The 50,621-nt window shown below is 68.6% G+C and carries 43 protein-coding genes (1 of these 43 only partly in view); 25 read left to right on the top strand and 18 right to left on the bottom strand.

The genetic code is table 11. The annotated features are described in order from the left end of the window. Nucleotides 1-556: 556 nt before the first annotated feature. Nucleotides 557-2,272, bottom strand: a complete 1,716-nt coding sequence (locus tag ABB33_RS06620) for a M28 family metallopeptidase (RefSeq protein ID WP_056931571.1) — start codon at nucleotides 2,270-2,272, stop codon at nucleotides 557-559. A 59-nt stretch (nucleotides 2,273-2,331) separates the two neighbouring features. Continuing rightward, on the bottom strand, nucleotides 2,332-2,988 hold the full coding sequence (locus ABB33_RS06615; RefSeq protein ID WP_054661346.1) for a DUF4097 family beta strand repeat-containing protein: 657 nt from the start codon (nucleotides 2,986-2,988) through the stop codon (nucleotides 2,332-2,334). A 46-nt stretch (nucleotides 2,989-3,034) separates the two neighbouring features. On the opposite strand from ABB33_RS06615, the gene ABB33_RS06610 reads away from it, so the two are divergent. Both ABB33_RS06610 and ABB33_RS06605 read left to right on the top strand, forming a co-directional pair. After that, the gene (locus tag ABB33_RS06610; RefSeq protein WP_082595018.1) at nucleotides 3,035-4,360 is read left to right on the top strand and encodes a murein hydrolase activator EnvC family protein; all 1,326 of its coding nucleotides are present in this window, start codon (nucleotides 3,035-3,037) and stop codon (nucleotides 4,358-4,360) included. 114 nt (nucleotides 4,361-4,474) lie between these two features. Continuing rightward, complete coding sequence (locus ABB33_RS06605; RefSeq protein ID WP_056931580.1) at nucleotides 4,475-5,878, top strand: S41 family peptidase; 1,404 nt, start codon at nucleotides 4,475-4,477, stop codon at nucleotides 5,876-5,878. A gap of 150 nt (nucleotides 5,879-6,028) precedes the next feature. Here ABB33_RS06605 and ABB33_RS06600 read toward each other — a convergent pair whose 3' ends face one another. After that, nucleotides 6,029-6,352, bottom strand: a complete 324-nt coding sequence (locus ABB33_RS06600) for a DUF1820 family protein (RefSeq protein WP_056931569.1) — start codon at nucleotides 6,350-6,352, stop codon at nucleotides 6,029-6,031. A 37-nt stretch (nucleotides 6,353-6,389) separates the two neighbouring features. Beyond that, nucleotides 6,390-7,082 (bottom strand): rhomboid family intramembrane serine protease, encoded by a 693-nt coding sequence (locus ABB33_RS06595; protein WP_054661355.1) that lies wholly within the window; start codon nucleotides 7,080-7,082, stop codon nucleotides 6,390-6,392. Between the two features lie 215 nt (nucleotides 7,083-7,297). On the opposite strand from ABB33_RS06595, the gene ABB33_RS06590 reads away from it, so the two are divergent. Next, entirely contained in the window at nucleotides 7,298-8,677 is a 1,380-nt protein-coding gene (locus tag ABB33_RS06590; RefSeq protein ID WP_056931568.1) for an outer membrane protein transport protein, read from the top strand. 124 nt (nucleotides 8,678-8,801) lie between these two features. After that, nucleotides 8,802-9,407 carry a nicotinamide riboside transporter PnuC gene (gene pnuC, locus ABB33_RS06585; RefSeq protein WP_056931567.1) on the top strand — a complete coding sequence of 202 codons (606 nt, stop codon included), beginning with the start codon at nucleotides 8,802-8,804 and terminating at the stop codon, nucleotides 9,405-9,407. Between the two features lie 72 nt (nucleotides 9,408-9,479). On the opposite strand, the gene putA is transcribed toward pnuC, so the two are convergent. Further along, nucleotides 9,480-12,686 carry a bifunctional proline dehydrogenase/L-glutamate gamma-semialdehyde dehydrogenase PutA gene (putA, locus tag ABB33_RS06580; protein WP_056931566.1) on the bottom strand — a complete coding sequence of 1,069 codons (3,207 nt, stop codon included), beginning with the start codon at nucleotides 12,684-12,686 and terminating at the stop codon, nucleotides 9,480-9,482. Between the two features lie 303 nt (nucleotides 12,687-12,989). Between putA and ABB33_RS06575 the strand changes: the two genes are divergently transcribed. From ABB33_RS06575 to ABB33_RS06555, 6 genes are all read left to right on the top strand, one after another. Continuing rightward, nucleotides 12,990-13,463 carry a DUF2244 domain-containing protein gene (locus ABB33_RS06575; RefSeq protein WP_056931565.1) on the top strand — a complete coding sequence of 158 codons (474 nt, stop codon included), beginning with the start codon at nucleotides 12,990-12,992 and terminating at the stop codon, nucleotides 13,461-13,463. Between the two features lie 17 nt (nucleotides 13,464-13,480). Next, on the top strand, nucleotides 13,481-14,413 hold the full coding sequence (gene coxB / locus ABB33_RS06570) for a cytochrome c oxidase subunit II (protein ID WP_054661370.1): 933 nt from the start codon (nucleotides 13,481-13,483) through the stop codon (nucleotides 14,411-14,413). Nucleotides 14,414-14,477: 64 nt separating this feature from the next. Further along, nucleotides 14,478-16,088 carry a cytochrome c oxidase subunit I gene (ctaD, locus tag ABB33_RS06565; protein WP_054661373.1) on the top strand — a complete coding sequence of 537 codons (1,611 nt, stop codon included), beginning with the start codon at nucleotides 14,478-14,480 and terminating at the stop codon, nucleotides 16,086-16,088. Nucleotides 16,089-16,099: 11 nt separating this feature from the next. After that, the gene (locus ABB33_RS19185; RefSeq protein WP_256363883.1) at nucleotides 16,100-16,234 is read left to right on the top strand and encodes a hypothetical protein; all 135 of its coding nucleotides are present in this window, start codon (nucleotides 16,100-16,102) and stop codon (nucleotides 16,232-16,234) included. Then, nucleotides 16,231-16,818, top strand: coding sequence for a cytochrome c oxidase assembly protein (locus ABB33_RS06560; RefSeq protein WP_054661376.1), 588 nt, complete (start codon nucleotides 16,231-16,233; stop codon nucleotides 16,816-16,818). Before ABB33_RS19185 ends, ABB33_RS06560 begins: the two co-directional genes overlap by 4 nt. Before the next feature lie 21 nt (nucleotides 16,819-16,839). Beyond that, nucleotides 16,840-17,715, top strand: coding sequence for a cytochrome c oxidase subunit 3 (locus ABB33_RS06555; protein WP_054661379.1), 876 nt, complete (start codon nucleotides 16,840-16,842; stop codon nucleotides 17,713-17,715). Between the two features lie 81 nt (nucleotides 17,716-17,796). Here the strand turns inward: ABB33_RS06555 and ABB33_RS06550 are convergent, their stop codons facing one another. After that, nucleotides 17,797-18,015, bottom strand: coding sequence for a twin transmembrane helix small protein (locus tag ABB33_RS06550; RefSeq protein WP_054661382.1), 219 nt, complete (start codon nucleotides 18,013-18,015; stop codon nucleotides 17,797-17,799). A gap of 57 nt (nucleotides 18,016-18,072) precedes the next feature. Here ABB33_RS06550 and ABB33_RS06545 point away from each other — a divergent pair, with 57 nt between their 5' ends. From ABB33_RS06545 to cyoE, 4 genes are read left to right on the top strand one after another with little or no spacing between them, the layout of a single operon-like run. Then, a complete protein-coding gene (locus ABB33_RS06545) occupies nucleotides 18,073-18,786 on the top strand; it encodes an SURF1 family protein (RefSeq protein WP_056931564.1) in 714 nt (237 codons plus the stop codon). A gap of 27 nt (nucleotides 18,787-18,813) precedes the next feature. Beyond that, nucleotides 18,814-19,389 (top strand): hypothetical protein, encoded by a 576-nt coding sequence (locus ABB33_RS06540; RefSeq protein ID WP_056931563.1) that lies wholly within the window; start codon nucleotides 18,814-18,816, stop codon nucleotides 19,387-19,389. A gap of 11 nt (nucleotides 19,390-19,400) precedes the next feature. Next, entirely contained in the window at nucleotides 19,401-20,564 is a 1,164-nt protein-coding gene (locus ABB33_RS06535) for a COX15/CtaA family protein (RefSeq protein ID WP_054661391.1), read from the top strand. Between the two features lie 4 nt (nucleotides 20,565-20,568). Then, nucleotides 20,569-21,462: a heme o synthase gene (cyoE, locus tag ABB33_RS06530; protein ID WP_054661394.1), complete on the top strand. Its 894-nt coding sequence runs from the start codon at nucleotides 20,569-20,571 to the stop codon at nucleotides 21,460-21,462. Nucleotides 21,463-21,525: 63 nt separating this feature from the next. Here the strand turns inward: cyoE and ABB33_RS06525 are convergent, their stop codons facing one another. The 6 genes from ABB33_RS06525 to rpsU all read right to left on the bottom strand — a co-directional run bounded on the left by ABB33_RS06525 (nucleotide 21,526) and on the right by rpsU (nucleotide 26,629). Then, on the bottom strand, nucleotides 21,526-22,512 hold the full coding sequence (locus ABB33_RS06525) for a bile acid:sodium symporter family protein (protein ID WP_056931562.1): 987 nt from the start codon (nucleotides 22,510-22,512) through the stop codon (nucleotides 21,526-21,528). Between the two features lie 34 nt (nucleotides 22,513-22,546). After that, nucleotides 22,547-23,044 (bottom strand): protein tyrosine phosphatase family protein, encoded by a 498-nt coding sequence (locus tag ABB33_RS06520; RefSeq protein WP_056931561.1) that lies wholly within the window; start codon nucleotides 23,042-23,044, stop codon nucleotides 22,547-22,549. 20 nt (nucleotides 23,045-23,064) lie between these two features. Continuing rightward, on the bottom strand, nucleotides 23,065-24,798 hold the full coding sequence (gene dnaG / locus ABB33_RS06515; protein WP_056931560.1) for a DNA primase: 1,734 nt from the start codon (nucleotides 24,796-24,798) through the stop codon (nucleotides 23,065-23,067). Nucleotides 24,799-24,855: 57 nt separating this feature from the next. Beyond that, nucleotides 24,856-25,734: a YihY/virulence factor BrkB family protein gene (locus tag ABB33_RS06510; RefSeq protein ID WP_056931579.1), complete on the bottom strand. Its 879-nt coding sequence runs from the start codon at nucleotides 25,732-25,734 to the stop codon at nucleotides 24,856-24,858. A 97-nt stretch (nucleotides 25,735-25,831) separates the two neighbouring features. Next, nucleotides 25,832-26,278, bottom strand: a complete 447-nt coding sequence (locus tag ABB33_RS06505) for a GatB/YqeY domain-containing protein (protein WP_056931559.1) — start codon at nucleotides 26,276-26,278, stop codon at nucleotides 25,832-25,834. Nucleotides 26,279-26,413: 135 nt separating this feature from the next. Beyond that, nucleotides 26,414-26,629 carry a 30S ribosomal protein S21 gene (gene rpsU, locus ABB33_RS06500; RefSeq protein WP_002808376.1) on the bottom strand — a complete coding sequence of 72 codons (216 nt, stop codon included), beginning with the start codon at nucleotides 26,627-26,629 and terminating at the stop codon, nucleotides 26,414-26,416. Between the two features lie 200 nt (nucleotides 26,630-26,829). Between rpsU and tsaD the strand changes: the two genes are divergently transcribed. The 5 genes from tsaD (at nucleotide 26,830) to ABB33_RS06475 (ending at nucleotide 32,497) form a co-directional block, all read left to right on the top strand. Continuing rightward, nucleotides 26,830-27,855, top strand: a complete 1,026-nt coding sequence (gene tsaD, locus ABB33_RS06495; RefSeq protein ID WP_056931558.1) for a tRNA (adenosine(37)-N6)-threonylcarbamoyltransferase complex transferase subunit TsaD — start codon at nucleotides 26,830-26,832, stop codon at nucleotides 27,853-27,855. 96 nt (nucleotides 27,856-27,951) lie between these two features. Then, nucleotides 27,952-28,305 carry a dihydroneopterin aldolase gene (gene folB / locus ABB33_RS06490; protein WP_054661414.1) on the top strand — a complete coding sequence of 118 codons (354 nt, stop codon included), beginning with the start codon at nucleotides 27,952-27,954 and terminating at the stop codon, nucleotides 28,303-28,305. A 68-nt stretch (nucleotides 28,306-28,373) separates the two neighbouring features. Beyond that, on the top strand, nucleotides 28,374-29,642 hold the full coding sequence (locus ABB33_RS06485; protein ID WP_054661417.1) for a mechanosensitive ion channel family protein: 1,269 nt from the start codon (nucleotides 28,374-28,376) through the stop codon (nucleotides 29,640-29,642). Nucleotides 29,643-29,728: 86 nt separating this feature from the next. Continuing rightward, complete coding sequence (locus ABB33_RS06480; protein WP_056931578.1) at nucleotides 29,729-31,903, top strand: glycoside hydrolase family 3 N-terminal domain-containing protein; 2,175 nt, start codon at nucleotides 29,729-29,731, stop codon at nucleotides 31,901-31,903. Between the two features lie 99 nt (nucleotides 31,904-32,002). Next, nucleotides 32,003-32,497, top strand: coding sequence for a CcdC protein domain-containing protein (locus tag ABB33_RS06475; protein ID WP_056931557.1), 495 nt, complete (start codon nucleotides 32,003-32,005; stop codon nucleotides 32,495-32,497). A 60-nt stretch (nucleotides 32,498-32,557) separates the two neighbouring features. Here the strand turns inward: ABB33_RS06475 and ABB33_RS06470 are convergent, their stop codons facing one another. The 6 genes from ABB33_RS06470 to ABB33_RS06445 all read right to left on the bottom strand — a co-directional run bounded on the left by ABB33_RS06470 (nucleotide 32,558) and on the right by ABB33_RS06445 (nucleotide 40,251). Beyond that, nucleotides 32,558-33,703, bottom strand: a complete 1,146-nt coding sequence (locus ABB33_RS06470) for a PQQ-dependent sugar dehydrogenase (protein ID WP_056931556.1) — start codon at nucleotides 33,701-33,703, stop codon at nucleotides 32,558-32,560. An 86-nt stretch (nucleotides 33,704-33,789) separates the two neighbouring features. Beyond that, nucleotides 33,790-35,058: a dicarboxylate/amino acid:cation symporter gene (locus ABB33_RS06465; protein ID WP_056931555.1), complete on the bottom strand. Its 1,269-nt coding sequence runs from the start codon at nucleotides 35,056-35,058 to the stop codon at nucleotides 33,790-33,792. Nucleotides 35,059-35,240: 182 nt separating this feature from the next. Beyond that, entirely contained in the window at nucleotides 35,241-36,029 is a 789-nt protein-coding gene (locus ABB33_RS06460; protein ID WP_056931554.1) for a L,D-transpeptidase family protein, read from the bottom strand. A 17-nt stretch (nucleotides 36,030-36,046) separates the two neighbouring features. Beyond that, nucleotides 36,047-36,901, bottom strand: coding sequence for a MurR/RpiR family transcriptional regulator (locus ABB33_RS06455; protein WP_054661432.1), 855 nt, complete (start codon nucleotides 36,899-36,901; stop codon nucleotides 36,047-36,049). 807 nt (nucleotides 36,902-37,708) lie between these two features. Continuing rightward, a complete protein-coding gene (locus ABB33_RS06450; RefSeq protein ID WP_054661435.1) occupies nucleotides 37,709-38,806 on the bottom strand; it encodes a dipeptide epimerase in 1,098 nt (365 codons plus the stop codon). Continuing rightward, entirely contained in the window at nucleotides 38,803-40,251 is a 1,449-nt protein-coding gene (locus ABB33_RS06445; protein WP_082595016.1) for a C40 family peptidase, read from the bottom strand. The genes ABB33_RS06450 and ABB33_RS06445 overlap by 4 nt, the downstream gene beginning before the upstream one ends. A 126-nt stretch (nucleotides 40,252-40,377) precedes the next feature. Here ABB33_RS06445 and ABB33_RS06440 point away from each other — a divergent pair, with 126 nt between their 5' ends. The 6 genes from ABB33_RS06440 to ABB33_RS06415 form a co-directional block, all read left to right on the top strand. Beyond that, nucleotides 40,378-41,862 (top strand): transglutaminase-like domain-containing protein, encoded by a 1,485-nt coding sequence (locus tag ABB33_RS06440; protein WP_056931553.1) that lies wholly within the window; start codon nucleotides 40,378-40,380, stop codon nucleotides 41,860-41,862. A gap of 49 nt (nucleotides 41,863-41,911) precedes the next feature. After that, nucleotides 41,912-44,956 (top strand): TonB-dependent receptor, encoded by a 3,045-nt coding sequence (locus ABB33_RS06435; protein WP_056931552.1) that lies wholly within the window; start codon nucleotides 41,912-41,914, stop codon nucleotides 44,954-44,956. Between the two features lie 94 nt (nucleotides 44,957-45,050). Then, nucleotides 45,051-46,331, top strand: coding sequence for a diaminopimelate decarboxylase (lysA, locus tag ABB33_RS06430; protein WP_225546670.1), 1,281 nt, complete (start codon nucleotides 45,051-45,053; stop codon nucleotides 46,329-46,331). Further along, complete coding sequence (locus ABB33_RS06425; RefSeq protein WP_082595014.1) at nucleotides 46,328-47,170, top strand: N-acetylmuramoyl-L-alanine amidase; 843 nt, start codon at nucleotides 46,328-46,330, stop codon at nucleotides 47,168-47,170. The genes lysA and ABB33_RS06425 overlap by 4 nt, the downstream gene beginning before the upstream one ends. A 17-nt stretch (nucleotides 47,171-47,187) precedes the next feature. Continuing rightward, on the top strand, nucleotides 47,188-48,744 hold the full coding sequence (locus ABB33_RS06420; protein WP_056931551.1) for a serine hydrolase domain-containing protein: 1,557 nt from the start codon (nucleotides 47,188-47,190) through the stop codon (nucleotides 48,742-48,744). Nucleotides 48,745-49,265: 521 nt separating this feature from the next. After that, nucleotides 49,266-50,621, top strand: partial view of a TonB-dependent receptor domain-containing protein gene (locus tag ABB33_RS06415; RefSeq protein ID WP_056931550.1) — the 5' portion only. 1,533 nt of this gene lie beyond the right edge of the window; the window shows 1,356 of its 2,889 coding nt (coding positions 1-1,356); its start codon is at nucleotides 49,266-49,268; the stop codon falls past the right edge of the window.

Here is a 50,621-nt window from a genome sequence, read left to right as displayed (position 1 = left end):
ATCCCCAAACCCCCGCTGCCAATGCAGCGGGGGTTTGCTTTTTTTCCGCATCCAAAACCCGGATGTCGCATAAACCAGAACGGCGCCTGTTGGCGCCGTTGGCGTTTTCCACGCACTCAAACATGGCCGCCTCGTGCTGACGCGCTAGGTGCGGGGCCTCGAACTACAGCCGAGCACGGCGACGGCCACCCTGCAGGCGCGCGACACAGACAAAGGCCACGTGCCTCACGGGCCTGGCGGCTGCGCCCGAACGGAGCCTCGCAAGCGAACGCGTGCAGCACGGGCTGCCTCACGTAGATCCGCGACCACCGCGCATACGACAACGGCGCCCTCAGGCGCCGTTGCTTGAACATCCTCGATGCCCCGGCCTTACACCCGGCCGAACACCAGCGTCGCGTTCGTACCACCAAAACCAAAGCTGTTGGACATCACCGTCTCAAGGCGTGCTTCCTGCGTCTGGCGGAGTATCGGGAAGCCCTCCGCGCGATGTCTGGATGTCATCGCGGCACCACGCGCCCGCGATTGCCATTGGACGATGCCTCCGGGGCGACGCTGTCTATTCACCGGCGCCGCGCCGGCCCTCCATCATGCGGTCGCGGTTGGCCTTGAACGGGTTGCCTTCGTACCAGTTCGGCCAACCGTCACCGCCCGCCAGTTCGCGGCCGACGCCGTACAGGAGTTCAAGGTCCTGCATGGTGCCGTCGAGCTTCCAGGTGGCGGCGTCGTACTCGTCGCGCGGGCTGTGGTAGCGCTCGCGGGCGTAGGCTTCGGCGGCCTTCCTGCCCGCGTCGATGCCGCCTTCCAGCAGATCCCGGCCGCCGCCGGCGTAGAGTGCGGGGACGCCGGCCTTGGCGAAGTTGAAGTGATCCGAGCGGAAGTAGAAGCCGCTCTGCACCGCCGATTCCGCATGCAGGGTGCGGTTCTGCTCCTTGGCCAACGGCTTGAGGATGTCCTCCAGCTCGGAGCTGCCATACCCGGTGACGGTCATGTCGCGGGTGCGACCATTGACCGACATCGCGTCGATGTTGATCACGCCGGCGATCTTGTCCAGCGGGAAGGTGGGATGGTTGACGTAGTACTGCGAGCCGAGCAGTCCGGATTCTTCCAGCGTCACCGCCAGGAACACCACCGAGCGCTGCGGCGCCGGCTGCTGGTGGACCATGGCATCGGCGATCTCGAGGATGCCGGCCACGCCGGTGGCGTTGTCCACCGCGCCGTTGTAGATGTCGTCGCCTGCCTGCGCATCGTGTGCCTGGCCCTCGTGCCTACCGAGGTGGTCCCAGTGCGCCATGTAGAGCACGGCCTCGTCGGCGCGGCTGGCGCCGGGGAGGACGCCGACCACGTTGCGCGACTTCTTCTCGGCGATGCTGCTCTTCAGGTCGAGCGACAGCGTGGTGTGCAGCGGCACCGGCTTGAAGCCGCGCCTGCCGGCATCGCGGTAGGCCTTGTCCAGGTCGAGCCCGGCCCCGGCGAACAGTTGCCGCGCCGCTTCGGCACTCAGCCAGCCCTGTGCCTGCAGGCGCGGCTCCTTGTCCTCGGCGACCGGAAGGTCGTACTGCGCACCGCCCCAGGAGCTGCGAACCACGTCCCAGCCGTACGACGCACCCGCGGTGTCATGCACGATCAGTGCCGCGGCGGCGCCCTTGCGCGCGGCCTCCTCGAACTTGTAGGTCCAGCGTCCGTAATAGGTCATGCGCTTGCCTTCGAACAGGCGCGCATCGTCGGCGTGGAAGCCGGGGTCGTTGACGAACATCACCACGGTCTTGCCCTTCCAGTCCTGGCCCGCATAGTCGTTCCAGTCCTGTTCCGGCGCATCCACGCCATAGCCGACGAATACCATGTCGCTGGCGTCGATTTTCACTTCCGGCTGGCCGCTGCGGGTGCCGACCACCATGTCACTGCCGAAGGCGAGCGTGCGCCGGGTATCGCCATGCTGGAGCGTGAGCACGGTCGAGGGGGCGGCGAGGGTCTCGGTCATCGGCACCTCCTGGAACCAGCTGTCGCCGTTGCCCGGTTGCAGGCCGATGCGCTGCATCTGGTCGCGGATGTACTCGACGGAGAGCTGTTCGCCGTGGCTGCCCGGTGCGCGGCCCTCGAATTCGTCCGACGCAAGCGTCTTCACCAGTTCGGCGAAGTCCGCGGCGTTGATGTCGGTGGAGAACGCATGCGCCGGTGCGGGCGCCTGCGCCGGTGGCGGCGGAGGAGTGGGCTCCTGCCGGCACGCAGACAGAGCCGCGCCCGCGGCGAGGCACAACAGGAATTTGCGGGGCATGGAACCGGGCTCCGTACGAAGGGTGAAGCCCGATTCTAGGCAAGCCAGCCGGGAAGCGCTCAATCCTTCGGCGCGGCCTCGCTGTCGAAGCGGCGCACGGTGGCGCCGCTGACCGGGCCGATGGAGGCGCTGTCGTGCACGTACAGCGTCACCTCGCGTTCGAAGTTCAGCGGGCCGTCCACCTTCGCATTGGGGCCGATGATCACCCGCGGCTTGCGCGGCGGCGTCAGCGACAGGCTGAACGACGGCTTGGTCACGCGGATGCCGCCCTTCACGTGCGAGCCGATGCCGACGGTGATGTCGCCGTTGACGGTCTCGATGTTGCCGCCGACCTCGGTGCCAACTAGGCCGATGCCGCCGTTGACGGTTTCCACGCCGCCGCCGATGCGACCGCCTTGGTCGATGAAGATGCTGCCGTTGACGGTTTCCACGTCGCCGGACAGGATCAGCCCGCGTCCCCCGCGGATCGCGCCGTTCACCGTCTCCAGGCTGCGCGCCTGCACGTTGTCGTCGGCGTTGATGCTGCCGTTGACCGTCTCCACGCCGCGTGCCTGCACGCCCTTGGCCAGGTGGATGCTGCCGTTGACGGTGTCCAGGTCGCGATAGGCGGTGCCGGATTCGGTACGGATGCTCCCGTTCACCTTACTGATGTCGTCGGCCGCCAGTGCCAGTGGGCTGGCCAGCCCCAGGGCCAGCAGAAGAAGGAATCGTTTCATCGCGCGTCTCCGTCGGGAATTCCTGTGGGCAAGCATGGATGGCAGCATGGCTGGGTACAATCCGCATCTGCCTGAAGTCACTGGAACGCCATTGCGACCGTCCTGCCGCCGCCGCCAGCCCGCCCGTTCCCCGGCATTGCCGGCCTGGGTCGCCGGCTGCCTGCTGGCGTTGTCGCTGGCCGCTCCCGCCGGGCTGGCGCAGAACAATCCCCGCGATGCGGAGAAGAAACTGCAGCAGTTGCGCGGCGAGCTCAAGAACGTGGCCCAGGAACGGCAGCGCCTGCAGGCAGAGCGGGAAGCAGCGTCCAGGCGGCTGCGCGAGGCCGACCAGCAGGTTGCCCGCAGCGGCCGGACGGTGGCCGAAACCGAGGCGGCGATGCGCCGCGAACAGCAGGCGCTGGCGGAGCTGCAGCAACGCCGCGTTGTGCTTGAAGCCAACCTGGGACGGCAGCGCGGGCAGCTCGCCGCGCTGCTGCGCGGTGCCTACCGGCTGGGCAACCATGCCCCGCTGAAGTTGTTGCTGTCGCAGGACCGGGTGGCCGACGCCAACCGCGAACTGGCCTACCACCGCTACCTGCAGCGCGAGCGGGCGCGGACCATCGCCTCGCTGGCCGGCGATCTGCAGGCACTTTCATCGAACGAGCAGGAAATCCTGGCACGCAGCCGCGAACTGGAGCAGGCGCGTGCGCAGCAGCGCGAACAGGCCGCGGCGCTGGCCGAGGGCCGTCGCAAGCGGGCACAGCTGGCCGCGGAGCTGGACCAGCGCTACCAGGACCGCAGCGAGCGGGAGAAGGTGCTTGGCAAGGACGCGCGGGCGCTCGAGCAGCTGCTGTCCAGCCTGCGCGCGGCGGCCGCACGCGCCGAGGCCGAGCGCAAGGCGGCTGCGCGCCGTGCCGCCGCCGAGCAGTCGCGCCAGGCGGCCACGGGGGCGACACGGCCCACGCCGGGCAAGGCGCCGCCACGGGTCACCGCGAATGCACCGGCACCGAAGGTCGGTGGGCTGGGCTGGCCGTTGTCCGGCAACCTGCTGGCCCGCTATGGCGGGCGCCTGCCGGACGGGCGCACCAGCAGCGGCGTGCTGATCGGCGCCCCGCCCGGCACGACGGTGACCGCGGTCGCCGACGGCACGGTGGTCTTCTCCGACTGGATGACCGGCTACGGGATGATCCTGATCGTGGACCACGGCAATGGCTACATGAGCCTGTATGCCCACAATGACACCCTGCTGCGCGATGCGGGCGCGCGCGTGCGCCGCGGCGAGGCGGTGGCGCGGGTCGGCAACTCCGGTGGCCAGGGCGTGGCGGCGCTCTACTTCGAACTGCGCCGCAATGGCCAGCCGGTGGATCCGGCCACGTGGCTGCAGCGCCAGTGAGCGCCGGCTGAGCGGGTGGCACCGCCGACGGCCTCGTTCAACGTGAATTCCACCGGGCTTCGCGCATAATCGGTGCGACGCGCATGGTGCGCATCCGTTTTCATGGAGTGGTTCATGCGTGTAGCCGGCCTTGCTGCTGCCCTGCTGTTCGCACTGTCGCCGGCCATCGGCCTGGCGCAGAGTGCCCCGGACAAGACGCCGAAGGCGGACGATCCCGATGCCAAGGAATCGGTGACCTCGCGGGTGCCGCTGGACGAGATACGCCGCTTCGTCGCGGTATACAACGCGGTGCGCGCTGCCTACGTGGATCCCGTGGACGACAAGAAGCTGATGCAGTCGGCGGTCCGCGGCCTGCTGCTGGACCTGGATCCGCACAGCACCTATTTCGACAAGGAAGATGCCCAGGCCTTCGACGAGCAGGCCACGGGCGCCTACGAAGGGATCGGCGTCGAGCTGCTGCAGCAGGACGGCGCGCTCAAGGTGGTATCGCCGATCGACGAGACCCCCGCCGCGCGGGCCGGGTTGCGCGCGGGCGACCTGATCGTGGCCATCGACGGCAAGCCGATCAGTGCGTTCGAGGCGATGGAGCCGCTGCGCGGCCCGGCCGGCAGCAAGGTCGTGCTGACCATCGAGCGGGGCGAAGAGAAGCCGTTCGATGTCACCGTCACCCGCGAGACCATCCGCGTCACCAGCGTGCGCAGCCGGATGCTGGAACCGGGCTATGGCTATGTGCGCATCAGCACCTTCCAGGCCGATACCGGCGCCGACTTCCAGAAACACCTCACCCAGCTGAAGTCGCAGGCCGGCGGCAGGCTGAAGGGCTTGGTGCTGGACCTGCGCAGCAACCCGGGCGGCCTGCTCACCGCGGCGGTGCAGGTGGCCGACGACCTGCTGGAAAAGGGCGTGATCGTGAGTACCCGCGGCCGCATCTCGGTCAGCGATGCGAAGTTCGAGGCCACCCCCGGCGACCTGATGCAGGGGGCGCCGGTGGTGGTGCTGGTGGATGCCGGTTCGGCCAGCGCCTCGGAGGTGCTGGCCGGCGCGCTGCTTGACAACCGGCGCGCGCGCATCGTCGGCAGCCGCACGTTCGGCAAGGGCTCGGTGCAGACCGTGCTGCCGCTGGACAACGGCGACTCGGTCAAACTGACCACCGCGCGTTACTACACCCCGAGCGGCCGTTCGATCCAGGCCACCGGCATCGTGCCGGACGTTGAGCTGGCCGTGGATCCGGCTACCGCCGGCAAGGACGTGCCGGCTTCCATTGCCGACTTCAGCGAGGCCAAGCTGCCGGGCCACCTGCGTGGCGACGACGAGACCAGTGGCGCCGCCACCGGCGTGGTGCTGCCGGGCGATGGGCCGGTGCGCTCGGCCCTGCGTGAACTCAAGCAGCCCGGTTCGCTCGCTGCCCGGCCCGCGGCCGCGGCACCGCCGGCGGTCCCGGCCAAGCCGGAAGCCGCGCCGACGCCGACGGGCGTCAGCGTGCCGGCCAAACCGGAAGCCGTCGACGGCGGCAAGTGACTTTGCCCGCGCGCGCCCTGGGCGTGCGCGTCATCCGCACGGGAGCAGGGCGGGGATGACGGACGGCGCCCGGACGAGACGCGGCAGCGGACGGGCGATGTTCGCTCCTGCCGCCACGTCACCGGCGGCAATGGCTGCGCGATGCGGTACTCAGCGCGGCTTGGCGGGCATCGGGAACGGCGTGACCACCTTCTCCCCGGTGGCCGCGTCGCGGATCGCCGATTGGCCCTTCTTTTCCACTTCCTCGATGCGCACGATGCTCTGCATCGGCAGGTGCAGCACCTTGGTGCCACCGAACTCCTCGCGCAGGCGTTCCTCGGTGGGGTCGACTACCAGGCCGTCATGGAGGTCGAACACCAGTTCGGCGATTTCGTTGAATCCCCACAGGTGGCTGCTGCCCACGTGCCGGGCATACAGCTCGTAGACCTTGCCGTGGTTGAGGAACGTGATCTTGTACAGGGGCTTGCTGCTCATGGCGCGATTATAGGGACGGCGCACATGGGGGTGGCCGCTAGAAACCGTGGCGCTTGCGCAGTCGCCGGGCGATGGCGGCGCGCACATACAGCCCATAGACGATGCCGAACAGGAAGCCGGACAGGTGCGCCGACCAGGCCACCATGCCGAAGCTCGGGCCGATATAGGCGAAAACCACCTGCAGGGCGGCCCATACCCCGATCAGCAGATAGGCCGGCGCCCGGACGAATTCCAGGAACAACCCCAGCGGCAGTACCACGCCCAGCCGCGCGCCGGGGAACAGTGCCAGATAGGCCCCCAGCAACGCCGACACCGCGCCGCTGGCGCCGATGATGATCTGGTCCGGCGATCCCATGGCGTACAGCGCCGCCAGGTTGGCCGCGGCACCGCCCAGCAGGAACAACAACAACAGCCGCCATGGCCCCAGCACCCGTTCGGCCGGCAGCCCGAAGATCAGCAGGAACACCAGGTTGCCGAGCAGGTGCGACCAGTCCGCGTGCAGGAACAGCGCGGTGAACAGGCGCAGCACGCTGCCGTCGCGCAGTGCCGCCCACCAGTCCTGCGGGTTGCCCAGGCCGGTGGACAGCGCGCCCCAGTCCATCCACAGCGACCGCCGCGCTTCGTCCGGCCGCGAGATCGACCAGAGGAAGGCCAGCCAGATTGCCGCGAACAGCAGTGGTACTGCCCAGCGGAGTCCGGGTTTGTCGCGGGAGGGGATGGAAACGAACATGGGCGCGCAAGCCTACCCCGAGCAGGGCCGATGCAGGGTGAGGGAATGGAAATAAATGAATACGGCGGCGTTATTGTTTAGTTAACAAGCATGTTGGATACTGCATACGGCGTCGTATGTCGGGAGGGGAATCCGGCGCATCGCAGGGCCGCTTGGCGGTACTGGGGTGCAGGCGCACAACGAATCATCACCGCCCTACGGAGAGAGCTTCCAACATGCATACCGCTTCCACCCTCGCTCGTGTCACCGCTCTGGCCGTCGGCATCGCCGGTGCTCTGGCTTTCAGCCACGCCGACGCCGCCGCGTTCCAGCTCAAGGAAAACAGCGCCAAGGGCCTGGGCCGCGCTTTCGCCGGTTCCGCCTCTGCCTGGGATGACGCTTCGGTGATCGCCACCAACCCGGCGTCGATGCGCCTGCTCGACGGCCGCCAGTTCCAGGCCGACGTGAGCGCCATCAGCTTCTCGGCCAAGATGGAAGAGATCTACAGCGCCCGCAACGCCGGCCCGACCGGCGCTGGCAAGGGCACGCCGATCTCCGGCGGCAACGGCGGCAACGCCGGCATGATCGCCCCGGTCCCGGCCGCGTACTTCCACGTGCCGTTCGGCGAGAACGACAACATGCACTTCGGCCTGTCGCTGACCGCGCCGTTCGGCTTCAAGACCGAATACGACCGCGACTGGGTGGGCCGTTACCACGGCACCAAGACCGACCTGAAGGCCGTCGACCTGGGCGCGGCGTTCTCGTATGACGTCAACCCGTACGTGTCCTTCGGCGCCAGCGTGTTCGTCGAGCACCTGACCATCGAACTGGCCAATGCCGTGGACTTCGGCGCCGTGGCCTACAGCGCCAGCAAGGGCGCCAGCGCCGCGCTGGGCCTGGTGCCGGGCAGCGCCGACGGCTACGCCACCGTCGAGGGCAACAACAATGCCGTCGGCTACGTGATCGGCGGTACCTTCAGCCCGACCGAGAACACCAACATCGCGCTGAGCTACCGTTCCAAGGTCGAGCACAAGATCACCGGCGGCAAGGCCCGCTTCGAGGTGCCGGGCAAGGTCGACGCCGCGCTGGGCCTGGCGGCCAAGGGGCTGTTCGTCGATTCCAGCGGCAAGGCCACCGTGACCCTGCCGGCCACGGCTACGCTGAGCGTGACCCACAAGCTCAACGACCGCTGGATGGTGATGGGCGACGTGACCCGCACCGCCTGGGCGCCGGCGTTCGACAAGGTGACCGTGGACTTCGCGTCCAACCAGCCGGACAACGTGCTGGTGTTCGGCTACAAGGACACCACCTTCGCTTCGATCGGTACCGAGTACAAGCTGTCCGACACCATCACCCTGCGTGGCGGCGTGGCCTACGACGAAACCCCGACCACCTACTCGCACCGCGACGTGCGCGTGCCGGACGTGACCCGCAAGTGGCTGTCGTTCGGCCTGGGCTGGACCCCGAAGGAGAACACCGAGTTCAACTTCGGCTACACCCACCTGTTCACCAACGACCCGGCGATCAACGCCACCAGCAGCACCGGCAACGTGCTGCAGGGCAAGTACAAGGTCGGTGGCGACGTCCTGGCCGCCTCGATGAACTACAAGTTCTGATCCAGGCACGCTGGATGCGACAGACCGGAGGGCCCCGCGCGAGCGGGGCCCTTCGCTTTTGCGGGCAGGGGCCGGTGCCGCGCGATGCCATGGCCCGGGCGCATGCGCCGGGCGACAATGGGGGATGAATCTGTCCGACCCCGCGTTCCAGCTGGAGCTGGCCGCCAACATCGCCGTCGCCGGCTCCATCCTCCTGGCCGGCCGCAACAACGTGCACACCTGGTGGCTGGGCATCGCCGGCTGCGCGCTGTTCGCGCTGGTGTTCGAGCGATCGCACCTGTACGCGGACATGGTGCTGCAGTTCTTCTTCATCGCGATCAGCGTGCTGGGCTGGTGGCAGTGGCTGCGCGGCGACCACGGGGCGCCGCTGCCGATCACCTCGTTGCGACCGCGCGCATGGGCCTGGCTGGCGCCGCTGGCGGTGCTGGCGACGTTCGGCTACGGCTGGATGCTGACCCGCCTGACCAATGCCTATGCGCCGTACGTCGATTCGGCGGTATTGGTGCTGAGCGTGATCGCGCAGCTGCTGATGATGCGGCGCAAGCTGGAATCGTGGTGGTTGTGGCTGCTGGTGAACAGCATCGCGGTGCCGTTGTACTACAGCCGCGGCCTGCACCTGACCTCGATCCTGTACGTGGGTTTCTGGATCAACGCGCTGGTGGCGCAGCGCCATTGGCACCGCTTGATGCGCGGCCAGGCGGACGCGTCGCTGGCCGATGCCGGCGCCTGAGCCGAATCCGGGCAGCGCCTGTGAAAAACCCCGCTTTCGCGGGGTTTTCCGTTCACCGGATCATGCAGGCAATCAGTCGCCCAGGGTCAGCAGCGAGGCGTTGCCGCCGGCGGCGGTGGTGTTCACCGTCACCGTCTTTTCGGTGGCGAAGCGCAACAGGTAGTGCGGGCCACCGGCCTTCGGGCCGGTACCGGACAGGCCCTGGCCGCCGAACGGCTGCACCCCGACCACCGCGCCGATCTGGTTGCGGTTGACGTAGACATTGCCGACGTTGACGCGCGAGGCGATGCGCTCGACGGTTTCGTCGATGCGCGAGTGCACGCCCAGGGTCAGGCCGTAGCCGGTGGCGTTGATCTGGTCGATCACCGCGTCGAGCTGGTCGGCCTTCCAGCGGATCACGTGCAGGACCGGCCCGAAGATCTCCCGGTGCAGCTGGCCGAGGTGCCTGAGCTCATACGCGCGCGGCGCGAAGAAGGTGCCGTGCGCGGTGGCGTCGGACAGCGGCGCGGCGGCGATCAGGCGCGCTTCGGCATCCATGCGCACGGCGTGCTCCTCGAGGATGCGCAGTGCATCGGCATCGATCACCGGGCCGACGTCGGTGGACAGCTCGCCCGGGTCGCCGACCTTCAGTTCGGCCATCGCGCCGGACAGCATGCCCATCACCTTGTCGGCGATGTCGTCCTGCACGAACAGCACGCGCGCGGCCGAGCAGCGCTGGCCGGCCGAGGTGAAGGCCGAGCCGATCGCGTCCTTGACCAGCTGTTCCGGCAGCGCCGAGGAGTCGGCGATGAAGGCGTTCTGGCCGCCGGTCTCGGCGATCAGCACGCCGATGGCGGCATCGCGCGCGGCCATCGCGCGGTTGATGGCGCGGGCGGTCTCGGTCGAGCCGGTGAATGCCACGCCAGCCACCCGCGGGTCGGCGGTGAGCGCGGCACCGACGGTGGCGCCATCGCCCGGCAGGAACTGCAGCACGTCGGCGGGCACGCCGGCGTCGTGCAGCAGCTTCACCGCGTAGTAGCCGACCAGGTTGGTCTGCTCGGCCGGCTTGGCGATGACGCTGTTGCCGGCTGCCAGCGCGGCGCTGACCTGGCCCAGGAAGATCGCCAGCGGGAAGTTCCACGGGCTGATGCAGACGAACACGCCGCGGCCGTGCAGCTGCAGCTCGTTGCTCTCGCCGGTCGGGCTCGGCAGCGTTTCGGCATGACCGAACTGCTCGCGTGCCTGCTTGGCGTAGTAGCGCAGGAAATCCACCGCCTCGCGGACTTCGGCGACGCTGTCCGGCAGGCTCTTGCCGGCTTCCTTCACGCACAGCGCCATGAACTCGGCGATGCGCGCTTCCAGCTGGTCGGCGGCATGTTCCAGGATCGCGGCGCGGCTGGCGGCCGGGGTGCGGTTCCAGCCCGGCTGCGCGGCGACGGCGTTGGCCAGCGCCTGCTGCACGGTGGCGCTGTCGGCGGCCTGCCAGTGGCCGACCACTTCGCGGTGGTCGGCCGGGTTGGTGACCGGCACGGTGGCGCCGCTGGCGCTCGCGCCCGGCACCAGCGGGGCGGCCTGCCATGGCTTGACGGCGGCGTTGAGCTGCCCGGCGAGGGCACGCAGTGCGTTGTCGTTGGCGAGGTTGATGCCCATGGAGTTGTTCCTGTCGTGGTTCTGGCTGCGCAGCAGGTCGACCGGCAGCGGGATCTTGGGATGCGGGATGGAGGCGAACGAGGACACCGCTTCGACCGGGTCGCGGATCAGGTCGTCGATCGACACGTCCTCGTCGGTGATGCGGTTGACGAAGCTTGAATTGGCGCCGTTCTCGAGCAGGCGGCGCACCAGGTAGGGCAGCAGGTCCTCGTGCGAACCGACCGGTGCGTAGACGCGGCAGGGCACGTCGAGGCGATCGGCGGGGACCACCTCGGCGTACAGGTCGTCACCCATGCCGTGCAGCTTCTGGTGCTCGTAGGTGCGGCCCTGCGCGATCTGCTTCACCGCGGCGATGGTGGCCGCGTTGTGGGTGGCGAACATCGGGTACAGCACGTCGCTGTGGCCGAACAGCCGCCTGGCGCAGGCCAGGTAGGACACGTCGGTGTTCTGCTTGCGGGTGAACACCGGGTAGCCGGGCAGGCCGTCGATCTGCGCGCGCTTGATCTCCGCGTCCCAATAGGCGCCCTTGACCAGGCGTACCTGCAGGCGGTGGCCGATGCGGCGGGCCAGGTCGGCCAGGTAGTCGATCGTGTACGGGGTGCGCTTCTGGTAGGCCTGCACCACGATGCCGAAGCCTTCCCAACCCTTGAGCGAAGGATCGCTGACCACCCGTTCGATGATGTCCAGCGAAAGCTCCAGGCGGTCGGCTTCCTCGGCGTCGACGGTGCAGCCGATGCCGTAGGACCTGGCCAGCTGCGCCAGTTCCAGCACGCCCGGCACCAGGTCCGCGAGCACGCGCTCGCGCTTGGCATGCTCATAGCGCGGGTACAGCGCAGAGAGCTTGATCGAGATGCCATGCGAGCGGGTCACGTCGCCGTCGGCCTTGCCGCCGCGCGCCAGGTTGTCCTTGCCGATGGCGTGGATCGCGCGCCGGTAGTCTTCCAGGTAGCGCAGCGCGTCCTTCATGGTCAGCGCGCCTTCGCCGAGCATGTCGAAGGAGTAGCGGTAGTTGCCGTTGTCACCCTTGTGCGAGCGCGCCAGGGCCTCGTCGATGGTGCGGCCCATGACGAACTGGTGGCCCATGATCTTCATTGCCTGGCGCACGGCCAGGCGGATCACCGGTTCGCCGACGCGGCCGATCAGGCGCTTGAAGGCGCCGTGCACGTCGCGCTTGGTGTCGTCGGCCAGGTCGACCAGGTGGCCGGTCAGCATCAGGCCCCAGGTCGAGGCGTTGACCAGCACCGAATCGGACTGGCCCATGTGGCGCTTCCAGTCGGCTTCGCCGAGCTTGTCGCGGATCAGCTTGTCGGCGGTTTCCTGGTCGGGGATGCGCAGCAGCGCCTCGGCCACGCACATCAGCAGCACGCCCTCCTCGCTGCCCAGGTCGTACTGGCGCATGAACGCCTCGATCGCGCCCTGGTTGCGGGCGCGTGCGCGTACCCGGCGCACCAGGTCGGCGGCGGTGGCCTGTACCTGGGCCTGTTCGGCGGCCGGCAGGCGGGCCTGTTCCAGCAGTTCGCGCACATGGCTGGCCTCGTCCTTCAGCCAGGCATCGGTGATGGCCTGGCGCAGGGCGGCCGGTGCCGGCGGCAGTTCGGGCGAGAGCAGCGGCCGTGCCGCGGCGGGGTGGGTGGACGGTGTTGCATTCATGGGCATGACCACATCGGGACACGTTGGGATTCGGCCATTTTAATCCCTGGCGACGAATTTCCCAGCCCTTCGGGCGGCTGTCCGGAGTGGCGGAACCATTGGCACGCGTGGGGTTCGGTGCAATTTGTCGGTTTCCGCAAGTTTGTGCCGAATCCGGCAAATTTATTGCCGATGTCGATTCGGTGCGGGTGGAAATCGGGTGTGCAGTGCAGCAATCACAACAATGATGAATGAGAGCTTGCCGGGGTGATTGGGCGGGGCTACCATCGAACCCGTTTTCCGCGGTACGGACGCGGTTGCGACATGATCGAGATGCTTCGGCTGGTTTCCGACGGCTCACGTGCGCAGCTGGTGCTGCATCCCCCACGGGCACTCAGCGCCCGGCAGTTCGTCCTGTTGTTCATCGCGCTGGCAGGGTTGATGGCGTTTTCCGCAGGCCTGGGTTGGCTGTCTGGAAACGTTTTCGCCCCGGTCTTCGCGCTATTGCATTGCTTCCTGGTGGGAGCTGCCCTGCACGCGTCATGGCGCAGCGGCGAACGCCGGGAAGAGATCCGGGTTGGACCGGACTGCGTGGAAGTGATTCCCGCAGCCGGATGTCCGCCGGTCTTCCGTGCCCACCCCTACTGGGTGCGCCTGGTGATCGAGGACGAACGGGTCGTGCTGGTCTCCAGCGGAAAGCGGGTCGAAGTGGGGAGTCTCCTCGCGCCCGCCGAACGCAGGGAACTGGCGGCGACGCTGGATGGCTTGCTCGCGGCCAGTGACGGCCGCAACCGATGACGTCAAGGGTCTAGGCAATGAAGCAAAGCAACAGGTGGGGAGTGTGGTGCAGGCAGGGTCTGGGACTGGCGGCGATGGCGCTGGCAGCACCCGTGGCATGGGCGCAGGCGGGTGATCCGAAACCCTGGCAGCTCAACATGGGCAAGGGCGTCACCCATACCGCGCGCATGGCGTGGGACGCGCACATGGTGGCGCTGTGGGTGTGCACGATCATCGGCCTGATCGTGTTCGCCGCGATGGCCTACGCGATCGTCAAGTTCCGCAAGTCCAAGGGCGCGGTGGCGGCGCAGTTCTCGCACAACACCAAGGCCGAGGTCATCTGGACGGTCATCCCGATCATCATCCTGGTGGTGATGGCGTGGCCGGCCACGGCCAAGCTGATCTCCATGTACGACACCCGCGACTCCGAGATGACGGTGAAGATCACCGGCTACCAGTGGATGTGGAAGTACGAATACCTGGGCGAGGACGTGGCCTTCACCAGCCGCCTGGACCGCAAGTCCGACCAGGTGCGGCAGAGCGGCGCGGTGCCGACCATGGCATCGGACCCGCACTACCTGCTGGACGTGGACAACCCGCTGGTGCTGCCGGTCGATACCAAGGTCCGCTTCGTGATCACCTCCGACGACGTGGTGCATGCGTGGTGGGTGCCGGCACTGGGCTGGAAGCAGGACGCCGTGCCGGGCTTCATCAACGAGCGCTGGACCAACATCGAGCAGGAAGGCGTGTACCGCGGCCAGTGCGCCGAACTGTGCGGCAAGGACCATGGCTTCATGCCGATCGTGGTCAAGGCCGTGTCCAAGGACGAGTTCAAGGCCTGGCTGGCCTCGCGCAAGCCCGCCCCGGCACCGGCCACCGAGCCCGCGCCGGCCGCCGCACCCGCCACCGACGCCCCGCAGCCGGAGGCCGCGCCCGCCGCGGAACCGGCTCCCGTGGCGCCCGGCGCCTGATACCACTGCGCGCCGGCCGTTGCCGGCGCGATGCCTGGAAACTGGATAACGAGGTATAGCTGCAATGGCGAACTCCGCAGTGGGCCACTCCGATCATCACGGCCACCGGCAAGGCTTCTTCGAGCGTTGGTTCTTTTCGACCAACCACAAGGACATCGGTACGCTGTACCTGCTTTTCAGCTTCCTGATGTTCATCATCGGCGCCTTCATGTCGGTGCTGATCCGCCTGGAGCTGATGGAGCCCGGGCTGCAGCACATGAAGCCGGAATTCTTCAACCAGATGACCACCGTGCACGCGCTGGTGATGATCTTCGGTGGTGTGATGCCGGCGTTCGTCGGCCTCGCCAACTGGATGATCCCGCTGCAGATCGGCGCGCCGGACATGGCCCTGCCGCGCATGAACAACTGGTCGTTCTGGCTGCTGCCGGTGGCCTTCACCCTGCTGCTGCTGACCCTGTTCCTGCCCGGTGGCGCGCCCGCCGGTGGCTGGACCATGTACCCGCCGCTGTCGCTGCAGGGCGGCTACAACGTCGCCTTCAGCGTGTTCGCCATCCACGTGGCCGGCATCAGTTCGATCATGGGCGCGATCAACATCATCGCCACCGTGCTCAACATGCGCGCCCCGGGCATCGACCTGCTGAAGATGCCGATCTTCTGCTGGACCTGGCTGATCACCGCGTTCCTGCTGATCGCGGTGATGCCGGTGCTGGCCGGCGCGGTGACCATGCTGCTGACCGACAAGTTCTTCGGCACCAGCTTCTTCAACGCCGCCGGCGGCGGCGACCCGGTGATGTACCAGCACATCTTCTGGTTCTTCGGGCATCCCGAGGTCTACATCATGATCCTGCCGGCGTTCGGCGTGATCAGCGAGATCATCCCCACCTTCAGCCGCAAGCCGCTGTTCGGCTACCAGGCGATGGTGTACGCCACCGCGGCCATCGCGTTCCTGTCGTTCATCGTGTGGGCCCACCACATGTTCACGGTGGGCATGCCGCTGGGCGGCGAGATCTACTTCATGTTCGCCACCATGCTGATCTCGATCCCGACCGGCGTGAAGGTGTTCAACTGGGTCAGCACCATGTGGAAGGGCGCGCTGACGTTTGAAACCCCGATGCTGTTCTCCATCGCCTTCGTGGTGCTGTTCAGCATCGGTGGCTTCTCCGGCCTGATGCTGGCCATCGTGCCGGCCGACTTCCAGTACCACGACACCTACTTCGTGGTGGCGCACTTCCACTACGTGCTGGTCACCGGCGCGGTACTGGCGCTGATCGCCGCGGTCTACTACTGGTGGCCGAAGTGGACCGGGCGCATGTACAACGAGTTCTGGGGCAAGGTGCATTTCTGGTGGACGATGGTGTTCGTCAACCTGCTGTTCTTCCCGCAGCACTTCCTGGGCCTGGCCGGCATGCCGCGCCGCATCCCGGACTACAATCCGGTGTTCGCCGACTGGAACCTGGTCAGCTCGATCGGTGCGTTCGGCATGTTCGTCACCCCGTTCCTGATGGCCGCCATCCTGCTGTCCTCGCTGCGCAGCGGCCAGCGCGCCGAGGCGCGCGCCTGGGAAAGCGCCAAGGGCCTGGAGTGGACCGTGCCGTCGCCGGCGCCGGCGCATACCTTCACCGTGCCGCCGGTGATCCGGCCGGGTGACCTGGCCCACGACGACGTGACCCATTGAGGCGCGCGACGATGAGCCGTCCCGACTGGCAACCCGATGAACTGGCCCTGCGCCGCCGCCGTTCGCGGCGCACGGCGCTGGTGGTGGGCGTGATCGCCGTGCTTATCTACGCCGGCTTCATCCTGTCCGGGGTGCTTGCGCATTGACCACGCCCGCGCCCCGGCCCGAACGCAATGCCGGCATCGTCCGGCTGCTCGGCGTGGCGCTGGGCGTGTTCGTGTTGACGTTCTCGCTGGTGCCGCTGTACCGCATCGCCTGCGAGAAGGTGTTCGGCGTCCGCCTCGAGCGCGGCGCCAGCCAGGCGGCCGCGTCCGGAGCCGCCACCGTCAAGCGCCTGGTGCGGGTGGAGTTCGATGGCGGCGTCAATTCCAAGCTGCCGTGGGCCTTCCATCCGGAAAAACTGACCATGGACGTGGTGCCGGGCGAACTGAACGAGGCGCTGTATTTCGCCCGCAACGACAGCGACCACGCGCTGGTCGGCAGCGCCGTGCCCTCGGTGGCACCGGCGCGCGCGTCGGGCTATTTCAACAAGACCGAGTGTTTCTGCTTCACCGCGCAGACCCTGCAGGCCGGCGAGCAGCGCGAGATGCCGGTACGTTTCATCGTCGATCCGGACCTGCCCGCAGATGTCCGCACGATCACCCTGTCCTACACCTTCTTCAAGAACGACGCGCTGACGGCGCAGCTGGCACCGGCCTCGGCCGGCGGCTCGTCGCACGCGGCCCCCTGACCACGGATCCGGAAGCAAGCCATGGCCCATAACACGCCTGATGCCAACGTCTACTTCGTGCCGAGCCAGAGTCGCTGGCCCTTCGTCGGCTCGATTTCCATGCTGGTGCTGATGGTCGGAGTGGCCAGCTGGCTCAACGACGCCAGTTGGGGCCGCTGGACCTTCTTCGTGGGCCTGGCGATGCTGGTGTTCACCTTGTTCCTGTGGTTCGGCGACGTGATCCGCGAATCGGTCGGCGGCAACTACAACCGCCAGGTCGATGGCTCGTTCCGCATGGGGATGGTCTGGTTCATCTTCTCGGAAGTGATGTTCTTCGCCGCCTTCTTCGGCGCGCTGTTCTACACCCGCGTCTACGGCCTGCCCTGGCTGGGCGGCGAAGGCCACGGGGTGGCGACCAACGAAATGCTGTGGGACGGCTATTCGGCGGCCTGGCCGAGCAATGGCCCGGGTGGCATCGGCGGCATGTTCCAGACCATCCCGGCGTGGGGCCTGCCGCTGCTCAACACGCTGATCCTGCTCAGCTCCGGCGCGACCCTGACCATCGCCCACCATGCGCTCAAGGCCGGCAACCGCAGGCAGCTGCTTATCTGGCTGGGCGCCACCGTGCTGCTGGGCTGCGTGTTCCTGTTCTTCCAGGTCGAGGAATACATGCACGCCTACGGCGAGCTCAACCTGACCCTGGGCTCGGGCATCTACGGTTCCACATTCTTCATGCTGACCGGCTTCCATGGTGCGCACGTGGCCCTGGGCACGATCATGCTGATCGTGATGTGGCTGCGTTCGGCCAAGGGCCACTTCACCCGCGACAACCACTTCGGCTTCGAGGCCGCGGCGTGGTACTGGCACTTCGTCGACGTGGTGTGGCTGATGCTGTTCCTGTTCGTCTACGTGCTGTAAGCGGTAAAACGCAGGGAGCGGGGCATCGGGACCGGGTCCCGGCGCACCGCTCCCTGGTTCACTTCATGGACGCGCCCGGTGTCAGCCGCCGACGCCGTGCGGCTTGATCCAGCCGCTGTAGATGCCCAGGATCACCAGCAGGATCAGCACCACCGACAGCACGATGCGCCGGGTCAGGGCGTTGACCGTGCGCTTGGTCTGGCCGCGGTCGATCATCAGGTAGTACAGCCCGGCGCCAAGATTCCAGACGATGACGATCAGGAACGCGATCACCAGCAGTGTCTTCAGCGAATCATTCATGCACGGCTCGAAATGTGGGAAGGCGTCGCTATCTCACCCGCTCGCGGCGCCGTTGTCATGACGCGACAGCACACGGGTCTGCTGGGCTGGTTGCTGGCGCTCGCGGTGGCCGCGTTGTTCAGCACGCTGGGCGCCTGGCAGTTGCAGCGCATGCACGAGAAGCAGGCGTTGCTGGCGCAGGCGCCGCCGGACCGCAGCCATGGTCTGGCGCTGGCGCAGGCCATGCGCGCGCCGGCAACGCTGCACTGGGTGCATGACACGCTGGAGTTCCTGCCGGCCACGGTGCTGCTGGACAACCAGCTGCGCGACGGGCGTGCCGGGCTGAAGGTGTACCAGGCCGCGCGCGTGGACGCCGGCGCGGTGCTGGTCGATCTGGGCTGGCTGCCCTTGCCGGCCGACCGCCAGTTGCCGCGCATCGCGCCGTTGCAGGGGCGGATCGAGGTGCAGGGCCTGTGGGCGCCGCCGCCGTCGCCGGGCCTGGCGCTGGGGCCGGCGCTGGCGGCCACCGCGCAGCCGCGGGTGTGGCTGGCCACGCGCGTGGACATCGCGGCCATTGCCGCGCAGTTGCAGCTGCCGGCCGCCGCGCTGGCCAGCCAGGTGCTGCGGCTGGATCCGGCCTCGCCGCTGGGTTACACCCGCGACCTGGACCTGCTGCCCAACACCCTGCCGCCTTCGCGCCATCTGGGCTACGCGGTGCAGTGGTTCGCCATGGCGCTGGCGGTGCTGGTGATCGCCGGGGTGCTGCATGTCCGCCGCCGCCGCGGGCGCTGAACGCCAAGCCATGGGAAAATGCCGCACATGAATGCCCTGACCCCGGAACAACTCGTCATCCGCAAGCGCGGCCGCCGCGTGCTGCTGCTCATCTTCGCCATGTTCTTCGGGTCGATGGCGCTGGCGGGCATCCTGCGCTTCTCCGGCTGGATGCCGCAGGTGAACCGCAACCACGGGCAGCTGTTCGAGCCGGCGCTGGACCTGCGCCAGGAACAGCTGCGGCTGGCCGACGGCAGCGCCTATGAATGGAACCCGGCCGCCCGCCACTGGCGCATCTTGCTGGCGCCTGCGGCCGATTGCGCGCCGGCCTGCGTCACTTTGTCGCAGCAGCTGGACACCGTATGGCGACTGTTCGGCCACAACGCCGATAATGTCGAGATACTGTGGCTGGGCACGCCGCCGGAACAGGTGGTGGCCTCGCCGGCGCTGAAGGTGCTGCAGGCCTCGCCGGCGTTGCGCGCGAAACTGCCGGGGGTGGACGACCCCGCCGGCATCCCGGTTTACGTGATCGATCCCAACGGCTTCGTGGTCCTGCGTTATGCGCCCGGCTTCGACCCGGGCGGCCTGCGCACCGATCTTTCCAGGCTGTTGAAACTGAAGTGAGTTCCATCCGAATGAATGCCCCCGCGCGTCCGGCGCTGCACCGCAATTTCCACCGCCTGGCGTGGTTCGCCCTGATCATGACCGCGAGCACGATCATGTTCGGCTCGTTCGTGCGCCTGTCCGATGCCGGCCTAAGCTGCCCGGACTGGCCGACCTGCTATGGCCGCGTCACCTGGCCGCAGACGCAGGTGGAGGCCGCGCAGCACGTGGCCAGCGAGATCCGCCCGCTGGAAAGCCACAAGGCCTGGCGCGAACAGGTGCACCGTTTCCTGGCCGGGCTGCTGGGCCTGGAAGTGCTGACCCTGGCGTTACTGGCCGCGCGCCGCCACCGCCGGGGCGTGGCCCAGGTGGTCACCGCTTCGGTGCTGGTGGCGCTGGCCATCCCCCTGTACATGCGCGGCGAACATCTCGCCTCCAGCGTGCTGGCGATCGGCGGCGAGGCGATCCTGCTGCTGGCGGCGCTGCGCTGGTCCAACACCAACCTGTCGCGCGCGGCGATGCTGACTCTGGCGGTGGTGATCTTCCAGGCGCTGCTGGGCATGTGGACCGTGACCTGGCTGCTCAAGCCCATCGTGGTCATGGGCCACCTGCTCGGCGGGATGCTGCTGTTCGGCCTGCTGGTGTGGATGGCCTGGAGGGCCACGCACCTGCCGATCACCCTGGCGCAGGCCCCGCGCCTGCGCTGGTGGCTGCGCGTGGGGCTGGCGCTGCTGGTGCTGCAGATCGCGCTGGGTGGCTGGGTCAGCGCCAACTACGCCGCGCTGGCCTGCGGCGGCGGCAGTGCGTCGCTGGACAACTTCCCGCGCTGCGTGAGCCAGTGGTGGCCGACGCAGAACTACGGCGAGGGCTTCACCCTGTGGCGCGGCATCGGCGTGGACTACGAAGGCGGGGTGCTGGACGGCGCCTCGCGCATCGCCATCCAGATGGCGCACCGGATGATGGCCGTGGTCGTGGCCGTGTACCTGCTGGTGCTGTCGGTGCGCATGTTCCGCCTGCCGGGCATGCGCGGCTGGGCCAGCGCGCTGGGCGTGCTGGTGCTGCTGCAGGTCACCCTGGGCGTGCTCAACGTCAAGCTCGCGCTGCCGCTGGCGGTGGCGGTGATGCACAACGGCGGCGCCGTGTGCCTGTTGTTCGTGCTGGTCTCGCTGCTGGCGCGGCTGCGTGCCCCGGAGTGAGCCGATGAGTACGACGTTGCGTGATTACTGGGACCTGACCAAGCCCAAGGTGGTGGCCCTGATCGTGTTCACCGCGCTGGTGGGCATGTTCCTGGCGATCCCGGGCTGGCCGACCGCCGCGCAGGCGACGACCGGCGCGGTGGCCTTCATCGGCATCTGGCTGTCGGCGGGGGCCGCTGCGGCGATCAACCAGCTGCTGGATGCGCGCATCGACGCGCAGATGGCCCGCACCTCGTGGCGGCCCCTGGTGGTGGGCAAGGTGACGCCGCGGCAGGTGCTGGTGTTCGCCGCCGCGCTGACCGCGCTGTCGATGACCATCCTGGTGCTGTGGGTGAACGTGATCACCGCGGTGCTGACGTTCGCGTCGCTGATCGGCTACGCGGTGGTCTACACCGTGTACCTGAAGCGGGCGACGTCGCAGAACATCGTGATCGGCGGCCTGGCCGGCGCGACCCCGCCACTGCTTGGGTGGGCGGCGGTGACCGGCATGCAGGGCGGCTCCGACTGGGCCTATGCCTCGCTGCTGGTATTGATCATCTTCGTGTGGACGCCGCCGCATTTCTGGGCGCTGGCGATCTTCCGCCGCGCCGACTACGCCAAGGCCGCGGTGCCGATGCTGCCGGTCACCCATGGCGTGGCGCACACCCGCCGGCAGATCCTGTTCTATTCGGTGGTGCTGGTGGTGGTGACCCTGCTGCCGGTGGCGCTGGGCATGAGCGGGGTGTTCTATCTCGGCGGCGCCACCGTGCTGAACCTGGTGTTCCTGTGGTACGCGTGGAAGATGCAGGACCCGCCGGACGAGATGTTCAACATGCAGATGTTCGGTTACTCGGTGGTCTACCTGATGGCGCTGTTCGCCTTCCTGCTGGTGGACCACTGGCTGCTGCCCTGGCTGTGAGGGCCAGGCCAGCGGCCTGCGCGGAGCGGTGACGGCCGGCGCCCGCCGCGCCCGCCACCGGGCTCAGCGGGTGCCGGTTTCCGGCTTGCGCCGCGCGTAACGCTGCGCCACCACCGCGCAGACGATCAGCTGCAGCTGGTGGTAGATCATGATCGGCAGCACGATCGCGCCGAGGCTGCCGCCGGCGAACAGGACCTTGGCGATCGGCACGCCGGTGGCCAGGCTCTTCTTGGAGCCGCAGAACACGATGGGAATCTCGTCCTCGCGGCTGAATCCCAGCCGCCGTGCCAGCCAGGTGATGCCGGGCATGGCGATGGCCAGCAGCACCACGGCCACCCCTGCCGCGGCGAGCAGCGCGCCGACCGGGGTCTTGTGCCACAGGCCTTCCACCACCGATTCGCCGAACGCGCCATAGACCACCAGCAGCACCGTGCCCTGGTCGGTGTAGCGCAGCAGCGCGCGCTGCCGCTCCACCCAGTGCGCGATCCACGGCCGCAGCAGGTGGCCGGCGACGAACGGCACCAGCAGCTGCAGCATGATCGCGCCGACCGCGTGCAGCGGATCGGCCATGCCGCCCTGGCTGCCGGCCAGCACGCCCATCAGCAGCGGGGTCAGGAACACGCCGAGGATGCTCGACAGCGAGGCCGCGCACACCGCCGCCGGGATGTTGCCGCCGGCCATCGAGGTGAAGGCGATGGATGACTGCACCGTGGACGGCAGCGCGCACAGGAACAGCACGCCGACGTAGAGGTCGGGCGTCAGTGCCCACCCGGCGAGCGGCCGGAACGCCAGCCCCAGCAGCGGGAACAGCATGAACGTGCAGGCCAGGATGACCAGGTGCAGGCGCCAGTGCAGCATGCCGGCGACGATGGATTCGCGCGGCAGTCGCGCGCCATGCAGGAAGAACAGCGCGGCGATGGCCAGGTCGGTGAAGCGGTCCAGGCCGTGCGCGGCAGCGCCGGTCATCGGCAGCACGCTGGCCAGGGCCACGGTGGCGAGCAGGGCGAGGGTGAAGTTGTCCGGTCGCAGGCGCGACCACCAGCGGGTCATCGGCGGGAGTGTCCTTGTCGGCGTGGCGGCAGGCTCAAGGCTGCGCGGGGCGCTCCAGCGCCGCACGCACGGCCGGTTCCAGCGAGGTCAGCCCGGCGTCGCGGCCGAACCGCAGGGCGTCGTCGACCGGCGCCCCCTGCACGCGCGCCCGTACCAGCGCCAGCAGGGCGCCGGCGCGGTTGCCCGAGGCGCAGTGCAACAGCGTGGTGCCGGGATCCTGCCTGAGCAGGCGGTCGAGCGTGCGCGCGTTGGCTTCGCTGATGCCGGCGGCGCCATCGATGGGCAGGCGCACGTAGCGCAGGCCCAGCGCCTCGGCGGCAGCGGCCTCGTCATAGCCGCGATCCTCGTGCGGCATGCGCAGGTCGATGACGGTGGTCACGCCCGAGCGCGCGGCATCGCGCAGCTGCTGCGCGCTGGGCTGGCCGCTGGTGAACAGGTCCGGACGCGGCTGCTTCAGCGCCTGTCCGGCGGCAGCGGTGGAGCCGGCGCAGGCCAGCAGCAGGAACAGCAGTTTCGGCAGGTGTGGGTGCATCGCTTTGCTCCGTCCGCGCTTCAGCGCATCGTCGCGCGTGCCTTGAGCAGCTCGCGCAGTTCGAATTTGTCGGTCTCGTCCAGGCCCTGCTGGCGTTGTTTGGCCTGCAGTTCGTCCAGGCGTTGCTGCAGCAGCTGCTTCTCCAGCTGCACGATGGCGTCGTGCAGCTCCTGGGTCCAGCTGGCCTCGTCGCCGGGCAGGGCGACGGCCGCCAGCCGGTGCAGCGCGGCCTGTTCCTCGCGGCCGTCGAAGTGCTCCAGCAGCGCGCCGGTGCTGATGTCCGGGCGCTGCTGCACCAGCTCCAGCAGTTCCAGCAGCAGCTCGATGCCGGCCAGGCGCAGGCCGGCGATGGCATGGTGGCCCTCCAGGCTCAGCGCCAGCGAGGGCTGCTGCAGCAGGATGGCGATGGCCGCGCGCACCAGGCTGCGCTTCTGCACCGGCGCGACCGCCGCGCGGCGCGCGGGCATGGCCGCCGGCGCGCTTCCGGCAGCGGCGCGGCCGATGCCGGTCAGGCGCTGCAGTTCCTGCTTCATCAGGTCGCCGAAGGCACCATCGGGGATCTGCGCCAGCATCGGCCTGGCGCGTTCGGCCAGGCGCGCCTTGCCGTCGAGCGTGGCCAGGTTGATCTCGCGGGTGAGTTCGTCGAAGAAGAACTGCGACAGCGGCGTGGCCTGCTTCAGGCGCGCGTCGAAGGCCTCGGCGCCTTCCTTGCGGACGATGGTGTCCGGGTCCTCGCCGTCGGGCAGGAACAGGAAGAACGCCTGGCGCCCGTCCTTCATCCGCGGCAGCACCGATTCCAGTGCGCGCCATGCCGCGCGGCGGCCGGCGGCGTCGCCATCGAAGCAGAAGTACACGTCCGGCGCATTGCGGAACAGCAGTTCGGCATGGTCGGGCGTGGTCGCGGTACCCAGCGTCGCCACCGCCTGGGTGACGCCGAACTGGAACAGGCTGACCACGTCCATGTAGCCCTCGACCACGATCAGCCGCTCGATCTTCTGGTTGGCCTGGCGCACCTGCCACAACCCGTACAGCTCGCGGCCCTTGTGGAACAGCGCGGTCTCGGGCGAGTTGAGGTACTTGGGGCCGTCGTCCTTCTGCATGACCCGGCCGCCGAAGGCGATGACCCGGCCGCGGCGGTCGAAGATCGGGAACATCACCCGGTCGCGGAACTTGTCGTAGACATGGCCGCGGTCGTTCTTGGAGAACAGGCCGACGCGGTCGAGCAGCTTCATCCGCCGCTCGTCCTTGCCCAGCGCGTCCTTCAGCGCGCTGTAGCCGTCCGGCGCATAGCCGATGGAAAAGCGTGCGCGGGTATCGGTGTCCACGCCGCGGCCGTCGAGGTAGGCCAGCGCCTTGTCGCTGCCCTCCAGCTGCTTCTGGAAGAAGCGCGCGGCGGCGTCGAGCGCGGAGTACTGGTCGCGGCTGTCATCCTGCTGCTGCGGGCTGCGCGGGTTGGCGTCGCGCGGTACTTCCATGCCGGCGCGCTTGGCCAGTTCCTCCACCGCGTCGAGGAACTCGAGGCGGTCGTAGTTCATCAGGAAGCTGATCGCGGTGCCGTGCGCGCCGCAGCCGAAGCAGTGGTAGAACTGCTTGGTCGGCGAGACGGTGAACGAAGCCGAGCGCTCGTCGTGGAACGGGCAGCGCGCCGCGTATTCCTTGCCCTGGCGCTTGAGCGGCACGCGCGAGCCGACCACTTCGACGATGTCGGAGCGGGCGAGCAGGTCGTCGATGAACGCGTCGGGGATTCGGGCCATGCGAGGGAGTGGAGCACCGCTGCGGGCGGTACATGGCGAAGGTGTGCGGCAAGTGTACTAGAGGCCCGGCCCCGGAACGGCGGCGGCCGCGCGCCGGTGCGCGCGTTCGTCGATGACCGCGGTGACCAGGGCGCCGGCGAAGAACACCACGCTGGCGTAGTACACCCAGACCAGCATGATCACCAGCGTGCCCATCGAGCCGTAGGCGCTGCCGGGCGCGGCATTGGCGATGTACAGGCCGATGCCGTAGCGGCCCAGGGTGAACAGCACGGCGGTGATGGCGCCGCCGCCGAAGGCCTGGCGCCAGGCGACCGGCCGGTCGGGCAGGTAGTGGTAGAGGAAGGCGAAGCCCAGGGTGTAGAGCAGCAGGGTGGACACGTAGCCCACTGCCGGCAGCAGCGAGGGCAGGTGCGCGAACACCACCTGCAGCGCGGTGGTGGCGACCATCGACACGATCAGCAGGAACCCCAGGGCCAGTACCACCCCGGCCGAGAAGATGCGCTTCTTCAGCCAGCCGAGCGCGCCGTCGAAGCGCTGCAGGTCGGCGCGGAAAATGCGGTTCAGGGCGCCCTGCAGCTGGGCGAACACGACGGTGGCGCCGATGAACAGCAGCAACAGGCTCCATGCGCCGGCCAGCGAGCCCAGGTCGGGCTGGGCGGTGGCGTTGGCGATCACGGTGTCGGCGACTTCGGCGACGCTGTGGCCGGCCAGGTCGCCGATCTGGCCGACCAGCGCCTGCTGCGCGGGCGGATAGAGCGAGGCGGTCAGCCACAGCAGCAGCACCAGCAACGGTGCCAGCGAGAGCAGGGTGTAGAACGCCAGCGATGCCGCCTGGGTCATCATGTCCGCTTCGGTGAAGCGGCGGACCAGGGCGGCCGGCAGGCTCTGCTGCAACCGCTCCAGGCGGTGCGTCATGTCCGGTGACAGGGGCGCCATGCCGCGCAGGATGGCATACCCGTACGCATAGCTGCCGTGATGGACGGCCGCGTGCCGGCCCGCCGGTGGCGGCACCGGCGGGGCGGATGCGCCAGGCTCAGCCGGCCAGGGCCTGCTTGACCAGCTTCGACACCAGGCCCATGTCGGCCTGGCCGGCCAGCAGCGGCTTGAGCACGCCCATCAGCTTGCCGATGTCGGCCGCGCTGCTGGCGCCGGTTTCGGTGATCGCGGCATTGATCGCGGCCAGGATCTCGGCCTCGCCCAGCTTGGCCGGCAGGTAGCGCTCGATCACCACGATCTCGTCGCGCTCGACCTTGGCCAGGTCCTCGCGGTTGGCTGCCTCGTACTGGGTCACCGAGTCCTTGCGCTGCTTGACCATCTTGTCCAGCACCGCGATCACCGCGGCGTCGTCCAGCTCGATGCGCTCGTCCACTTCCTTCTGCTTGATCGCCGCGTTGATCAGGCGGATCACGCCGAGGGAGTGCTTGTCGCCGCCCTTCATGGCGGCCTTCATGTCGTCGGTCAGTTGCTGTTTCAGGCTCATGGATCACCTCTTGCGGGATCGGAATGCGGGGGTGCGCACGGGGCGCGGGAACGCAAAAAGCCGGCTACGCTCGCGCGTGCCGGCTTCCACTCCGGTCACGGAAGGCCGAGGCCCCCGTTCAGGAGTTGCGTCCGATCAGTACAGGCGCTGACGCTTGGTGACGTCGCGCGAGGAACGACGCAGCTGGCGCTTCACGGCAGCAGCAGCCTTGCGCTTGCGTTCCTGGGTCGGCTTTTCGTAGAACTCGCGCTTGCGGGTCTCGGCCAGCACGCCGGCCTTTTCGCAGGTGCGCTTGAAGCGGCGGAGCGCAAACTCGAAAGGTTCGTTCTCGCGGACTTTGACGCTGGGCATGGAATCTCCGGGACACAGTGAGACCGGGTCACGCCCGGTGAGCCGCGCATTATAGCCGCTTTGAATCCGGGCGCAAGTGGGCCGGCAGGGCGGGGTGGTGGCGGCCGGCCCATGGCCGACGCCACATGCCATTGCGCGCGCTGTCGCCCGGAGCCCCCGGGCGGTTCGTAAACACGCGCCCGCAGGTTCACAATACCGGCATGAAAGTCCTTGGCATCGAATCCTCCTGCGACGAAACCGGCGTGGCGGTGTACGACACCGCGCTGACGGGCGTCGACGCCCTGCGCGCCCATGCGGTCTACAGCCAGATCGCGCTGCATGCCGAATATGGCGGCGTGGTGCCGGAGCTGGCCAGCCGCGACCATGTGCGCAAGACCCTGCCGCTGATCCGGCAGACCCTGGACGAGGCCGGCATCGCCGTCTCCGAGCTCGATGGCGTGGCCTACACCGCCGGCCCCGGGCTGGTCGGCGCGCTGCTGGTCGGCGCCGGGGTGGCGCGTTCGCTGGCGTGGGCGCTGGACGTGCCGGCCATCGGCGTGCACCACATGGAAGGCCACCTGCTGGCGCCGTTGATGGAAGACGACCCGCCGGCGCCGCCGTTCGTGGCGCTGCTGGTCTCCGGTGGGCACACCCAGCTGGTGGCGGTGGACGCCATCGGCAGCTACCGCCTGCTCGGCGAAACCCTGGACGACGCCGCCGGCGAGGCCTTCGACAAGACCGCCAAGCTGATGGGCCTGCCGTACCCGGGCGGGCCGCAGCTGGCGCGGCTGGCCGAGGCCGGCACGCCGGGCCGGTTCAGGTTCGCGCGGCCGATGACCGACCGGCCGGGGCTGGATTTCAGTTTCTCCGGGCTCAAGACCCAGGTGCTGCTGGCCTGGCGCGACAGCGACCAGGGCGAACAGACCCGCGCCGACATCGCGCGCGGTTTCGAGGACGCGGTGGTCGATACGCTGGCGATCAAGTGCGAGCGCGCGCTGGATGCGGCCGGCTGCGACGTGCTGGTGGTGGCCGGTGGGGTCGGGGCCAACAAGCGGCTGCGGGCCCGGCTGCAGGATGCCGCGCAGCGCCGCGGCGGCCGCGTGTGCTTCCCGCGCCCGGCGCTGTGCACCGACAACGGCGCGATGATCGCCTTCGCCGGCGCGCTGCGCCTGCAGGCCGGCCAGCACAGCCCGGCCGAGGTGAAGGTGGTGCCGCGCTGGGACATGGCCACGCTGCCGCCGGTGTAGCCGCGCACCCGGGGGCGTGCGTCCTGGCAGCCCCGTGTAACGGCAGGCTCAGCGGCGGCTCGTTACCATGTCCGTTCATTCACCGCGACGAACGCAATGGACAAGGTATTCATCGAGGGGCTGGAGATCGAGGCCCTGATCGGCATCTACGACTGGGAGCGGCGCATCCGCCAGACCCTGGTGTTCGACCTGGAGATGGGGTTCGACAACCGCAGGCCGGCGGCGACCGACGACATTGCCGACACCCTCAATTACAAGGCGGTCAGCCGGCGCCTGCAGGAATACGTGGGTGGATCCGATTTCGGCCTGGTGGAAACCCTGGCCGAGCGCTGCGCGGCCATCGTGCTGGACGAATTCGACGTGCGCTGGCTGCGACTGAAGCTGAGCAAGCCGGGCGCGGTGCGCGGTGCGCGCGCGGTGGGCGTGATCATCGAGCGCGAGCGGGGCTGAGGGCATTGCCGGCATCCGGCCGGTAACCGCCCGCAACGAAATACACGGAAACACACAGGAGACGACGGATGGTGGATGCGGTGGTGGCGGTACAGTGGCTCGAGCGGTTGCAGGACACACTGGAACCCTATCCCGGGGCTTACCTGGCCTTGATGCTCCTGGCCCTGCTGGTGGCCGCGGGCCTGGCCAACTGGGTGACCAAGCGCATCCTGCTGCGCGGCCTGCGCCGGCTGCTCAGTCACCTGCCCGGCGCCCAGACCGGGCGCGGCAGCCACCTGATGCGGGTGATCGCGCGGCTTTCCAACGTGGTGCCAAGCCAGGTCATCGCCGCCGGCATCAGGGTGGTACCGGACCTGCCGCCCGGGGTGGTGACATTCGTGGTCGGCGCCTGCCAGGCCTGGGCGGTGCTGACCGTGGCGCTGGCGGTGTCGCATGCGCTGGACGCGGCCAACGATCTCTATGAGCGGCGCCCGGACGCGCGCAACAAGCCGATCAAGGGCTACCTGCAGGTCGCCCGGATCGTGATCTTCGTGATCGCCGGCCTGTCCATCGTCGCCACCCTGGCCGGCGTGGACCTGCGCTACCTGGTCACCGGCCTGGGCGCGGCCACCGCGGTGCTGATGCTGATCTTCCAGGACACCATCCTGTCGCTGGTGGCCAGCGTGCAGATCAGCGGCGATGGCCGCGTGCGCATCGGCGACTGGATCGAGATGCCCAGCCAGAACGCCGACGGCGACGTGATCGACATCGCCCTGCACACGATCACGGTGCAGAACTTCGACAAGACCATCACCACCATACCGACCAAGAAGCTGGTCACCGATTCGTTCAAGAACTGGCGCGGCATGGAGGAGGCGGGCGGGCGCCGGATCAAGCGCGCGCTGTACCTGGACCAGCACAGCGTGCATTTCCTGGACACGGCGGCACTGGCGCGGCTGGAGCGGTTTGGCCTGCTCGACGACTACCTGGCCGGCAAGCGCGCCGAACTGGAGCGCTGGAACACGCAGGTGGCGCAGGCGCACCCGGAAGAGGTCAATGCGCGCCGGCTGACCAACCTGGGTACCTTCCGCGCCTACATCGAGCGCTACCTGCGCAGCCATCCGGGCATCCATCAGGGCATGACCCTGCTGGTGCGTCAGTTGGCGCCGGGGCCGCAGGGCCTGCCGCTGGAGATCTACTGCTTCACCGTCAGCACCGCGTGGGGCGAGTACGAGGCGATCCAGTCCGACGTGTTCGACCACCTGCTGGCGATCCTGCCCGAGTTCGGCCTGCGCGTGTTCCAGGAATCCAGCGACGCCATGCTCATGGCGATGCGCGAGGGCGCGGGGCGGGGCTAGTCCCGGCGGGGCCTGCGGCGCATCGCGGGCTTCACGGCGACAAGGCTAGAATCCGCGCTCTGAAAGCGTTTCCACAAGGACCGCCACTGGTGGCAGACCGCATCGAATCCCTGATCGCCCGCATGACCCTGGAAGAAAAGGTGGGCCAGCTGGGCGTGTTCGCCGACATGGTCCGCCCGTTCGCGCCGGACGTGAATCCCGAAACCAACGTGCGCAACGCCGGGCAGGTGCTCGAGCAGGTGCGTGCCGGCCGCGTCGGCTGCCTGTTCAACGGCGTCGGCGCCGCGCAGGGCCGCGAGATCCAGCGCGTGGCGGTGGAGGAAAGCCGGCTGGGGATCCCGGTGGCGCTGGCCGCGGACGTGATCCACGGCATGCGCACGGTGTTCCCGATCCCGCTGGGCGAGGCGGCCAGTTTCGAACCGGCGCTGGCCGAGCGCACCGCGCGCGCCACCGCCGTGGAGGCCACCGCCGCCGGCATCCACTGGACCTACGCGCCGGCGGTGGACATCGCCCGCGACCAGCGCTGGGGCCGCGGCGCGGAATCGGCCGGCGAGGACGTGGTGCTGGGCTGCGCCTTCGCCGCCGCACGCGTACGCGGCTTCCAGGGCCCGGACCTGGCCGCGGCCGATTCGCTGCTGGCCACGCCCAAGCACTTCGCCGGGTATGGCGCGGTCGCCGCCGGCATGGAGTACGCCCAGGTGGATATCGCGCCGCAGACCCTGCACGACGTGCACCTGCCGCCGTTCAGGGCGGCGCTGGCCGCCGGTGCGCGCGCGCTGATGAGCGCGTTCAACGACATCAATGGGGTGCCGGCCAGCGCCAACCGCTGGCTGCTGACCGACCTGCTGCGCGGGCAATGGGGGTTCGACGGCGTGGTGGTATCGGACTACACCGCCGACATGGAGCTGATCGCCCACGGCTACGCCGCCGACGAAACCGATGCCACGGCCAAGGCGTTCCTGGCCGGGCTCGACCTGAGCATGCAGAGCGGCTTCTACGCCGCGCACCTGCCGGGGCTGGTCGAAGGCGGCCAGGTGCCGATGGCGGCGCTGGACGCATCGGTGCGGCGCATCCTGCGCCTGAAGGAAGCCATTGGCCTGTTCGACGACCCCTACCGGTCGCTGGACCCGGCGCGCGAGGCCGACACTTCGCACATCGCCGCGCACGATGCGCTGGCCCGCGATGCGGCGCGGCGTTCGATCGTGCTGCTGAAGAACGACGGTGCGCTGCTGCCGTTGCGCAAGGCCGGGCAGAAGATCGCGCTGATCGGGCCGTTTGCCCAGGACCGCGACAACATCGAGGGGTGCTGGACCCTGTTCGGCGACAAGGCGCGCTACGTGACGCTGGAAGCCGGCATGCGCGCGGCACTGGCCGACCAGGCGCTGCTGGAGGTGGTGCCCGGCTGCGCGCTGGAGGACGCGGTCGAAGGCGGCATCGAGGCGGCGGTGGCCGCGGCACGGCGCGCCGACGTGGTGGTGCTGGCGCTGGGCGAGCCGCAGCGTTACAGCGGCGAGGCGCAGTCGCGGGTGGAGATCGTGGTGCCGGCGGCACAGCAGGCCCTGGCCGAGGCGGTCGCCGCCACCGGCACGCCGGTCGTGGTGCTGCTGCGCAACGGCCGCGCGCTGGCGCTGCATGGCGCGGTGCGCGACGCGCAGGCCATCGCGGTGACCTGGTTCCTCGGTACCCAGACCGGCCATGCGGTGGCCGACGTGCTGTTCGGCGACTACAGTCCGTCGGGCCGCCTGCCGGTGAGCTTCCCGCAGCACTCCGGGCAGCAGCCGTACTTCTACAACCATCCGCGCACGGGCCGCCCGGAGCTGCCCGGCATGTCCGAGTTCAAGGCGCGCTGGCGCGAGATCCCCAACGCGCCGCTGTACCCCTTCGGCCACGGCCTGGGCTACGCCACGTTCGCCTACGGCGCGCCGCGCCTGAGCGAACCGCAGCTGGACTGGGACGGCGAACTGGTCGTCACCACCACGGTCACCAACACCGGCGCGGTGGCCGCCGAGGAAGTGGTGCAGCTGTACGTGCACGACCGCGTCGCCAGCCGCGTGCGCCCGGTGCGCGAGCTCAAGGCATTCGCGAAGATCGGGTTGGCACCGGGCGAGGCCAGGGACGTGGTGTTCCGGCTGGACCGCGGGCAACTGGCCTTCACCAACAGCGAAGGCGTGTTCACCGCCGAGCCCGGCCTGTTCGACCTGTGGGTGTGCGCGTCGTCGGCCGATGGCGAACCGGTGCGCTTCGAACTGCTGGCGCCCTGACTGCCTGCCCCGGCCCGCCTGCCGGGCCGGGATGGGGATCTGCATCTTGAAGCAGGCAGCGGGCGTGCGATGCTGTCGCCGCGCCCACGGAGACCCGCCATGCCTGCACCGATGCCCACCTACCTGCCGTGGCTGATGACTGCCGGTTTCGGCTGGATGTACTACCGCCGGCTCCGCCGCCACTTCGGCTGGCAGCCCTGGCAGCCGCGTCGCACCCTGGCGCGCATCGTGATCCTGGCGCTGGTGGCGGCGATGCTCGGGCTGGCGGCGGCCTTCGTGCCGCACGTGGCCGCCGGCATGGCCGTGGGCGCGCTGGCCGGCATCGCGTTGGGATGGTTTGGGTTGAAACACACGCGCTTTGACGCGCGCGAAGGCCGGCGCGGCTATACGCCCAATCCGTGGATCGGCGGCGCCCTGTCGCTGCTGCTGGTCGCGCGCCTGGCCTGGCGCTGGCAGGACGGCGCCTTCAGCCAGGGCATGGCGCCCGGCGCCGCCAACGCCAGCCCGCTGACCCTGGGCCTGGCTGCCGCCCTGGTCTGCTACGGCCTGACGCAGGCCATCGGCCTGCACCTGAGCCTGCGCTACGAACCGTAGCGTGCGGCCCGCTGCGCGAGGGGCGTCAACGGCACGCCCTCCCGCGTACGACAGCGGCGGCTACGTGCGCGGCGTCAGCTTGAGCAGTCGCGCGTTGCTGCCGTCCTCCAGCAGCCACAGCGCGCCATCGGGGCCCTGCGTCACCGCGCGGATGCGCGCCCCCATGTCGAAGCGTTCGGCCTCGCGCGCGTTGTCGCCGTCGAAGGCGATGCGCACCAGCGACTGCGACGACAGCCCGCCGATGAAGCCATTGCCGCGCCACTGCGGGAACTGCGCACCGTCGTAGATGATCAGGCTGGACGGGGAAATGACCGGCGTCCAGCTGATCTTCGGCGCGACGAACTCCGGCCGGGTGTGGTGGTCGGGGATGTCGCGGCCGTCGTAATGGTCGCCGTTGGAGACCAGCGGGTAGCCGTAGTTGCCGCCGCGCTGGATCAGGTTCAGCTCGTCGCCGCCCTTCGGGCCCATCTCGTTCTCCCACAACCGCCCGCGTGCGTCGAAGGCCAGCCCGAGGATGTTGCGGTGGCCGAGCGACCACACCTGGTTGGCCGGCGAACCCTGCGCGGCGAACGGGTTGTCGGCGGGCGCGCTGCCGTCGTCGTTGAGGCGGATGATCTTGCCGAGGTTGCCGCCCATGTCCTGCGCGGGGTCGAACTTCTGCCGTTCGCTGGAGCTGATCCACAGCTTGCCGTCGGGCCCGAACAGCAGGCGGTGCCCGTAGTGGCCGTTGCCGCTGACCTTCGGGGTCTGCCGCCAGATCACCTGCGCATCGGCCAGGCGGCCGCCGCCCTGGGCGTCGAGCACCAGCCGCGTGCGCGCAACCGCGGCACCGCGGGTGTCGTTCTCGCCGGGCTCGGCATAGCTGTAATAGACCAGCCCGTTGCGGGCGAACTGCGGGTGCAGGGCGACATCGCCGAAACCGCCCTGGCCTGCATGCGCCACCTTGGGCACCCCGGCGATGGCGTGGCGGCGGCCGCTGGCCGGATCTAGATGCACCAGCCTGCCCGCCTTCTCGGTGACCAGCAGGCTGCGGTCGGGCAGGAATGCCATCGCCCACGGGCTGTCGAAGCGGGCGACCTCGGTGGCGGCGAACGGCCACTGCGCCGGCTTGACCGCCGCCTGCGCGGCCGGATCCGCGGCGCAGGCGGTGGTGAACAGGACGGGCGTCAGCGCAAGGGCCAGGCTGAGCAGCAGGGGACGGGGCATGGCGAACTCCAGGGCGGGAAGCGGTGGAACGGCACACCTTATGCGAAGCCGGCGCGCGAGGCACGCCGGTCCGCGCGGCCGCGGCGTCAGGCGTCCTCGGCCGGTGCCATGCGCTTGGCGACGATCGAGGTGGCGGTCATGTCGCCGGTGGTGTTGCCGATGGTGCAGAACACGTCGGGGATCGTATCGACCGCCAGCAGCACGCCCAGCGGCTCCACCGGCAGCCCCATGCTCTGCGTGACCGGCATGTTGTTGGTCATGAAGTTGGCCTGGCCTGGCAGGCCGGTGGAGCCCATGCTGATCGCCGCGGCCAGCAGCACCGCCACCGCGTACTGCGAGAAGGAGATGTCGATGCCGTACAGCCAGGCGATGAAGCTGGCCACGGCGATGTACTGCGCGGGGCTGGTCACCCGGAACAGCGAGACCGCCATCGGCAGCACCAGCGAGGTCAGCGCGGTGGGGTAGCCCAGCCGGTTGCGCGCGCTGTCGATCATCGCCGGCAGCGAGGCCAGCGACGACTGCGTGCTGCCGGCGATGACCTGCACCGGCACCAACGCGGCGGCGAAGCGCCGCACGCCCTCGCGCGCGGCCAGCACCGCCACCACGTACAGCAGCAGGGTGATCAGGATGTAGACCACGCACATCAACAGGATGTAATAGCCGAGGATGCCGAGCACGCTCATGCCGACCTCGGCGCAGACCACCAGCACCAGCGCGAACACGCCCAGCGGCGCCGCCCACAGCACCCAGCGCACGATGGTGATCATGGTGTCGCCGACGATCTTGATGATTTCCAGGATGCGGTCGCGGCGTTCGCTGTCCTGCCGGCTCAGCGCGAAGCCGAAGAACATCGCGAACACCACCAGCGGCAGCATCGCGTTGGCCGATGCCACCGCCAGCACGTTGCTGGGAATCAGCGAGGACAGCCACTGTGCGGCGGTCGGTGCCTTGGCCAGTGTTTCCGGTGCGTGCAGCGCGGCGCGGAAGGTCTGCATGGTCGCGCTGTCATGCGGTACCAGGCCCAGCAGCGCCGGCGTGACCACCGCCGAGAAGCTCGCCGCGGCGACCAGCAGCACGATGAACACCAGGATCGCATTGCGTGCGGTACGCCCGGATGCGGCGGCGTTGCTGGCGGTATTGACGCCGACGATCACCAGCGCGGTGACCAGCGGCACCACCGTCATCTGCAGTGCGTTGAGCCACAGCCGGCCGATCGGCCGGGCGAACTCGGCGACCTGCAGCGCCAGCGCCGGATCGTGATGGGTGAGCGTCAGCCCGACCACCGCGCCGACCAGCAGTGAGATCAGCACTTTGACGGGAGCGGAGAGCCGGAAACGTCGGGTCGTTGTGGTCATGGATGGCCGGATTGCGGAAGGAGGGGAACAGGGCAGGGGGCGAGCCCGTGCCACGAGCGAGGCGCCACTGCCGGGCGCGCCTCATGCACCAGGGCGATGCCTGACGCGACCGGTTCGCCCATCCATGGCGTGGCAGGTACCGCCTGCCGCGGGAATACGGGAGCGCGCGGGCGTGGCGCCGGTCAATGACCGGCCTTGGCCGCAGGCGCAGGCAGGCCCCAGTGCTGCTGCAGGCGCCGGTACTCGGCTTCGGGCAACAGCACGAACAGCGGATGCGCCGCCGGGTCCAGCCAGCCGAGCAGGGCGGACATGCGCTCGGGTTCCATCGCGGTGCAGCCGGCCGTCGCCTCGCCGCTCTGTCGCCACAGGTGGGCGAAGATGCAGCTGCCGCGGCCGGGCTCGGCCCTGGGGTTGTGCTCGATCACGAAGCCTTCGCGATAGCGGCGGTCGCCCTGGTTGTGCAGGTCCAGCCGCATCGGTTCGGTGGACCCCTCCACCGCCTCGCTGCCCACCACCTCGGCGTCGACGATGCGGTTGTACAGCGGCGAATCCGGCACATCCATGCAATAGCTGCTCGCCAGCATCGGCTGGTACGGCAGTGCGCTGTCCACGCGCGGAGCGTAGCCGAAGGCCTCGCCGATACCGAACACGCCGGCCGGGCTGCGACCGTCGCCCTCGCGTTTCTGCGGGCCGTCCGGCTGCGCCGGATGCAGGCCCAGGCCCCATGCGCTGCCGTTGCGGCCGAGCGCCACCTCGAAGCCGGCGCCATGCGGCTTCCAGCCCTGTGCGGTGCGTTCGTAGGCCTGCAGGCGGCCTGCCGGGGTGTCCCACGACGGCGTGGTGACCACCACCAGCTGGCGCGCATCGTGCAGCGGCGCGGCGGGCGTCGCGGCGGCGGCAGTGCCGGCCACGGCCATCGCGGCAAGCGACGGCAACAGGCAGCGGGCGAGGGAGCGGAACAGGGAAGACATGGCGACGGCTCCGGCAATCAGTTGTCGATCAACTGCTGGATGCGCTCCTGGTTCAACGCCAGCTGGCGCTGACGGTCGGAGTTGGCATGGCACAGCAGCACGAACACGAAATCCAGCAGGTACTGCAACGAGCAACGGTACAGCAGTTGCGCCACCGGTGGCTGCGGGTCGTGCGCGCAGATCGCCAGCGAGGCATCGGCATGGGCGCGCAGCGGGTTGGCGGTGTGGCGGGTGATCGACACGACCTTGCCGCCCATCTCCTGGAACTGGCGCGAGAGCTGCCACAGCTGCGGCAGCTTGCCGAATTCGGAGAACACCAGCAGCACGTCGCCGGGGCGCGCGGCCGACAGGTTGGCGGTCATCAGGATCGGATCGGCATGCTGCACGGTGAGGATGCCCAGCAGCGCCAGGCGCATGGCGAACTCGCGGGCGTACAGGCCATCGTCGCCCAGCCCGTAGACGAATACCTTGGGGGCGGCGTCGATCAGCGCGATCACCGCTTCCACCTCTTCCTGTGGATTGGCGACGCGGGTCTCCTCCTCGGCCGCGGCCTTGCTGCGGCGCAGCCCCTCGGCCACCTGCAGGTAGCCGTGCGGGTCGTTCTCCGGCGGCCATTCGGCGACGTCGCCATTGCCGTTGCTGGCCAGTGCCACCGCCGCACCGACCGAGTACTTCAGGTCCGGGTAGCCCTTGAACCCGAGCTTCTGGCTGAACTTGACCACGCTCGACTGGCTGATGCCCAGGGCATTGGCCAGCTGCTGCGAAGAGTAGTCGCGCAGCAGGTGCGCGTTGTCGAGGATGAAGTCGGCGATGCGCCGTTCGATCGCCGACATCTGTTCGCGTTCGGAGCGGATTTTTACCAGGGGTGGCATGGGCGGGCCGTTGGCTGCGATGGAGTGACTCTAAAAGGATTTGGGAGACGCTGTAAGGTCTTGCAGCGCGATACTAGGAGTGCGGGGAATATCGAGGTTGCTGCTTGCGCTTCGACTGTTGCTCCGGCTTTTGACTTTCCGGGTTCCCTTCCGCAGCGACGGAGCCGACGGACAAGACCCCGAGAGGGGCGGCGTGCACGGATGCACGTCGTTTTTCGACGAGACAGGGATGTCTCGTCGAAAAATCCCGGCGGCGGAGTGGACCCGGCGCGCGCAGCGCGTCGGGCGCGTAGGCAGGGCGTGCTTTCTTTTGGCTACTTTTCTTTGCACGAGCAAAGAAAAGTGGCTCGCTCCTGCGAAGCAGGAGTGAAAGCTCTGCTTTCAAGCTGCTGCTTTGGTTGTTGTTTCTTTCCAGCGCAAAGCCCCAGGCAACGGCAGAAGCAAGGGCTTTCGCTCCCCTTCGGGGCGCGAGTTACTTCTCTTTGCTCGTGCAAAGAGAAGTAACCAAGAGAAACACGGGCCGGGACGCGATCCGCCGGGCTGCGCCCGCCGGTTCCCTGCGCTCCTCGCGTGCCGGGGGGACGGCGCACAACTCGCTTCGCTCAGACACGTGCGCCTCTTCGCCCCTCGGCCCGCCGCGGTGCTCGGCCCGCCCTACGGCCGGGGAAGTCAAATGCCGAAGAGCAAAATCACGGGCAACGGCAACGGCAACGGCAACGGCAGAAGCATTCCCCACTGCTTCCCCGGATGCGGCCCACCCGGGAGGGAGTGCGACAGCAACAAGGTCGGTTGCCGTCGCCATGCCGGTCATGCCTTCAGCATCTCCAGCCCGCGCACCTCGGTGATGCCCAGTCCCGGCGCATCGGTGATGCTGATCTCCGATTCATTGAAGATCACCCCGCCGGTGACCGGGTTGAACAGGCTCAGCGATGGTCCGTCCAGGTCCACCTTGGTGATCGCGCCGGACTTGGCCACCGCCAGGTGCACCGCCGCGGCCACGCTGATGCTGGATTCGAGCATGCAGCCGATCATGCAGGGAATGCCGTACAGCGAGGCGATGTCGGCGACCTTGATGGCGTTGGAAATGCCGCCGGTCTTCATCAGCTTGATGTTGATGATGTCGGCCGCGCGCTGGTGGATCAGGTCGAACACCTGGTGCGGGCCGAATACGCTCTCGTCGGCCATCACCGGGGTGTTGACCCGCTCGGTGACGTACTTCATGCCGTCGATGTCAGCAGCCTTGACCGGCTGTTCGAGCAGCTCCAGCACCACGCCGGCATTCTCCAGCGCGCTCATGGCATAGACCGCCTGCTTGGCGGTCCAGCCCTGGTTGGCGTCAAGCCGCAGCAGCGCCCGGCCCTCGACCGCGGCGTGGATCGCCTTGACCCGCTCGATGTCCAGGCCGATGTCCTTGCCGACCTTGATCTTCAGCGACTCGAAGCCGCGCTCGATCGCCGACAGCGAATCGGCCACCATCTTGTCGATGTAGTCCACGCTGATGGTGATGTCGGTGGTGATCACCGGGTCGCCGCCGCCGAGCATCTGGTACAGCGGCGCGCCGTGCAGCTGCGCCCACAGGTCGTAGATGGCGATCTCCACCGCGGCCTTGGCGCTGGTGTTGCGCTCCAGCGAGGACTGCACCAGCCCGCAGATGCGGTTGAGGTTGGCGATGTCCTCGCCGATCAGGCGTGGCTTGATGAAGTTGTTGATGGCCTCGATGATCGAGCCATGGGTATCGCCGGTGATCACCGCGGTGGCCGGTGCCTCGCCGTAACCGGTGTGGCCGGTATCGGTACGCACCAGCACCACGATGTCCTCGACCGATTCGACGGTGCGCAGCGCGGTCTTGAACGGGGTTTTCAGGGGCACGCGCAGCATGCCCAGTTCGATATCGGTGATCTTCATTTGGTGGTATGCGGGCGGATGCGCTGGATGTTGGTGATGCGGTCGACGTAGCTGGCGGTATCGCTGGCCATCATCGGCTGCAGCGGCGTTACCGAGACGCCATTGAGGTGGGCCTGGACCCGCTTGCCATCGGCACCGAACCAGCTGCCGCCGGAGGTATCGTGGATCATCCAGGCCATGCCGTCGGCATGGCCGATGGTCATCATCACATGCCCGGGGATGTAGACCAGGTCGCCGACCTGCAGTGCGTCCACCGCGGCATCGCGCCGCGCCTTGCCATCCTTCTCGCCGAAGGCGATGCGGTCCAGCGCCGGACTCACCGCCTGCGCGCTGGTGTTGCGCGGCAGCAGCACGCCGAAGCTGCGGTAGACCTCGGAGACGAAGCCGCTGCAGTCGCGGGTGTCGTAGGAATGGCCCCAGCCGTAACGCTCGCCCAGGAACTTGAAGGCCTGGGTGAGCAGGTTGCGCGGGGTCAGCGCCAGGTAGTCGTCGCTGCTGTCCTGCGAGCGCGGCAGCAGCGCCGGGGCGAAGCCCAGACGACCCTGGTCATCGCGTACCGGCAGCTGGATGACGTGGGCGGCATGGCCCTGCTGGCCGTTGACCGGCTGCTGCGCGGGCCAGTCGGCCAGCACCGGCACGCGCACGCCCATGTCCAGCTGCAGGCGCGAGACGCGGGGTTCTTCCGGCGTATAGGTGGTGGTGGCGGTGGCGCCGGTGATCACCCGGTACGGGCCGCTGGCGCCGTAACCGAACACCTGGGCCGCGTCGCCGATGCCGACGAAGCGTTTTTCCACCCATGCGACGTAGCGCTCGCTGGCGACGAACAGCCACTGGCCGTCGGCGCTTTCATGCAGCACCGCCACGGCATCGCCGGGGAACAGCGCCGATTCCTGGAAGCGGTCGATGTCGGTGTCGCCGCTGCTGGAGAACACGCGCAGACCGGTCGGGAAGGCGCGCAGCGCGGCGCGGTGCACGACCAGGCCGTACTGCAGCGGGCGCGTGCCGGCGATGCGGTCCATGGCCAGGTTGTCGCTGATGGCGCGCAGCTGCGCGGCGTCGACCGGCTTGCCCTGCACGTCGTACAGCGTGCGGGTCGGGGGACGCGAAATCGCCTCGATCTGCGCGCGCACGAAGTCGCGCGGCAGGGTCGCCGGCAGCGCGCGCAGGTCATGGATGGACGCATCCAGCTGGCGCATGCGCGCGTTCTGCGCGGCAATGCCGGCGCGGTCGAGGATCACCCGGTCCGGATCGGACATCTGCGCGATCCAGTGTGCAGCCGAGAGGTAATCCTCGCGCAGGCCGATGACGCCGGCATGGTCCTGCGACGACGCGGTGGCCGCGCCGAGCGCGAAGGCCGGTGCCGCACACAACGGCGCGGCGATCAGCAGGGACCAGCAGGCCCAGGCGAGGCGCCGCGGGCGGGGACGGACGGGGGTGGCGGACATGGGGACTCCCTCGGGGTGCATTGGAATACTTATTCCTTTCTTCCTTGAAATCAAGAATAAATTATTGACCCATTGTCGCACGCGTGTTACACAACCGTTATCCCGCGTACCCGTGGAAGTGTTGCCGTGGATCCAGCGTTGCGCCAAGTCCCAGTCGCTTTCAGGCCTGCCCGGTACCGGCTCATGGCTGGCCTGCTGTGCCTGCTGTCGGCCACGGCGGGCGCTGCCGAGACGCCCGAGCAGCTCGCCGCGCGCGTGGACCGCGGCGATTTCGCCGGGGCGCGCTCGCAGATCGACGCTGCATTGCAACAGCCGGCACTGGGCCAGGCACAGCGCGACGCCTATCTGTTCCAGCGCGAGCGCATGCGCCGCATGCAACTGGATTTCGGCCTCGACCGCGAACGCGCGATGGCCGCGGTGCGCCGCTACATCCCCGATCTGCGCGAGGACGAATTCCGCGCCTGGGACGAAGCCGGGCTGATCGAACACCTGGACATCGATGGCCAGCGCCGCTGGTTCAACCGCGCGCCCTCCAACCTGTTCCGGGTCAGCACCGCGGCGGCGGCGCGGCGCTCGCCGGCGATCAAGCCGCCCGCGCCCGGCCCGTTCGAGGTGGTCACGCCGCATCACCTGGAAGTGCTCAAGCGCGCGCAGGCCGGTGCCACCAGCAGTGTCGCGCCGCGGCGGGTGCGGGTCACCCAGTCGCTCACGGTCAAGGCCGATGCGGTGCCGGCCGGCGAGACGGTACGTGCCTGGATCCCGTACCCGCGCGCCATTCCCGGGCAGCAGCAGGACATCCGCCTGCTGGGCAGCGTGCCGGGCGGTGCGCAGGTCGCGCCGGAAGCCGCGCTGCAGCGCACCGCCTACCTGGAACGCAAGGCGGTCGCCGGCACGCCGACCGCGTTCTCGGTGAGCTATGAGGTCACCGTGTACGCGCGCCATTTCGCGATCGACCCGGACGCGGTGCTGGCCACACCGGACGACCCTGCGCTGGCGCCGTACCTGGCCGAGCGCGCGCCGCATATCGTGTTCACCCCGGCGCTGCGCGAGTTCTCGCGGCGCGTGGTGGACGGGGAGACCAACCCGTACCGGATCGCGCGCAAGCTGTTCGATGCGGTCGACCGCATCCCGTGGGGCGGCGCGCGCGAGTACTCGACCATCGGCAACATCAGCGACCACGCGCTGCATGCCACCCACGCCGACTGCGGGCAGCAGACCCTGTTGTTGATGAGCCTGTTGCGCCTGAACGGCATTCCCGCGCGCTGGCAGTCGGGCATGGTGTACTCGGACAACGACACCGGCTACAGCAACCTGCACGACTGGGGCGCGCTGTACCTGGCGCCCTATGGCTGGGTGCCGATGGACGTCACCACCGGCGCGCTCGACAGCCCGGTGCCGGCGGTACGTGATTTTTACTTCGGCGGGCTGGATGCCTACCGCATCGCGTTCAACGACGACTACGCGCAGGCGCTGGTACCGGCCAAGCAGCACTTCCGCTCCGAAACCGTGGACTCGCAGCGTGGCGAGGCCGAGTGGGTGGGCGGCAATCTCTATTTCGACCAATGGAACTACGACTTCCAGTGGCAGGTCTTGCCGCCACCGGAAGATTGACGCTTCGTGACACCGCTGTAATACACAACACTGCAGGAGAGAGCAGGGGATGAACAGGAAAATGCTGAAAAAGGCGGCGCTCAGCGTCGCGCTGGGTGCGTGCCTCGGGGCGGTCGCACCCACCGTCATGGCGCAGAGTGCCACCGGCGCCATCGCCGGCCGCGCCAATTCCGGTGACCAGATCACCATCACCAACACCGCTACCGGACTCACCCGCACGGTGACCGCCGGCAGCGACGGCAGCTACCGCCTGAGCCAGCTGCCGGTGGGCGACTACAGCCTGACCGTCAAGCGCGACGGCCAGGCCGACAAGGAGCCGTTGGCGGTCAACGTCTCGCTGGGCGGCACCACCAACGTCAACCTCGGTGGCAGCGACACCGGCCCGGTGATGCTGGACTCGGTGCAGGTGGTCGGCTCGCGCATCGTCAACCGGGTGGACGTGTACTCGACCGAGTCCTCGTTCAACATCAACCGCGAAGAGCTTTCGCGCATGCCGGTGGCCCAGGATCTGTCATCGGTCGCCCTGCTTGCTCCGGGCGTGATCGGCGGTAACTCGTCGTTCGGCGGCATTTCCTTCGGCGGTTCGTCGGTGGCCGAGAACTCGGTCTTCATCAATGGCCTCAATGTCACCGATTTCTACAAGCGGCAGAGCTTCTCGGCGGCGCCGTTCGCGTTCTTCGAGGAGTTCCAGATCAAGACCGGCGGCTACTCCGCCGAGTTCGGTAGGTCCACCGGCGGCGTGATCAATGCGGTCAGCCGCTCGGGAAGCAACGAGTTCAAGGGTGGCGTGACGATGACGTTCGAGCCGGCAGCCTGGCGCTCGAAGGCCGAGGATCACTACTACGCCGACGGTCGCGTCAACGTCCTGTCCAGCCACAACACCCGCAGCTTCACCAAGGCCAACGTATGGGCCTCCGGCCCGATCGTGAAGGACAAGCTGTTCCTGTTCGCCATGTACGAGCAGCGCGACAACAAGACCGGCAGCACCAACTCGGCTGGTAACAGCTGGACCCAGAGCACGTCCGACAACGGCTTCTGGGGTACCAAGCTGGACTGGAACATCACCGACAATCATCTGCTGGAGGCGATGGCGTTCTCCGACGAGGGCGACAGCGACGCCGCGATCTACACCTACGACTTCGCCAGCTCGAAGCGTGGCACGGGGCAGCCCAGCCAGTCCCGCGCCTCCAGCGGCGGTACCAGTGGCTCGGTGACCTATACCGGACATTTCGCCGACAACTTCACCGCCAAGGCGATGTACGGCATCAACCGCAGCAGCAGCTACAACAAGTCGCCCGCGGACAGCCTGTGCGATTTCGTCACCTACGAGAACTTGAGCTACGGCGCTACCTACCGCGCGATGGGCAGCCCGGTGCTGGGTTGCCACCCGGGCGGAACGATCGTCAATCATGAGGACGAGCGCATCGCCAAGCGCCTGGACTTCGAGTGGATGCTCGGAGACCACCAGCTGCGTTTCGGCTGGGACCATGAACTGATGACCACCGATCGCAAGACGGTCTATCCGGGCCCGACCCGCAAGTACTACACCGCCTATGGCACCAAACCGGGCAACCTGCTCGACAACGGCTCGGTCGTTCCCGCAGGCGTGAACGCGATCCTGCGCGCACGCGAGCGCGCCGACGGCGGCGTGTTCGACATCAAGGCCAGCGCCTTCTACCTTGAGGACAACTGGAACGTCACGCCGTCGCTGATGCTGAATCTCGGCGTGCGCGTGGACAACTTCGAGAACATGACCACGGTAGGGACCACCTTCACCAAGCAGGACAACCTGTTCTCGCCGCGCCTCGGATTCTCCTGGGACATGAAGGGCGATGGCAGCACGAAGCTGTTCGGCAACCTCGGCCGCTATTACATGCCGATCCCCAGCATCCTCAGCTACAACTTCGCCGGCGGCCTGCTCGACGAGTACACCTACTACGCGCTGGACGGCTGGCGCCCGGAAACCAACCCGGTCACCGGCGCGCCGTACATGGCGCCGATCATCGGCGCGCAGATCGGTCCGGTGGACCAGTCGCAGAACATCGTCGTCCAGGACCTGCGGCAGAGCGTGGACCGCGACCTGGATGCGGTCTATCAGGACGAGGCGATCCTCGGCTTCCAGAGCATGATCAACCAGGCCTGGTCGTGGGGCGTCACCGGCACTTACCGGCGCATGCCCAATGCGATGGACGACATGCTCATCAATGCGCTGTGTGGCAAGCGCCACAGCAACCTGTGGCCGATCGCCAACCCGGGCGACAAGCTGACCCTGTGGGGCACCAAGGCCATGGGTTGCGCGCAGGATGGCTGGGTGACGATCGATACTTCCAAGGAAGGCTACATGACGGCGGGCAGCAACCGCATCATCGGTTACTCCAAGCCCAAGCGTACCTACAAGTCCGTGGAGTTCCAGATCGACCGGGCATGGGACGACAAGTGGGCGTTCAATGCCTCCTATCTGTGGTCCAAGTCCTCGGGCAACCATGAGGGTCCGGTCAACTCGGATACCAACTATGGCGACACCGGCATGGTCCAGCACTGGGATCACCCGGCCAACAACCAGCGCTACGGCGACTTGTTCAACGATCACCGCCACCAGATCAAACTGCGGGGCAGCTTCAAGCTCAACGACATGTGGTCCTTCGGCGCCACCTTCACCGCATTGTCCGGCGGCCCGATCACCGCGTTCGGCGTGACGTGGCCGGATGAGGACCGTGCCGTGGCCAGCTACACCAGCACCGGCAGTGGCGGTGGTACCGGCTGGTTGTGCGTGGAAAAATGTAGTGGCAGCGATCCGGAAACCGGTGTTCCCTATACCTATAAGGACCGCGTGTACAAGTATTCCGGCCGCGGCGATTTTGGCCGTATGCCGTGGATCTATAACCTCGGTGCCAATGTCGTCTGGACGCTGCCGGTGGAAGGCATCGACCTGAAGGCCACACTGTCGGTCTACAACGTGCTCAACCAGCAGGAAGTGATCAACGTGGCGGCACGCTATGAAGGGCAGCCCGGCGTGATGCGCGACACCTTCGGCACCGGCACGCGCTGGCAGTCCCCACGCTACGCGCAGCTGGTCGTGAACTGGAACTTCTGACCGGGCAGCGGCGCACCATGATGGATTTGCGGTACTGAGTTCCTCCTCTGGCGGCCCTTGCATGGGGGCCGCCATCTTTTTTTGGAGCAATGCCTTGGATCAGGGATTCACACGAGATGACCACTGCGGTCTGCCGGAGGCGTTCCGGCAGGCCGATCTCCCCGCGCTGGCGGCCCGCGAAGGCACCCCGTTGTATGTCTATGCCGCGCCGGCCATCCGCCAGCGTGTGCGCGCGCTGCGCGAGGCGCTTTCGGGGCTGGACGCCGGCATCCGCTACGCGGTCAAGGCCAACGGCAACGGCGCGGTACTGCGCCTGTTGGCCGAGGAAGGCGCGGGCGCTGACATCGTGTCCGGTGGCGAACTGGAGCGCGCGCTGCGTGCCGGCATCGCCGCGGCCGACATCGTGTTCTCGGGCGTGGGCAAGTCCGACGCCGAGATCGCGCTGGCGCTGGACGTGGGCATCGGCCGCTTCAACATCGAATCGCGCGCCGAGCTCGACGCGATCCAGCGCATCGCCGCCGCGCGCGGCGTCACCGCGGTCGCATCGGTACGGATCAATCCCGACGTGGACGCCATGACCCACGCCAAGATCTCCACCGGCAAGGCGGAGAACAAGTTCGGCGTGTCCATCGCCGAGGCGCGCGTGTGGTTCGACGCGAAGGCGCAATGGCCCGACGTGCGCCTGGACGGGCTGCACATGCATATCGGCTCGCAGCTGCTGAGCCTGGAACCGGTGCGCGAGGCGCTGGCGCGCATGGCCGCGTTCTGGAAGGAGCTGGCCGCCGCCGGGCACGCCATCGCCAGCATCGACGTCGGTGGCGGGCTGGGCGTGCGCTATCGCGAAGGCGAGCAGGCGCCGGACGCGCGCGAGTATGCCGATGCGATCCGCCAGGCACTGGCCGGCTTCGGCGGGCGCATCCTGGTCGAGCCGGGCCGCTGGCTGGTTGCCGAGGCCGGTATCGTGCTGACCCGCGTGCTGCTGGAAAAGCACGGCCAGGCACGCCGGTTCCTGGTGCTGGACGCGGCGATGAACGACCTGCTGCGCCCCAGCCTGTACGACGCCTGGCACGACATCGTGCCGGTGGGCGCGGCGGCCGCGCGCGAGTCCGCCACCTACGACGTGGTCGGGCCGGTGTGCGAGACCGGCGATACCTTTGCCACCGCGCGCGAGCTGCCGCGCTGCGAGGCCGGCGACCTGGTGGCGATCCTCGGCGCCGGTGCCTACGGCGCCTCGATGGGGTCCACCTACAACTCGCGCCCGCTGCCGGCCGAGGTGCTGGTGGACGGCGACCGCTATGCGGTGGTGCGCCGCCGCCAGAGCCTGGATGAGATGCTGTCCGGCGAACAGCCGGCCAGTGACTGGAGGCGGACATGACGCATCGGAAAACCCGTGCTGCCCAGGCGCAGGCCGGTGGACGTGGGCCGGCCCAAGGCTGGGGTCCTGGGCTGCCGCGGCTGCTGGTTGCGCTGCTCCTGCTGGTGCTGCTGAGTGCCTGCGCGCACCGCAATCCGCTGGCCAGGTGGGAACGTTCGCCGAATTTCGATGCGCGACGCCCGGTGGTGGTGGTGCTGCACTACACCGCCGGCAACACCGCCGAGGGCAGCCTGCGCACGCTGCGGACCGCCAACAGCAACGGCCCGGTCAGCGCGCACTACCTGCTGGGCAAGGACGGCACGCTGTACCAGCTGGTGGACGAGCGCAGGCGCGCCTGGCATGCCGGCGACGGGCGCTGGGGCACCATCACCGATCTCAACTCGGCGTCGATCGGCATCGAGATCGACAACGACGGTTACAGCCCGTATCCGGATGTGCAGATCGAAAAGCTCATCGTGCTGCTCGACGACGTGACCCGGCGCCAGGGGATCCCGCGCCAGCAGGTCATCGGCCATGAGGACATGGCACCGGGGCGCAAGATCGACCCGGGCCCGCTGTTCCCCTGGAAGCGCCTGCACGAGGCCGGCTTCGGCATCTGGCCCGACCCGGCCGCCGGCGATCCGCCGCCGGAGTTCGACGGCTGGCTGGCGATGGCCGCCATCGGCTATCCGCTGGACGACCGTGCCAACGCCCTGCAGTCCTTCCGCCATCATTTCCGCGGCATGCGCAGCCAGGGCGCCGAGCTCGATGCCGAGGACCGGCGCATCCTGTACGGCCTGAGCCGGTCGCTGCTGCAGGCCCGGGCGCCGTCGGCGCCGACCACGACCGATACGCCGTAACGGCACGGAGCGCGTCGATGAAGCCGATCCTGCTCTGCCTCGCCCTGCTGCCGGGCATCGCCCACGCCGCCGCACCCGCCGCCGATGCCGATGCCGCGTTCTACGACACGGTGGTGCAGCAGGCCTTCGAGCATTACCACCTGCCGGGCCTGGCGGTCGGCGTGATCGAGGACGGCAAGGTGGTGCATGTCGCCACCCGCGGCGAGCTGGCCGCAGGCGAGGGACGGCACGTCGACGGCGACACGCTGTTCAAGATCGCCTCCAACACCAAGGCGATGACCGCGGCGGTGCTGGCGCGGCTGGTGCAGGCCGGGCGCCTGCGCTGGGACGATCCGGTGACCAGGTACCTGCCTGCGTTCCGCATGTACGACCCGTGGGTGACGCGCAACATGCAGGTCGGCGACCTGCTGATCCACAACAGCGGCCTGGGACTGGGCGCCGGCGACCTGATGCTGTGGCCGGAGCCCAATCACTTCACCCGCCAGGACATCATCGCCGGGCTGGCGCACCTCAAGCCGGCCGGCAGCTTCCGCGCCGACTACGCCTACGACAACCTGCTGTACGTGGTGGCCGGCGAGGTGGCCGCTGCTGCCGGCGGCATGTCCTACGCGGCGCTGGTGCGGCAGGAGATCTTCGTGCCGCTGGGCATGGACCGTTGCCAGGTCGGCGAATGGTCGCCGGCGAAGGCGGGCAATGTCGCCCAGCCGCATTACCGCAAGGACGGCCGCAACGTGGTGGTGGGACGCGATGGCGACGCCGCGTCCGACTTCCCGTCGATGGCCGCCGGCGGCGTGCGCTGCAGCCTCGATGACATGCTGCGCTGGATGCAGGCGCTGCTCGATCCGGCGCGGGCGCCGGGCTGGCTCGACGCCACCCAGCGCCGCGCGCTGTGGACCGCGCACATGCCGATGCCCATCGGCCAGCGCCTGCGCGACTGGGACAACACCCACTTCCTTGCCTACGGCTACGGCTGGCGCCTGTCGGACATGGACGGGCAATGGAAGGTGGCCCATACCGGCACGTTGTCGGGCATGTACTCGTCGCTGGCACTGCTGCCGGACCGGCGTGGCGGCGCGGTGATCCTGATCAATGGCGAGGGCGAGGACGCGCGCACCGCGCTGATGCAGGCCCTGCTCAAGCGCCAGACCGCGCCCGCCGCCGGCCATGACGTGCTGCACTACGCCGGGCTGCTGGAGCGGGAACGGGCGCAACGCCGCTCGGAAGGCCACGTGCGCCCGGTGCTGGCGCCGGCCGTCGCGGTCGCGGCACGTGAGTTCGGCGCCGATGCCGGGGTGTGGACCGACCCCTGGTTCGGACAGGTCATGCTGTGTCCGGCTGGCGCCGGCATCGCGTTCGCCGCGGTGAAATCGCCGGCCATGCGCGGCCAGGTCATGCGCTCGGCTGGCCGCCCCTGGGTGCAATGGCAGGGGCTGGGCGAAGATGCCGAGGCATGGCTGGAGTTTTCCGGCGAGGGTGCGCAGCGCATCCTGCGCATGCGCGCCATCGATCCGGATATCGACTTCAGCTACGACTACCCGGACCTGGAATTCCGCCGCGTCGGTGACTGCCCCTGAATGCGCGGGCGAAGCTGACGGCCGGCGCCAATGCCGGCCGCACGCCGGTCATGGCCATGCGATGGGCGGTGATGATGCCGCGGATGTTGTGCGGCGCATCACGAAAATATTTTATTTCCATAGCCTTGGGGTATGGGGAATAGTTTATTGACCGCCGGATTCAGCCCGTGTTAAACAGCTGTGAAACGGGGTTCGGACGGGGGCGCATGCGCCGGCCGTTTTTTCCGTCCGGGCCTCAGCGTCCCGGACGGGCAATCCCGGCGCTGGACAGGCCTGCAGTCGGGGCTTGGCATGTTGCAGGCCGGCAGACAAGGACGCTCCCCGGTGCGGTGCAACCATGGAAGGAGAGGAGAGGCACGGCCCCCGCCGCGGTGGCCGTGGATCCCGTTGCCTTGGCGGAATCGTGCCGCCCCCCTTGAGGATCGATGGATGGTCGCCGTACCCCCGCCAGCACGGATTGCAAGTGCGCCGGCATCGCTCCTGCAGCACCCACGTTACGCGCCCATTTCTGGAGAGAGAGCATGTCCGCAACCGCACGTCCCCCACGAATGCACCACCTGAGCGCCGCCCTGCTGCTGGCGCTCGGCAGCCCGCTGGCCGCGTTCGCGCAGTCCCAGCCCACGGCCGCCGCCGCGTCGCCCGAGGCGCGCACGCTCGACAAGATCGAAGTCACCGGCTCGCGCATCAAGCGCACCGATGTCGAGGCGGCGATGCCCGTCACCATCATCCAGAAGGCCGAGATCGAGGCCCAGGGCATCACGTCGGCCGAACAGCTGCTGCAGCAGCTCAACATCGCCAGCAGCGGCCCGGACAGCCTGGCCGCCAACAGCGGCGTCGCCCCCCCGGGCACCCGCGGCAACAACGGCGTGTCCGGCGCCAACCTGCGCGGACAGGGTGCCGACGCGACCCTGGTGCTGCTCAATGGCCGCCGCGTCGCCGCGCACGGCCTGGCGGGCCAGGTGGTCGACCTGAACTCGATCCCGTTCGCCGCGATCGAGCGCGTGGAAGTGCTGCGCGACGGCGCGTCGGCCGTGTACGGCACCGACGCCATCGGCGGCGTGATCAACTTCATCACCCGCAACAACTACCAGGGCATCACCCTCACCGCCGGTGCCGACGTGACCCAGGAAGGCGGCGGCAACATCTTCCACGGCAGCCTGCTGGGGGGCTGGGGCGACCTGGACAACGACCGCTGGAACGTCTGGGCCGCGGTCAACGTCAAGCAGAACAAGATCCTGCGCGGCAACCAGCGCGACTTCGTCAACAGCTTCCAGGCCGACCGCGGCCTGTCGCCGGATACCCGCGGCACGCCGTTCGCCAACATCGTCACCGGCACCGGCAGCATGATCGGCGGCGGCCTGAAGGACCCGGTCACCGGCCTCACCAAGACCACCATCAACACGTTGCGCCTGCCCGGCGGCGCCGGCTGCGAGAACGGCGGCGACATGATGGGCGACTACGGCGACAAGATCTGGGCCAGCCCCGGTGCCAGCTTCGGCTGCGCCTGGGACTACGGCCGCGCGCGCACCATCCAGCAGCCGGTGGACACGGTGCAGGGCATCGGCCGCGCCACCTTCAAGGTCGGCGAAAACCATGAGTTCTTCGCCGAGTTCATGGGCTCGAAGGTGACGTCCAAGCGCCAGTTCGAGGCGCAGCAGATCACCACCAGCATCAACGCCAGCGCCACCCAGCTCGATGCCTACGAGCTCAACGCCAACACCAAGGCGACCTACGACGCCATCTACAACCAGCTGCACGATTATTTCGGCAACCAGGCCAACCTGGTCTATGGCAGCCCCATTGCCTACCGCTGGCGCTGCGAAGTCTGCGGCCCGCGCCAGATCGAGACCACCACCAAGGCCTACCGCGCGCTGCTG

The sequence above is a fragment of the Stenotrophomonas acidaminiphila genome (assembly GCF_001431595.1).
Classification (GTDB): domain Bacteria; phylum Pseudomonadota; class Gammaproteobacteria; order Xanthomonadales; family Xanthomonadaceae; genus Stenotrophomonas; species Stenotrophomonas acidaminiphila.
The sequence above is the reverse complement of the archived record's forward strand: the minus strand, read 5'-3'. Positions and strand labels throughout refer to the sequence as shown.

What these genes read in the sequence shown, in the direction of transcription:
- ABB33_RS06470 (WP_056931556.1), bottom strand. Translation starts at nt 33,703, where the DNA reads ATGCCCCGTCCCCTGCTGCTCAGCCTGGCCCTTGCGCTGACGCCCGTC.
- ABB33_RS06445 (WP_082595016.1), bottom strand. Translation starts at nt 40,251, where the DNA reads ATGTCCGCCACCCCCGTCCGTCCCCGCCCGCGGCGCCTCGCCTGGGCC.
- ABB33_RS06465 (WP_056931555.1), bottom strand. Translation starts at nt 35,058, where the DNA reads ATGACCACAACGACCCGACGTTTCCGGCTCTCCGCTCCCGTCAAAGTG.
- folB (WP_054661414.1), top strand. Translation starts at nt 27,952, where the DNA reads ATGGACAAGGTATTCATCGAGGGGCTGGAGATCGAGGCCCTGATCGGC.
- dnaG (WP_056931560.1), bottom strand. Translation starts at nt 24,798, where the DNA reads ATGGCCCGAATCCCCGACGCGTTCATCGACGACCTGCTCGCCCGCTCC.
- coxB (WP_054661370.1), top strand. Translation starts at nt 13,481, where the DNA reads ATGAAGCAAAGCAACAGGTGGGGAGTGTGGTGCAGGCAGGGTCTGGGA.
- ABB33_RS06610 (WP_082595018.1), top strand. Translation starts at nt 3,035, where the DNA reads ATGGCTGGGTACAATCCGCATCTGCCTGAAGTCACTGGAACGCCATTG.
- ABB33_RS06555 (WP_054661379.1), top strand. Translation starts at nt 16,840, where the DNA reads ATGGCCCATAACACGCCTGATGCCAACGTCTACTTCGTGCCGAGCCAG.
- ABB33_RS06420 (WP_056931551.1), top strand. Translation starts at nt 47,188, where the DNA reads ATGAAGCCGATCCTGCTCTGCCTCGCCCTGCTGCCGGGCATCGCCCAC.
- ABB33_RS06425 (WP_082595014.1), top strand. Translation starts at nt 46,328, where the DNA reads ATGACGCATCGGAAAACCCGTGCTGCCCAGGCGCAGGCCGGTGGACGT.
- ABB33_RS06590 (WP_056931568.1), top strand. Translation starts at nt 7,298, where the DNA reads ATGCATACCGCTTCCACCCTCGCTCGTGTCACCGCTCTGGCCGTCGGC.
- ABB33_RS06460 (WP_056931554.1), bottom strand. Translation starts at nt 36,029, where the DNA reads ATGTCTTCCCTGTTCCGCTCCCTCGCCCGCTGCCTGTTGCCGTCGCTT.
- ABB33_RS06575 (WP_056931565.1), top strand. Translation starts at nt 12,990, where the DNA reads ATGATCGAGATGCTTCGGCTGGTTTCCGACGGCTCACGTGCGCAGCTG.
- ABB33_RS06510 (WP_056931579.1), bottom strand. Translation starts at nt 25,734, where the DNA reads ATGGCGCCCCTGTCACCGGACATGACGCACCGCCTGGAGCGGTTGCAG.
- rpsU (WP_002808376.1), bottom strand. Translation starts at nt 26,629, where the DNA reads ATGCCCAGCGTCAAAGTCCGCGAGAACGAACCTTTCGAGTTTGCGCTC.
- ABB33_RS19185 (WP_256363883.1), top strand. Translation starts at nt 16,100, where the DNA reads ATGAGCCGTCCCGACTGGCAACCCGATGAACTGGCCCTGCGCCGCCGC.
- ABB33_RS06525 (WP_056931562.1), bottom strand. Translation starts at nt 22,512, where the DNA reads ATGACCCGCTGGTGGTCGCGCCTGCGACCGGACAACTTCACCCTCGCC.
- ABB33_RS06485 (WP_054661417.1), top strand. Translation starts at nt 28,374, where the DNA reads ATGGTGGATGCGGTGGTGGCGGTACAGTGGCTCGAGCGGTTGCAGGAC.
- ctaD (WP_054661373.1), top strand. Translation starts at nt 14,478, where the DNA reads ATGGCGAACTCCGCAGTGGGCCACTCCGATCATCACGGCCACCGGCAA.
- ABB33_RS06475 (WP_056931557.1), top strand. Translation starts at nt 32,003, where the DNA reads ATGCCTGCACCGATGCCCACCTACCTGCCGTGGCTGATGACTGCCGGT.
- cyoE (WP_054661394.1), top strand. Translation starts at nt 20,569, where the DNA reads ATGAGTACGACGTTGCGTGATTACTGGGACCTGACCAAGCCCAAGGTG.
- ABB33_RS06595 (WP_054661355.1), bottom strand. Translation starts at nt 7,082, where the DNA reads ATGTTCGTTTCCATCCCCTCCCGCGACAAACCCGGACTCCGCTGGGCA.
- pnuC (WP_056931567.1), top strand. Translation starts at nt 8,802, where the DNA reads ATGAATCTGTCCGACCCCGCGTTCCAGCTGGAGCTGGCCGCCAACATC.
- ABB33_RS06540 (WP_056931563.1), top strand. Translation starts at nt 18,814, where the DNA reads ATGAATGCCCTGACCCCGGAACAACTCGTCATCCGCAAGCGCGGCCGC.
- ABB33_RS06605 (WP_056931580.1), top strand. Translation starts at nt 4,475, where the DNA reads ATGCGTGTAGCCGGCCTTGCTGCTGCCCTGCTGTTCGCACTGTCGCCG.
- ABB33_RS06435 (WP_056931552.1), top strand. Translation starts at nt 41,912, where the DNA reads ATGAACAGGAAAATGCTGAAAAAGGCGGCGCTCAGCGTCGCGCTGGGT.
- ABB33_RS06455 (WP_054661432.1), bottom strand. Translation starts at nt 36,901, where the DNA reads ATGCCACCCCTGGTAAAAATCCGCTCCGAACGCGAACAGATGTCGGCG.
- ABB33_RS06505 (WP_056931559.1), bottom strand. Translation starts at nt 26,278, where the DNA reads ATGAGCCTGAAACAGCAACTGACCGACGACATGAAGGCCGCCATGAAG.
- ABB33_RS06615 (WP_054661346.1), bottom strand. Translation starts at nt 2,988, where the DNA reads ATGAAACGATTCCTTCTTCTGCTGGCCCTGGGGCTGGCCAGCCCACTG.
- putA (WP_056931566.1), bottom strand. Translation starts at nt 12,686, where the DNA reads ATGAATGCAACACCGTCCACCCACCCCGCCGCGGCACGGCCGCTGCTC.
- ABB33_RS06550 (WP_054661382.1), bottom strand. Translation starts at nt 18,015, where the DNA reads ATGAATGATTCGCTGAAGACACTGCTGGTGATCGCGTTCCTGATCGTC.
- ABB33_RS06545 (WP_056931564.1), top strand. Translation starts at nt 18,073, where the DNA reads ATGACGCGACAGCACACGGGTCTGCTGGGCTGGTTGCTGGCGCTCGCG.
- ABB33_RS06450 (WP_054661435.1), bottom strand. Translation starts at nt 38,806, where the DNA reads ATGAAGATCACCGATATCGAACTGGGCATGCTGCGCGTGCCCCTGAAA.
- ABB33_RS06535 (WP_054661391.1), top strand. Translation starts at nt 19,401, where the DNA reads ATGAATGCCCCCGCGCGTCCGGCGCTGCACCGCAATTTCCACCGCCTG.
- tsaD (WP_056931558.1), top strand. Translation starts at nt 26,830, where the DNA reads ATGAAAGTCCTTGGCATCGAATCCTCCTGCGACGAAACCGGCGTGGCG.
- ABB33_RS06520 (WP_056931561.1), bottom strand. Translation starts at nt 23,044, where the DNA reads ATGCACCCACACCTGCCGAAACTGCTGTTCCTGCTGCTGGCCTGCGCC.
- ABB33_RS06600 (WP_056931569.1), bottom strand. Translation starts at nt 6,352, where the DNA reads ATGAGCAGCAAGCCCCTGTACAAGATCACGTTCCTCAACCACGGCAAG.
- ABB33_RS06620 (WP_056931571.1), bottom strand. Translation starts at nt 2,272, where the DNA reads ATGCCCCGCAAATTCCTGTTGTGCCTCGCCGCGGGCGCGGCTCTGTCT.